Raw genomic sequence first — 54,760 nt, 5'->3', positions numbered from 1 at the left:
TCCTCTCTCTCATGCTCGGTCACGACTGTGCCGCAGGTACGACTTGCGTCGTACCTGCCGGTGTGCTTCACTCCCCAGGTACGGCTCCCATCATACCTCCGAGAGGTTTGCAGTGACTGCAGAAACAGCTCCGATCCCGCAAGCGCGTGCGTCCCGCACGATGCCCTGGGCAGGACTCCTCGCGCTCTTCTTCGCGGGCTTCCTCAGCATCATCAACGAGACCACCCCCGCAGGTCTCCTCCCACAGATCGCGCACTCGCTCCGGGTCACGGACGCGGCGGCCGGTCAGCTGATCACCGTCTACGCGTTGGCCACCGCGCTCACCGCCGTTCCCCTGAGCGCGGTCCTGGCCAGATGGGGCCGGCGAACACTCCTGATCAGCGCACTCGGGGCGTTCGTCGTGTCGAACTTCGCGATCGCGGCCACGGAGGACTTCACGATCATCATGATCGCGCGGTTCGTCGGCGGCGTCGGAGCGGGGCTCATCTGGACGAACCTCGCCGCCTACGCAGCGCGCCTCGTCCCCGAGGACAAGCAGGGCCGCGCGATGTCCATCGCGAACGCCGGGACACCGGTGGCACTCGCCATCGGCCTGCCGCTCGGAACCCTCCTGGGGAACACCTTCACCTGGAACTTCACGTTCGCTGCGTCCGGGTTCGCCGGCCTGGCCGCGATCCTCTGGGTCGCGCTGGCGCTTCCCAACCTGTCCGGGACTCCGGCAGGGGAGAAGGCCCGGGGGGCCGGGCGTGGGCTCCTCCGCACGAAGGGGGTCGCCACGATCCTCGCCGTGATGAGCGGCTTCTTCCTCGCGCACAACATCCTCTACACGTACGTCGCTCCACAGGTGTCCCGCGCTGGCATCGGGAACCAGGTCGAGTTCGTGCTCCTCGTCTTCGGGCTCGCCGCACTGGCCAGTATCTGGGTCACCGGTGTGTTGATCGACCGACGGCACCGGCACCTGACCGTGACCGGCCTGGTGTTGCTCGCTGCCGCGTTCCTGATGCTCGGCCTCGCTCCGATCAGCCCGATCTTCGTCTACGTCGCCGCGGTCCTCTGGGGTCTCGGGTTCGGAGGCGGCGCGACCTGGTTCCTGACCGCTGGGTTCCGCGCAACCGGTTCGGACGCGATCGCCGCCGTGATGGTGACACTGGTCAACCTCATGATCGGCGTCGGCGGGCTCGTCGGCGGGCTCTTGATCGGTCTCGCCGGCGTCGGATCGCTGCCCTGGGTGGCGCTCGCGATCATGATCCCGTCAGCCATCGCGGCCGGAGTGGCGCGCCGGTACGCGTTCCCGCACTGGTCGGCAGCGGACAGCAACCCCGACCACTGAGCCGGGAGCGCCCGGCCTCGCCCTCGTCGTCCGACGTCAGGGCGAGCGCAGGTCGTCCGGATCGAGCGTGTACACGCGCTCCTCGTCGGCACTGTGGTGCAGGCGCATCCCCAGGCGCTCCATCAGTCGCCAGGACGGACCGTTGTCGTCCCTGCACGAGGCAGTGACACGGTCGAGCGCGAAGTCGTGGACCACGGTCGGGATGAACGCGCGCAAGGCCTCGAGCGCGTACCCCCGGCCCTGGTACCGAGGATCGAACTGGAAGCCGAGGTCGCCGACGGCCGGATCGTTCCGTTCCGCGGGGATCCAGATCCCCACGTCGCCGATGACCCGCCGCTCCGCGACGAGCTCGACCGCCCGGCCGTGCCAGACCCCTCGCTCCGTAGCGCCCTGCTGCGCCTGCTCCACAACGAAGGCCGCGGCGCGGGGAGCCGTCATCGCTTCGCCGGGCTGGAACCTGCGAACCGCGGGGAGCCCCTGGTACGCGAGGAAATCAGTGACGTCCCCCTCGGAGAACGGCCGGACACGCACGCGGCCCGTCGCGCTCGCTGGGTCGAGCGGGCGCATCAGACACCCTCGAGGAGCAGCAAGAGGTGACGCTCCCAGTCCCCGTTGCCACTCGGCCGGAAGTACATGGTGGACATGACACCACAGGTCATCACCGGGAAGTCCGCGTAGGTCAGGTCCGCCCGGACCGCGCCGGCACGGACCGCGCGCTCGATCACCCGTGAGGCGACGGCCGCGAACTCGTCCTTCTCGGCCCGGATCTCGGCCCAGTCGACGGAGTCCGATCCGAGCATCGCCCACTGGAAGGCCTTGTCGGCCGCGGCCGCCTCGAGGTAACGCCGGAGCACCGCCTCGAACGACCCACGAGGATCCTCGATCCCCTCTGCGGCGCGCGCGGAGTCGGACATGGTCCGGAACCGCTCCTGCACGATGGCGGTCAACAGCGCGCGCTTGTTCGGGAAGTGCCGGTACAGGGATCCGATGCCGCGTCCGTCGAGGACTACTCCGCGACCCTCGCGCAGTACGGTCTCAGCCCTGCCTGGGTGCGGGGCCTCGCGGACGTGGCGACCGCGCAGAACGACGGCATCTACGACGTCGAGCCGCGGGATCCCGAGGCGGTCGCACCCACCACGTTCCGGGCGTGGGCGCAGCGGACGCTCGTGCCTGCTGTGCAGGACACGGCGATCACGACGCGCCGACGGCCCTGACGATTCCCCGCACCGCGCTCCACAGCATCTGCCCGCCCTCCCACGGACGCGCGTGCGCGCCCGCCGCGCGCCGACTCCGCGCCGTGAGCAGACCGGGGATGCCGAACAGCGCCTCCTGCATCGTCTCGAGCTGGTTCATCGGACCAGCTGGTCCTCCCGGCCCTGGTCGAGCACCACGAGTCGAAGTGCGACCTCGTCCGCGCCCTCGGCGTCCCCGATCCGGCGGCGGCGTGATCGGGCTACCGGTCTCCGCGGCCCCCGATGAAGTCCTTCAGAGCCGCCGCGAGCAGCTCCGGCTGTTCGTCCGGGATGAAGTGCCCCGAGCCTGGGATGACGACGTTCCTGACGTCGTCGGCGTACGGCCGCACGGGTGCCGCCATGTCGGCGATGCTCCCGAACTGTGCGCTGACGCCGAGGACGGGCATCCTGAAGCGGCGCGTGTCGAGGAGCGCACGGTTCTGCTCTGCTGAGTGTGCGGCTTCGCGGTAGTGCGCCAGTCCCGCCCGGACCCCGCCCGCCGCGGCGAAGGAGTCGGCGTACCCGTCGATCTCAGCATCCGAGAACGTGCCCGGGTCGCGGGTCTTGTTCCGGAGGAACCACGCGATGTAGTCCCGTTCGTGCCCCTGCAGGAGGACCTCGGGGAGGTCCGGCACCTGGTGGAAGGCGAAGTGCCACGTCTTCCACGCCCGCTCGGGATCGAGCGGGACCGACTCGGGCAGGGTGATCCCGGGGATCCCGGCGTCGAGGAGCGCGAGGCGTTCGATCTCGTCGCCGTACAGGAGTCCGTAGGGGAAGGCGACCCACGCGCCGACATCGTGCGCGACGAGTGTGTAGCGGGCGACGCCGAGTTGTTCGAGGAGGCCGTGGACCCTCCTCGCGAGCGTCTGGGTGTCGTAGCCGTCAGCCGGACGGTCCGATGGCCCTTGCCCGGGGAGGTCGGGGATCACCAAGTGGTGGTGCACGCCGAGGTGTGCCGCAGCCCGGAGCCAAGCGCGGCCGTCCTGCGGGAACCCCGCGAGGAGGACGATCGTCGAGCCGGCGGGGTTGCCACCCACGAGAGCGTGGAGTCGGATGCCCTCCACGTGGCGGTACTCGTCGGTGAAGGACGCGGTCTGGACGGTCATCGTGCTGGTTCCTGTTCTTCGATCGTGACGGACGTCATGGGTCGACCCCTGCGTCACCCTAGCCATGTTGTACCGATTGGTTCAAGATAGGGTGGAGTTCGTTCAGAGAGCGGAGGTCGGGTCGACATGGCCGGGAAGAAAGCGTTCGACGCCGACGCGGCGGAAGAAGCCGCCATGCTCGTGTTCTGGGAACGCGGCTACGCCGACGCCTCGCTCGACACCCTCAGCGCGGCGATGGGCGTCGGCCGGAGCTCCTTCTACAACGCCTTCGGCGACAAGGCGACACTCTTCCAACGGGCGCTCGCCCGGTACGGAACCCGGTACGGCGACCGGTACGAGCGAGCCCTGGCATCGCGATCAACGGACCTCCGGGCAGCGATGATCGCCTTCTTCGACGTCACGCTCGACCGGATCGCCGACCCCGCCGTCCCGCGGGGCTGCTTGATCGCTCAGTCCGTCATCGCCAGCCCGACCCTGCCATCCACGGCGGCGGCACAGGCCGACACCCTCCTCGGGCTCCAACGGAGGCGGATCGCGACGGCACTCCGCGCCGCCGGCATCGAGGAACCGACGGCGGACGAGATCGCCCTGCAGTTGGCGGCCGTCAACCAGTCCCTCGCCGTCCTCAGTCGGACCAGCCTGAGCGCCGGACAACTGGGCTCGGTGGCCCGCGCCGCCGTCACCGGTGCGATGATCACCCTGGCACAGCGTGATGACGCCGATGGTTCCCACCGGCCGAGGTGCACCGTCAGTGCAGCGGCGGACGCAGCAGGTGGTGCTCCGTGATCCCCTGGAACCCGTGCCCCGCTCGGACCACTGTCGTCTCGTCGAACGCACGACCCGTGAAGAGCATCCCGATCGGGAGCCCGTCGCGGTCGAGCCCGACCGGCACGCTGAGGCCCGGGAACCCGGCCATGCTGCCGATCGCCGTGTAGCGCATGTTGCCCGCCGTGAGCGAAGCGGCCCGCCCGTCGAGTTCGACGGACTCGGCGCCGTGCGGCAACGCCGTGAACGGCATGGTGGGTGTGACCAGGACGTCGACGTCGCGCATCGCGTCGAGCAGCCCGTCCCGGAACCACGCCCGGAAGCGCTGCGCCTGCACGTACTCCACGCCGGAGTAGCGGAGTCCGATCTCGAGGTGTGTCCGCACGTCGTCGCCGTAGTCCTGGGGACGGGTGCGCAGCAGGTCGAGGTGCATCGCGCTCGGCTCGACCGCGTCGACGACGAGCTGCGCGTCGACCAGCTCGTCCACGCCGGGCACCGCGATCTCGACGATCTCCGCACCGGCTGCGGCGAGCGCGTCGAGCGCGGACCGCACCGCGTCGGTCACGTCCGGCTGGTTGCCGACGAGCGCGTAGTCCGCGATCACCCCGACCCGCAGGCCGCGCACCTGGGTGGTCGGATCACCGGACTGGAGGCGCGGCGCGCTCGGGTGGGTCGGCTTCCGTCGCGTGGTCCGGTCGCGCGGGTCCCATCCCGCGATCGCGTCGTGGACGACGGCGGCGTCAGCCGCGGTCCGGGCCAGCGGCCCGACGGTGTCCATGGTCCACGCGAGGGGGACGACGCCGGCGTTGCTGACCCGACCGATGGTGGGACGCAACCCACTGACACCGTTGACCGATGCAGGGAGCCGCACCGAGCCTCCCGTGTCCGTCCCGAGCGCCGCGACGACCGTCCCGGCGGCGACCGCGATGCCGGACCCTCCGGAGGATCCGGCCGGCACGCGGTCGCGGTTCCAGGGGTTGCGGGCCCGGCCGGTGTGGGGGTTGTCCGTGGTGCCGCCCCACGCGAGTTCGTGCATGTTCGTGCGCCCGACGATCACCGCGCCGGCGTCGCGCAGTCGTCGGACGACGGTGGCGTCCCGGGTGGCCGGCTCGTCGCCGAGCAGCAGGCTGCCGGCGCGGGTGTGCTGTCCGGCGACGTCGATGTTGTCCTTCACCGCGACGGGGAGGCCGTGGAGCGGCCCGCGGTCCTGGCCGGCAGCGAGGTCTTCGTCGGCACGGGCGGCGGCTGCCCGCGCGCCGTCGTGGTCGACGTGGACGAACGCGGCGAGGTCGGCGACCGCGTCGATGCGGTCGAGGCTCTGATCGACCAGGGCTGCCGCGGTCGTCGTCCCGTCCCGGAGCATCGCGGCGAGCTCCGCGATCGGACGGTGGAGGTCGTTCACGCGGGGGCTCCGTCGTCGTCTGGTCCGGACGCGTCCGGTCCGTGGTCGAACACCGACACCGGGACGACGTCGGCGGGCACGTTCGCGGTGACGAACGCGGCGATGGAGCGGCCGCGCGCGGTCCACTCGTCGATCAGTGCCTGGTGGGCTGCGGCGTCCATGGGTTCCTCTGGTCGGCGGGCGGCGGGGCCGCCGGGTGGCGGCCCCGCCGGTGGGCGTGGGATCGGTCAGTTCTTCGCGGGGTAGGTCTTCTCGGCCTTGTCCGAGAAGGTGGTGTCGACGTTCGTCTCGTACGACGTGGCGTCGGCCGGGTACTTCTTCACGTTGTCGATGTCGGCGGCGAGCTGGAGGTTGTGGGCCCAGGCCTCTTCGCTGACCGTCGCACTGTGCGGGTAGCCGTCCGCGTCGATCTCACGCTTGACCGCCGAGGCGACGGTCGACTCGTCGAGCTTCGGGAAGTACTTCTCGGCGACCGCGATCGATCCGGCCTCGTTCGAGTAGATGTAGTTGTAGGCCCGCTGGAAGGCGTTGACGACGCCCTGGGTCGCCTTCGGGTTGGCCTTCACGTACTTCTGCGTCGACGTGAGTGAGGAGAACGCGAACGGGTTCCACTCGTCGCCGGCGGCCGGCCACGAGTACACGACGTGCATGTCCTGCTGGGCGACGGCCTGGCTCACGGAGGGTTCCGGGACGACCGCGTAGTCGGCCTGACCGGACGCGACGGCCGCCAGCTCGTTGCCGAGCGACACGTTGACCAGCTTCACGCCCTTGAGGTCGTACGTGTCGATCATCTTCGTCATGAGCGCCCAGGTGGAGTCCGGGGACGGCGACACGACGACCTTCTTGCCGTTGAGGACCGTCGGGTCGTCCTGTGCGCTCGTGCCGTCCTTGCCGACGAGGAACTCGGCCGGGGCGTTCTGCACGCCGGCGACGATGACACCCTCGCCGCCCTGCTCGTGGGACTTCGCCGAGAACACCGGGTCCTGGATGGAGAAGCCGGCCGACCCGCCGAGCACCGCGGCGAACGACGCGTTGCCGGAGCCGCCGGTGTCGATCTTCACCTTCACGCCCTCGTCCTCGAAGTACCCCTTCTCCTGGGCGACGTAGAGGGGCAGGTAGAGCAGGGTCTGGACGGCCTGGTTGATCGTGACGTCCTGGGTTCCGCCGTCGGCCGAGTCGGAGGCGCTGGATCCGGCGGCGCAACCGGTCAGGACGAGGAGGGCGGCGGCGGACGCCGCAGCCAGGGTGAGGACGCGGGCGCGTCGGGGCAGGGGAGATCGCATGGGGACACAGCCCTTTCGGTGGGAGGAGTGCGGGGCGGGAGGGTGAGTGGGGAGGTTCCGCTGTGGGTCAGCGGCGGTCCCACCGGAGCAGGACGCGCTCCAGCAGGTCGATGAGGAGTCCGAAGACCAGGACCATGGCCATCACGACGACGACGCCGGCGAGCACCTGGTTCATGGCGAAGCTCGACGAGCCGGTGACGATCATGTGGCCGACGCCGGCGGAGGACGAGATGAACTCCCCCACCACGGCGCCGATGATCGCGAAGCCGACGTTGAGCTTCAGCCCCGCGATGACCCAGGACATGGCGCCGGGGACGATGGCCTTGGTGAACGCCTGGGTCTTGGAGCTGCCGAAGGAACGCATCAGGTCGAGCAGGTCGGTGTCGACCTTCTGCGCCCCGCGGTAGGCGTTCGTCAGCGAGACGATCACGCACGAGAAGGCGACGATGACGACCTTCGACACCAGACCGGTGCCGAACCAGATGATCATCATCGGGGCGACGGCGAGGACGGGGATCGAACCGATCGCGGTGATGAACGGTGCGGACAAGTCGGCGACGAACCGCGAGTACCAGAGCAGCAGACCGAGGAGCGACCCGCCGAGGGCTCCGATCACGAACCCCATGAGCACCTCTTGCGCGGTGACCCCGAGGTCGGTCCAGAGCTCGCCGGTGCCGACGTTCTCGACGAGCACGGTGATGATCTGCGCCGGGCTGAAATGGGCCATGCGCTCCTGTCGTACTTCTTTGGCACCTTCGTCATCGCTGTCGCCATCAACCTGATCACGAGCCTGACGCAAGGAGGATGAGCAGAGCGGTGGCACGGTCATCACAGACACTCGCGCGCTCGCAAGACGCTGCTGGTTCCGACGTTCAGTGCCCCTCGCGGACCGACTCAGTTCGGGAGCTGACGTCCCTGATGAACCCGCTCGTGCCCTCGGACCAGCTGGAGTCTTCTCCCAACTCGTCGTCTGGCGCTTCCTGAGCGAGGAGCGGCAGTCCGGGTCCGAGGACGATGGTGACGGTGGTGTCACAACCCATCGCGTCGAATGTCGGAATCGTGACCCGATCAGCGAGACCGCTCTGCGCCAGCGCGACGGCATAGTCGATCGTCGTGTACGCAACTGCGTCGCAGACGAGGACGAGCTCGGCTCCGTACCTGATGTTCTTCATGGGCAGACTTCCTGATCGCGCGGCGCGACGCGAGCTTGCGCTGCTGCAGGGGAAGATGGTTCTGCCCGCGACGTGAGGCTACGTCAGCGCGCTTGTGTGGACGGACTGCTGTCCGCAGAGCGTCGGGGAATGTCCAGATTGGGCGTTCTGGTCTGGCGCAGCAGGCGGTCGGGGTGGCCGGTCCACTTCGTCATGGAGGTGTCGTCCTTCCAGACGTGGAGCCCGTCGTGACCGGCGGCCCGTTGGCATCGGTGTTCGAGGAACGCTTCGGGACATTGGGACACGGCGGGGCTCAACTGATCAGTGATCCGGGCTGCGCAGGCTTGCTCCGGTAGTCATCGATGTTGGTGCCGGCGGATGGGGTCTCGTCGAGCTGCTCGAGGGCGGGAACCCCTGGCGCCCGAGCTGCTGTGATGCCGCTGGACCGCAGCTCAATGGATGGCATGTGCTCGGGCATCGAGACCTCCTAGTCTTCCTAGAATCGAGCCGTCCGAGCGACCTGAGGCAGCGGCGATGAGCCGGTTCGATTGCCCCTGCGTCACTCGTCGTTGGGCGCGGCGCCGGAAGCCAGGGCGGCCTCCTCAGCGGAGTCACGGAGCGCTTGAGTGAGCTCGGCCTCCGTGGGAAGGGCGGCCTGCACGGATGGGGGCAGCAGGTCGTAGCTGGCGACACATATCGGATTCTGCTGGCCGGCGAGGGAGTACCGAACGACGGCATCGTTCTTGTCCGCGACGAGCAGCAGCCCGACCGTGTCGGCGTGCTGGGATCGGCGGAGCTTGTCGTCGACGAGGGCGACGTAAAAGCCGAGCTGGCCGAGGTACTCGGGTTTGAACTTCCCGGTCTTGAGCTCAACGACCACGTACCGGAGCTGCTCGACGTGGAAGAACAACAGGTCGACGTAGAAGTCGTCCCCGTCCACGTCGAAGTGCGCCTGCCGGCCCACGAACGCGAACCCTTCCCCGAGTTCGCGGAGGGTGTCGATGATCCGATCGACCAGCGCCTGCTCGAGGTGGCGTTCCTTCGCGTCCCCGTCGAGGGCAAGGAAGTCCAGCACGTACGGGTCCTTCGTGAACTGCTGCGCCAGATCCGAGTCCCCCGGTGGGAGTACCTCAGCGAAGTTCGTCGGCGCCGCGTGCATCCGCGTGTGCGCTACGGATCGGATCTGGTGCTCGAGCACGTTCCGCGACCACCCATGCGCCGATGCTTGGCCGGCGTACCAGTCGCGGCGGTCGTGGTCGTCAAGCCGGTCGAGGAGAACGGTGATGTGCCCCCAGGGCAGTTGTCCAACAGCCTGTTGGACAACTGCATCCGCCGACCACTACCCCGCGAACCGGCGCATGTAGAACAGGTTCGCGCGCGAGAACCCCTTCATCTCCGGGAACTCCGTCCGCAGGTCCGACGCGAGCCGCCCAATGACGTTGCTGCCCCAGCCCTCGTCGCCTTGCCGCTGCAGAATGGTTGCGCCGATCCCCCAGTAGAGACGAATCAGCTCAGTGTTCACGCGGCGCTGCGCCGTGAAGCGGGCAGCGCGCACTTGCAGCTTCAGCTCGGCAAGCACAGCGGCATACCCGGACGGGAGGGCTTGCGCTTCGCTGCACACACTCGAGGAACGGGCGAGTGCGCCTAGGACACCGGGTCGGACGCACTCTGGCTGACCACGCCGCCAAGGACGAGGCAGCCACGGTGCGGAGTCGTGCGCTCAGGAGAGTGCACCAAAGACGCACCACGGGCGCTGCCACAAACAAGAAAACCCCCGCATGAACGGGGGTTTTCTGTGGCGGTACCGGTGGGATTTGAACCCACGGTGGAGTTGCCCCCACACATGTTTTCGAGACATGATCCTTCGGCCGCTCGGACACGGTACCGGGAGAGAGTTTACACGATCCGGGAGGCGCGACTCGCCACCCGGAACAGGCTCGCCCTCCACAGGCACCCGGCATGCATCCCTCATCCACGGCTCAGCCGCGTGGGACCGCGCACCGAACAACTCCGCGTAACGTCCAGCGCATGAGAACCCGCACCACCGTCGCCCTCCTCTCGTCGATCGTCGGCGGACTGACGGTCCTCGGCAGCGCCGCCTTCGGCGCGCGAGCGGGCGTCCGCGGCCAGCGGGCCGCGGCTCGACGAGTGGTCGACATGCTCCCCGTGCACGCCGACTGGTGGCGCGAACGCCTGCAGCACGAAGGGCAGATCACCTACCTCGCCATCGGCGACTCCGCGGCGCAGGGCGTCGGAGCGTCCGAACCGCACCGGGGCTACGTGGGCCTGCTCGCGCGCCGGATCCGGCACCGCTCCCGGATGTCGGTGCGGGTCGTGAACCTCAGCGTGTCGGGCTCGACGACGTGGGGCGCGCGGAAGGACCAGCTCCCGAAGCTCCGGAACTACACCCCCGACATCTGCACGGTGTCGATCGGCGCGAACGACATCGCCGACTTCCACCCGGACAAGTTCGAGCGGAACATCCGCGAGATCTACGGGGCGGTGCCCTCGCACGCGATCGTGGCGGAGCTGCCGTGCATGTTCGTACCGGACCGGGAGCGCAAGGTCGCGGTGGCGAACGAGATCGTGCACCGGGTGGCGGACGAGCTCGGTCTGACGGTGGCGCCGCTGCACACCATCACGAAGCGCGTCGGCCTCCGGCGGACGTTCTTCAACAGCTACGGGGACCTGTTCCACCCGAACGACCGTGGCTACGAGATCTGGGCGAGCGCGTTCGAGCCGGCGGTGGACGCCCGGGTGGACGTCGTCGCGGCGATCCGGCACTACCTCTCCGCTCGTGAAGCGGAGGACCTCGGTGCCGGAGCCGGGGCGGTGGCCACGGCCCGCGCCGAGCAGGACGTCGTCGGCGCCGAGGCCCTCGACCACGCTGACCGACCGGGACGCATCGACCGACTCCGGCAGCGGATGACCGGTTCGGTGCCGCTGCCGGAAGCGATGCGACACGACACAGACGTTCCGGACGACGACCCGAGTGATCACCCGGTCGACGCCCCGAGCGACCGCCCGGGTGATGTCGGCGGCACGGCCTAGCCTGACGACCATGGCGCGCCCGCAGTCCCTCTACCGATGCACTGAGTGCGGCTGGACCAACGTCAAGTGGGTCGGCCGCTGCGGCGAGTGCCAGTCGTGGGGCACGGTGGAAGACGCCTCCGCTGCCTCGGCGAGCTCCCGCGGGACGAGCGCCGTCGCGGTCGCGGGCAACCGGATCGCACGCCCGATCACCGAAGCCCGTGGCACGAGCATGCAGCGCTGGCAGACCGGCATCGGCGAGTTCGACCGCGTGCTCGGCGGCGGCGTCGTCCCTGGTGCCGCGGTGCTGCTCTCGGGCGAGCCCGGCGTCGGCAAGTCCACGCTCCTGCTCGAGGTCGCATCACGCGCTGCGGCGACGGGCAAGCGCGTCCTCTACGTCAGTGCCGAAGAATCCGTGGACCAGGTCCGTCTCCGCGCCGAGCGGACCGGCGCGATGCACGACGACCTGTACCTGGCGAGCGAGGTCGACCTCGGGGTCATCCTCGGTCAGATCGACCAGGTGCGCCCCGACCTCCTCATCGCCGACTCCGTCCAGACCATCTCGTCGAGTTCGATCGACGGCATCGCGGGTGGGACGTCACAGGTGCGCGAGGTCGCGTCGACCCTCATCCGCGTCGCGAAGGACCGCGCGCTCCCGGTGCTCGTCGTCGGGCACGTCACAAAGGACGGCACCATCGCGGGCCCGCGCCTGCTCGAGCACCTGGTGGACGTCGTCTGTCACTTCGAGGGCGACCGACAGACCGCACTCCGCTTCGTCCGCGCGCTGAAGAACCGCTTCGGTCCGACGGACGAGGTCGGCTGCTTCGACATGGCCGGGGACGGCATCCACGAGGTCCCGGACCCGAGCGGCCTCTTCATGTCGAAGAACGGCGCGCCGGTGTCCGGCACGTGCGTGACGGTCGCGCTCGAAGGGCGTCGTGCCCTCCCGGTCGAGGTGCAGGCGCTCGTCGTCCCGAGTTCCGCGCCGCAACCCCGTCGTGTGGTGAACGGGGTCGATGCGTCCCGCGTGGCGATGCTCCTCGCGGTGCTCGAACGCCGTGCGGGCCTGAAGCTGTCCGACGCGGACGTCTACGTCTCGACGGTCGGCGGGATGAAGCTCACCGAGCCGGGGGCAGACCTCGCGATCGCGCTCGCCCTCGCGAGTGCGGCGCGCGACCGCCCGTACCCGCACACGCTCGCGGCGGTCGGCGAGATCAGCCTCGCCGGTGAGATCCGTCCGACCACGGGCACGAAACAGCGCGCGAGCGAAGCAGCACGCCTGGGGTTCACGACCGTGCTCGGCGCAGATGCGCAGCACCTCCGCGAAGCGCTCCGGGTCGCGTTCTCCCTCGCCGCCAGTGAGCGCGAACGGGAGCTCGACCGCGCGTTCTGACGAGGCCGCGCCATCTGACGAGACCGCGTCAGGACCCGCCGGCCGAACGGTGCCAGCGAAAGAGCGTCGACCGCCCGCCGTTAGGCCCGCAGCGCGGCGAGCAAGTCCTCCGGGGTCGCCTGCATCGTGTGCGGGCCTGCGATGTCGAAGAACACGCCCTCGAGCGAGTCGAGGTGCGCCGCGATGAACTCCTCGAGCCGCGCACCGTCGTAGACCAGGACCTGTCGGACCTTCTCGTCCGGCACCATCGCGGTGTAGGCGTCCGCCGACGAGAACAGCAGCAGGATCCGCTTGTCCGAGCCCTCCCGCCCGAACACCCGAACCTGCATGTCCTTCTTCCCGGTGACGAGCCGCGGGACGATCACGATGTCGTTGCGGAGCGCGAACGCCACCGCGGCGACGTCCTGCTTCGCGAGGGCTTCCTCGAGCTGTTCGCTCCGGAAGCGCTGTTCCTTGTCTGCCATCACCCCTAGTCCACCAGATTCATGGCCGATCGGCGACTCGGGCTCTTCCGTTCTGGCCCGGAGCAGGTACATTGGTACCAACCGCTTCGGCGGGAGTCCATCGTTCTTCCGGTGCTTAGCACCTCGAGCGCCATCGGTCACTGGCCTTCCCCGGCCGCCTGGCCCCGAACCCGTTCCGCCGGCCCAATGCCCGCGGGGCGCATCGATCCCACGACAACTCCGTCGGTGGATCGGCGGTAGCGAGTACCGCTTCGCAAGACAGATCGGCTGCAGAAGCCGACTGGCAAGAAAGTAAGGAACGCCATCATGGCATCGACCGGCACCGTCAAGTGGTTCAACAACGAAAAGGGCTTCGGATTCATCGCCCCGGACGACGGAAGCGCTGACGTCTTCGCTCACTTCTCCGCGATCGCTGGCAACGGCTACAAGTCGCTCGAGGAGAACCAGAAGGTTGAATTCGACATCACCGAGGGCCGCAAGGGCCCGCAGGCGGAGAACATCACCGTCCTCGGCTGATCTCCTTCAGCTCGAACGGGCCCGTCGTCTTCGGACGACGGGCCCGTTCCCGTTTCCGGCACCATGCGGGCGTGGGGCACCAGGAAGCGGACACAGCACCACGAACTTCCGCGGTGCTGTGCCCGGAACCAGGTTCTGCACGCGCAGCGCCGCGCGCACACCGACGGACGCGCAGCGACGCGCACACCGACGCACGCAAGAAAGACGGGCCTACTCGAGGATGAACTGCACCGAGTCCTTCGACTCGATGTTCCCCACCGCCACCTGCAGGTGGTAGCTCGCTCCCCCGCCGGTCACCGACGGCCGTGACGAGTCACACGTCGACGTCGACGAGCGCGTCCGGTCCCACTCGATCGCCGGCGTGGTGAGGGTCTGCCCGGCCTTGATCGTGACGTCCTGGTTGGTGCCGCCGGTCTGGCAGTCCTTCGAGGACCAGTACTGCTCCTGTCCGGAGCTGATCGTGAGCACCTGCTGCGCGGACCCGAGGTCGAGGTGGCACGAGTTCGACCCGGTGTTCTTGATCGACATCGCGATCTTCGGGTCCTCGGTGGGACCGTAGGCGGTCTTGTCGATGACGGGGGTCAGCTGCACCTGGTCCTTCGCGCACGTCGACCCGTCGGCGGCGGAGGAGGAGGCAGCAGAAGACGAGGACGAGGACGACGACGCGGAAGGCGTCGACCGAGCAGACGACGACGCAGACGCACCGGGCGCCGGCGAACCCGAAGCACCAGGAGACGCCGACGCCGACCCCGCCGCCCCCGGCTCCGCCGACGTCGCTCCACCCCGCCCGACGACGATCAGGACGACGACGACCACGATGAGCAGGAGCACCCCGACGACGGTGGCGCGACGACGCCAGTAGACGCCCGGCTTCTCGGGCCCGACGGGGTGACGGAACGACGACATGCGCACAGGGTAGACAACACCCCGAGCCGAGCGGGCGAACCCCGCCGAGCCGCTTCCGAAAGCGTCAGAGGATCTTCAGCATGCGGGTGTTGCCGAGCGTGTTCGGCTTCACCCGGGCGAGGTCGAGGAACTCCGCGACCCCTTCGTCCGACGACCGCACGAGCTCGGCGTACACCGAGGGCTCGACGACCTGCTCGCCGATCTCGAGGTACCCGTGCTTCGCGAAGAACTCGACCTCGAACGTCAGGCAGAAGATCCGGGCGACGCCGAGTTCACGGGCGTCGTGTTCGAGCGCTTCGAGCATCCGGTGGCCGACGCGCTTGTGGATCCAGTCCGCGTCGAGTGCGAGCGTGCGGACCTCGGCGATGTCGTCCCAGAAGACGGCGAGGGCACCGCAGCCGATCGGGACGCCGTCGGGGCCTTCGGCGATCCGGAACTGCTGGATCGAGCCGTAGAGCGCGACGTTCTCCTTGCCGAGCAGGATCCGCCGGTCGACGTAGGGGGCGATGAGCCGCTGGATGTGCGGCACGTCCGAGGCGAGTGCCGGACGCACGAGGATCCCGTGTTCGTCCCGCTCGTGGAACGCGTGCTTCCCGTGCGCTGTCATCTCCACCACCCTAGTGCGCGCCGGTCGTCGGCCCTGGATGCGGAGGCGACGCTCGGGGGACACCGGTCTGGACGGCGTTCAGCCGCCGACGCCTACCGTCCGGTGCATGCCTCAGATCATCGAAACCGTCGACGTCACCGTCCCCGTCCGCCAGGCCTACGACCAGTGGACCCGATTCGAGGAGTTCCCCCTCTTCCTCGACGAGGTCGAGAAGATCGTCCAGGTGGACGACAAGACCACCGACTGGACCGTCAAGGTCGCGGGCCAGGAGCGCCAGTTCCGCGCCGTGATCACCGAGCAGCACCCGGACGAGCGCGTCGCCTGGACCGTCAAGGACGGCGAGACCGACCACGCGGGTGTCGTGACGTTCCACAAGCTGTCGGACACTGAGACGCGCGTGACCGCGCAGATTGACTGGGAGCCCACGGGCCTCCTCGAGAAGCTCGGTTCCGCGGTCGGCGTCGGTGGCCACGCGGTCAAGAAGGACCTGCAGAACTTCAAGGAGCGGGTCGAGAACGCCCCGACCGAGCCCGGCTGGCGCGGCGACGTGCAGGCGTAGACAGCACGGATGAGCAGACGGGAGGCGCGGTGCCAGCTGGCACCGCGCCTCCCGTCGCTCGTGTGGTCACGTCCACCGCCCCGGACCGGCTGATCAGTCGGCGAAGCCCCGCACCGGGAACCGACCTTCCGCGGCGGTGAACCGTTCGCGGGCTGCGTCCAGGACCGCACGGAAGGCCAAGCTGTCGGTGAGTCCGTACCCGACCTCGTCCTCCCGGGCCTCGAGCCGCGGGAACACGGCGTCGCAGAAGGCATCGAGGTCCGCTCCGTGCGCGGCTCCCGGCCCGGCGAGCCCCGTGGCGACCGCCGGCGGCAGCAGCTCCGTGACCTGCGTGACCGTCCCCCGATGCGCTGCCCGGAGCGTCGTGGTCCAGCTCCGCACGGCCGCCTTCGCCGCACTGTAGACGGGTGCGAAGGGCTGCGGGACGACTGCTCCGCCGCTCGTGACGACGACGATCTGTCCGGCCGGAGCCGCCCGGACGAGGTCGCCGAGCAGCGCCGTCAGGTGCACCGGGGCGCTGAGGAGCAGGTCGATCTCCTGCTGCCGCTCGGACCACGGCGCGTGGTCCTCCGCCCAGGCGACGCGCCGCTGGATCCCGGCATTGAGCACCAGGACGTCCAGCCGACCGAACCGCTCCCGCACCGCGTCGGCGAGCCGCTCCCGGTCGGTCGGCGTGCTGAGGTCGCCGGCGATCCCGACGGCTCCGGGCAGGACGGCCACCGTCGCGTCGAGCCGACGCTGGTCGCGGCCGGAGACGACCACGGTCGCGCCGGTGGCCACGTACCGCTCCGCGAGCCCTCGTCCGATCCCCGACGTCCCGCCCGTGATGAGCACCACTCGTTCTGTTGACACGGAAACATGATCGCCTGCCCCTGTTTCCATGTCAACACGGCAGGCTAGGATCGGACGGTGGACGAACGACTCGACGACGACGAACTCCGCCGCTGGCAGGCCTGGAAGCGGGCGACCGACAGCGTGTGGGACCAGGTCGCGCGCGCGGTCACGCTCGCGACGGGGCTGTCCGGGCCGGACTTCTCCGTCCTCACCCGGCTCGTGGAGGAAGGCGACGGCTCGCTCCGGCAGCAGCGCCTCTCCGACGACCTCCGCTGGGAGCGCAGCCGCCTGTCGAGGCACCTCGCACGCATGGAGCAGCGCGGTCTCGTGGAACGCAGCGGCGACACCGCAACCCGGCTCGTGACCGCCACACCCGAGGGGCGTGCGCTCGTCGGACCAGCGCGCGCAGCGCACGCCGCCGCCGTCCGCGCGGCGCTGCTCACCCGGACGAACGACGACCCGACGTTCTGGCGCACCGTCGAGCAGCTGGCTGGGCGGTGACCGTCACCACGTGACAGACGGGAGGCGCGGTGCCAGCTGGCACCGCGCCTCCCGTCTGTCTGTGGGTCGGGTCCTAGGACTCGATCTCGCCCTGCGGAGCGTCCACGGTCTCGACCGCGGCAGCCCCGGCGAGGACCTCCTCGCGACCCGGCTGACGCCCGGTCTCGAACAGGAACTTGCCATCGGCGAAGTCGACCTTCACGTGGTCACCGGCATTGAGCTCACCCTGCAGGATGTGCTCGGACAGCTGGTCCTCGACCTCGTGCTGCATCGCGCGGCGGAGCGGGCGAGCACCGAGTGCCGGGTCGAACCCGACCTTGATGAGCTGCTCCTTGGCGGGGAGCGTGAGCTCCACCGTCATGTCGCGGTCGAGCAGGCGGTCCGACAGGCGCTTCACGAACAGGTCCACGATCTGCAGCAGCTCGGGCTGCGACAGCTGCGGGAACACGATCGTGTCGTCGACGCGGTTGAGGAACTCGGGCTTGAAGTGCTTCTTGAGCTCCTCGTTCACCTTCGAGCGCATGCGGTCGTAGCCGACGCCGGAGTCACCCTCGATCTGGAAGCCGACCGGACCACCGGCGATGCCCTGCGAACCGAGGTTCGTGGTCATGATGATGACGGTGTTCTTGAAGTCGACCACGCGGCCCTGACCATCGGTCAGACGACCCTCTTCGAGGACCTGGAGCAGCGAGTTGAAGATGTCCGGGTGGGCCTTCTCGATCTCGTCGAAGAGGACCACGGAGAACGGCTTGCGGCGCACCTTCTCGGTGAGCTGGCCACCCTCCTCGAACCCGACGAACCCGGGAGGGGCACCGAAGAGTCGCGACACGGTGTGCTTCTCGCCGAACTCCGACATGTCGAGGGAGATCAGTGCACCCTCGTCGTCGAAGAGGAACTCCGCGAGCGCCTTGGCGAGCTCGGTCTTCCCGACGCCCGTGGGGCCGGCGAAGATGAACGAACCCGACGGGCGGTTCGGGTCCTTGAGGCCGGCGCGGGTGCGGCGGATGGTCTTGGAGAGGGCCGAGATGGCCTCTTCCTGACCGATGACGCGCTCGTGGAGGGCCTTCTCCATGAAGACGAGACGCGAGGTCTCCTCTTCGGTGAGCTTGAACACCGGGATGCCCGTGGCCTGGGCCAGGACCTCGGCGATGATGCCCTCGTCGACGGTGCCGGATGCGGCGACGTCACCGGCACGCCACTGCTTCTCGAGGCGGAGACGCTCGCCGAGGAGCTTCTTCTCCTCGTCGCGCAGGCTTGCGGCCTTCTCGAAGTCCTGCTCCTCGATCGCGGCTTCCTTCTGCCCGCGGACCGTCGAGATCTTCTCGTCGAACTCGCGGAGCTCCGGCGGCGCCGACAGGATCGACAGCCGCAGGCGAGCGCCGGCCTCGTCGATCAGGTCGATGGCCTTGTCCGGCAGGAAGCGGTCCTGCACGTAGCGGTCCGCGAGGTTCGCCGCGGCGACGATCGCGCCGTCGGTGATGGACACCTTGTGGAACGCCTCGTACTTGTCGCGGAGGCCCTTGAGGATGTTGATCGCGTGGGGCAGCGACGGCTCGTTGACCTGCACCGGCTGGAAGCGACGCTCGAGTGCGGCGTCCTTCTCGAAGTGCTTGCGGTACTCGTCGAGCGTGGTGGCACCGATGGTCTGGAGCTCACCGCGGGCGAGGAGCGGCTTGAGGATCGACGCGGCGTCGATCGCGCCCTCGGCAGCACCGGCACCGACCAGCGTGTGGATCTCGTCGATGAAGACGATGATGTCACCGCGGGTGCGGATCTCCTTCGTGACCTTCTTGAGGCGCTCCTCGAAGTCACCGCGGTAGCGGGACCCGGCGATGAGCGACCCGAGGTCGAGCGAGTAGAGCTGCTTGTCCTTCAGCGTCTCGGGCACGTCGCCCTTGACGATCGCCTGGGCGAGACCCTCGACGACGGCGGTCTTGCCGACGCCGGGCTCACCGATCAGGACGGGGTTGTTCTTGGAGCGGCGGGAGAGGATCTGCATGACCCGCTCCATCTCCTTCTCGCGCCCGATGACCGGGTCGAGCTTGCCGTCGCGAGCGGCCTGGGTGAGGTTCCGACCGAACTGGTCGAGGACCTGCGAACCCTGCTGCGCGTTCTGCTGGGTCTCGCCGCCGACGGCGACCGCTTCCTTGCCCTGGTAGCCGGACAGGAGCTGGATGACCTGCTGGCGGACCCGGTTGAGGTCGGCGCCGAGCTTGACGAGGACCTGGGCTGCGACACCCTCGCCCTCGCGGATGAGGCCGAGCAGGATGTGCTCGGTCCCGATGTAGTTGTGACCGAGCTGCAGCGCCTCGCGCAGGGACAGCTCGAGCACCTTCTTGGCGCGCGGCGTGAACGGGATGTGCCCGGTCGGCTGCTGCTGGCCCTGCCCGATGATGTCCTGGACCTGCTCGCGGACGGCATCGAGCGAGATGCCGAGCGACTCCAGCGCCTTGGCCGCGACGCCCTCGCCCTCGTGGATGAGGCCGAGGAGGATGTGCTCGGTGCCGATGTAGTTGTGGTTGAGCATCTTCGCTTCTTCTTGAGCGAGGACGACAACACGACGGGCTCGGTCGGTGAATCTCTCGAACATGTGCTCTCCCTTGCCGGACCGGTGGAGGTCCGGTGACGTACTTCGAGAGTAACCAGCGCTCCCCCGTCGGTCTGCCCCTGTTCGCCGTGGGCGTGACCTCGTTGCGGAGGTGCGCGCATGGCGGACCGGGGGCCGTGTCCGGGTGCGGTCGGTACGATCCGGAGCATGGATCAGCCCGTCGTCGGACTCGTGGTGCACCCGACCAAGAACGTGCAGGAGTCCGTCGTGACCCTGCAGCGCTGGAACTCGTCCGGACGCGGTCGTCTCGTCGCCCGCCGTGCCGACGCACAGCGCATCGGCGGTGGTGTCGACGTCATCGGCGACGAGGACTTCACCGAGGAGGTCGACCTCGTCGTCGCACTCGGCGGGGACGGCACGATGCTCGGGGCCATGCGTCTCGTGGCGAAGCGGCCCGTGCCGGTGCTCGGGGTGAACTACGGCAACGTCGGGTTCCTCGTCGAGATCGAACCACCGGAGCTCGAAGCGGCGCTCGAACGGCTCTCCGCCGGCGACTACCAGCTCGAACCGCACCACGCGCTCGAGGCCCGGCTGTTCTGGAGCGGGGCGCGGACGGACTACCTCGCGTTCAACGACCTCACGATCGTGCGGCGACCTGGTGCCGGGCAGGTCTCGGCGGACCTCAGCGTCGGCGGGCTCGGCTACGGGTACTACCGGGCGGACGCCATCGTCGCGGCCACCCCGGCCGGCTCCACCGCCTACAACTACGCGGCGGGCGGTCCGGTGCTCTCCCCCGCGCTGTCCGGCTCGGTCGTGACGCCGGTCGCGCCGATGGCGGGCATCGACCGCGCCGTGGTGCTCGCCGCGCGCGAGCGCTACCGGTTCGACATCGCCGAGGGCACCAGGAGCGCGGCGCTCGAGGTCGACGGACTGGTCGTGGGCGAGGTCGCCACCGGCGCGCAACTCGACGTCCGGCTCCGGAAGGACGCCGGCAGCGTCGTCCGGCTCGATGCCGAGCGGCACGGACGGACGGGGCGGGTGAAGCTCAGCCTGCTCGACCTCCCGGTGCGCCCGGACCAGCTCATCGAGCTCATCCCGCAGGACCTCCGGCAGAAGCTCGGCCGCGAGGTCGAGGAGTAGCCCCGGACGGACGAGTGGCCCGCCCAGGCAGTGCCTGAGCGGGCCTTCCCATCACCCCACCGGACCGTTTTCCCACGGAACGATCCGGGTCCCCTGCCGACGCTCACGCGCCGGCCGAAGTCGCTGACCTAGTCGGTCAGGTACAGCTGCATGTCCTGCGAGACCGCCTTGGCGAATAGGCGGAGCTTGGCGCGGGACTCCACACGGCTGACCGCCTGGCGCGTCGTGTGGACGATCTTCGAGATCTCGTCGAGCGTCATCGGCTTGTCGTCGTCGAGGCCGTAGCGCATGCGGATCACGTTCGCTTCGTCGCTCGGGAGCTCGGCGACGATGGAGCGGATGTCGCGGTGCAGGAGCGTCGTCTCGGTGAGCTCGTTCGGGGACGCGGCGTCCTCGTCCTCGATGAAGTCGCCGAGTTCGCTGTCGTCCGAGTCGCCGACCACGGTGTGGATCGACACGGGCTCGTGCGAGCGGCCCTTGAGGTCGACGAGTTCCTCGACGCTCATGCTCAGCTCGGCGGCGACCTCGTCGGGCATCGGCGCACGGCCGAGGTCGACGGTGAGGTCGCGCTCGGTGCGCGAGATCTTGTTGATCAGCTCCACCGTGTGCACGGGGATGCGGATCGTGCGGGCCTTGTCGGCGAGACCGCGGGAGATCGCCTGACGGATCCACCAGGTGGCGTACGTCGAGAACTTGTAGCCCTGCGTGAAGTCGAACTTCTCGACCGCGCGGACCAGACCGAGGTTGCCCTCCTGGATGACGTCCATGAACGGCAGGCCGCGCTGCGAGTAGCGCTTGGCGATGCTGACGACGAGTCGGAGGTTCGAGGTGATCATGCGCTCCTTGGCACGCTCACCGTCGCGGACGAGCCAGCGCAGCTCGCGCTGCAAGGTCTTCGCGAGGTCCTTCTCGGTGTTCAGCTTCTCTTCCGCGAAGAGGCCGACCTCGATCCGGCGGGCGATCTCGGCTTCTTCCTCGGCGGTGAGGAGCGAGAGCCGGCCGATGTGGCGCAGGTAGTCGCCGACCTGGTCGACCGAGGCGCCGCGGACGCCGGCGAGCTGCTCGTCGGCTTCGACCTCGGTGTCCAGCGTGGTGCTCTCGACCGCCGTGACGGGGGGCTTCGTGGCGGCCGCCTTCTTGTTCCGGCGGGCGGTCGTGCCGGTGGTCGTCGTCTTGGGTGCTGCGGTGGTGATCGTCATGATGACTCTCCCTGCGTTCGACGGTGATGGCCTCGTTGGGGGGTGTGACGAGTAAAGCGTTCCGGAGGTGTACCCCACAAACCGATGGGATCGATTCCCAGGGATCTCCGTGATTCGTCATCGGAACCGTCCCCCGTGGGGTACAGCCCGTCGTCAGTCTGGTCCTCCGAACCGCGGGTCCACAAGCCCGTTTCGTGATGTTTCCGGCGCTGCATCGGTGTTTCTTGGGCGTTTCCGATCGTGTACCCCGAGGCACTGCGCCGAGCGGACACAGAAAAGGGGTACGGCGTTCCGGATCGGTGCGATCCGGCTGCCGTACCCCGATGAACGGGTGGTGGGGGTCACCAGGACGGTTCGAGCCACCCCTCGCGACGCCTCGAGACCTCGAGGTCGGCGTCGCGGTCGAACTCGTCGTACTCGCTCTCGATGTCGCCGACGAGGCTGCGACCGGTGAAGACGTGCGTGATTGCCATGCGGACGATCGTCACCCCGCGACGCGACGACCGGGTGAACGGCTGGTGACGGGGTCCGGGCGCGCAGACGTCGATGTCGACCGCGGCGAGCGCGGTGGACGGTCGTGGTAGCTGGGCGCCGGGCGCTACTCGGCGGAGGCGGGCGTCGGCGCGGGGCGGCCGTGCTCGCGCTCGAAGCGGGCGCGCTCCTCGGCCTCGACCTTGGCGTAGGCGGCACGCTCGGTGCGGTCCGCCCGCATGATGGCGCGCATGACGAACCAGAAGATCAGGCCGACCACGACGGTCGGCGTCAGGGCGAAGATGATCCCGGTCACGACTCCATGCGGCACCCGAGCATCCTAACCCCGGGGCCTGCGGGCTACTTGACCAGGGGGAAGAGGATCGTCTCGCGGATGCCGAGCCCGGTGATCGCCATGAGCAGCCGGTCGATGCCCATCCCCATGCCACCCGACGGCGGCATCGCGTGCTCGAGCGCCCGCAGGAACTCCTCGTCGACGCGCATCGCCTCCGGGTCGCCCCCGGCGGCGAGCTTCGCCTGCTCGACGAACCGCTCGCGCTGCACGACCGGGTCGACGAGCTCGGAGTACGCCGTCGCGAGCTCGAAGCCACGGACGTAGAGGTCCCACTTCTCGACGATGCCCGGACGGCTCCGGTGCTCGCGGGTCAGGGGTGAGGTGTCGACCGGGAAGTTCATCACGAACGTCGGGCGGTCGAGGGAGTCGATGACGAAGTGCTCCCAGAGCTCCTCGACGTACTTGCCGTGCGTGGCGTGGGAGACCTCGACACCCTCGGCGGCGGCGAGCTCCTGCAGCTCGGACAGCGGCGTCGCGGGGGTGATCTCCCGCCCGGCGGCCTCGGACAGCGAGCCGTACATGTCGATCCGCGGCCACTCGCCACCGAGGTCGTACGTGCTGCCGTCGGCCAGGGTGACCTCGAGCGCGCCACCGGTCACCGCACGGGCGGCGTTCTGCACGAGCTCCTGCGTCAGGTCGGCCATCTGCTCGTAGTTGCCGTACGCCTGGTAGGCCTCGAGCATCGCGAACTCGGGCGAGTGCGTCGAGTCGGCGCCCTCGTTCCGGAAGTTCCGGTTCACCTCGAACACGCGGTCGATCCCGCCGACCACGGCGCGCTTGAGGAAGAGCTCCGGTGCGATGCGCAGGTACAGCTCGGTGTCGAACGCGTTCGAGTGCGTGACGAACGGACGCGCCGAGGCGCCGCCGTGCTGGGTCTGCAGCATCGGCGTCTCGACCTCGAGGTAGTCGTGGCCGGCGAACGTCTGGCGGATCGACGCCATCACGGCAGCACGGGCGCGGACCGTGGCGCGGGCGTCCTCGCGCACGATGAGGTCCAGGTAGCGCTGGCGCACCCGGGTCTCCTCGTTCAGCTCGTTGTGCAGGTTCGGCAGGGGCAGGATCGCCTTCGCGGCGATGGCCCAGTCGTCGACCATGATCGACAGCTCGCCCCGACGCGAGGAGATCACGCGGCCGTGCACGAACACGTGGTCACCGAGGTCGACGAACTCCTTCCAGCGCGCGAGGGACTCGTCGCCCACCTCGGCGAGGGACACCATCGCCTGGATGCGGGCGCCGTCGCCGGACTGCAGGGTCGCGAAGCAGAGCTTCCCGGTGTTGCGGGAGAACACGATCCGACCAGCAACCCCGACGACGTCGTCGGTCTCGGTGCCGGTCTCGAGGTGGTCGTACTGCGCCCGCACGGCCGGGATCGTCGTCGTGATCGGGAGCTCGGCCGGGTACGCCTCGATCCCCGACTCGAGGAGCTTGGCCCGCTTGTCGAGCCGGACCTGGCGCTGCTCGCTGGTCTCCTCGGCTGACAGGACGTCGGCTGACAGGACGTCTGCGGGGGTTGCTTCGCTCATGCTGGTGCGGCTCCGATGGGTCGTGGGGGTCCCGGAAATCGTACAGCGCGCCCGGAGGCCTACAGCGTCGGTTGCCCGTCCGCAGCGGCGAGCGCGTTCTCGACCGCCGAGCGGATCAGCGCACCGAGGACGCGGCCCGGGTGCTCCACCCCGATCCCGTCGAGCGTGCCCGCGGACTGGTCGACGATCGCGGTCGAGAAGCTCACCGCAGCGCGGACGGCGTCGGAGTACGCGGGGCGGTCCTGCTCGGCGACGACGAAGGGCTCGGCCCCCATCTCGACCACGAGCGCCTGGGCGATCGGCAGCACGGGCGCGGGGGCGGTCACCGCGCAGTACGCGTCGCGCAGTCGGACGAGGTCGACGCTGGTGCCGGTGAACGCCATCGCCGGGTGGATCGCGAGGGGGATCGCACCGGCGGCCATGGCCGGGGCGAGGACGCCGACGCCGTGGTCCGGGCTGGTGTGCACGACGAGCTGCCCCGGCTGCCAGATCCCCGCGTCGGCGAGGCCCTGCACGAGGCCGGCGAGCTGGTCGTCCGGTACGGCGAGGAGCACGAGTTCGCTGCGCTCGACGAGGTCCGGCGTCTCGAGGACGGGTGCGCCGGGCAGCATCGCCTCGGCTCGGTCGCGGCTCCCCTCGGAGACGGCGGTCACCCCGACGACGGCGTGCTCGGCGTTCGCCAGCGCCGCGCCGAGCACGGGTCCGACGCGTCCCGCGCCGATCACGCCGACGCCGAGTCGTCCGGCCCTCATCGTGCGGCTCCTGGTGGTGGGACCTGGCCCCAGAGCCGGTCGGGAGGCACGGTGCCGGTCGCCCACTCCGGGTCCGCAGCGTGCGTGGCGGGGCCGCGCCGCGCCTCCCGTTCGCGCCACCGGTGGGACGTGTCGGCCGCAGCGGCCTCGACGGCTCGCGCCGTGACGAGCGACCAGAGGTGCTGCGCATCGTGCGCGTCCAGCGCCCCCACCGCGGCCGTCACCGGTCCCGGCACGGTCTGCACGTGCACCGTGGCGAGCCGCAGCGCGCGTTCGACCGGTCCCTGCGACACCTTGACGCTCTGCACGCGCGGCAGCGGGACGATCACCAGCGATCGCCAGACCGCCCCGAGCCGGAGCAGGACGGCGCCGGGCACGAAGCGGTAGCCGTTCCGGCGGAACGCGAACGGGCGGAGCCAGGCGCCCCGCCGCGGCGAGTGCACGAAGCCGCCGCGGTCGCCCGAGGTGGTGAGGCTGTCGTCCACCACGTCGACCGCCTCGGCCGACCCCTCGCGGAGCTGCTCCGGGGAGGCGGACGGGCCGACGACCGCGGTGCCGACGAGGCCGGGGAGGATGATGTCGAGGACCTCGCGGACGTCACGAGCGGTGCCGACGGGCAGGACGATCGAGGAGACCTGCTGGTTGTTCGACGAACCGTTGCCGGCGTTCGTCGCACGGTTGATCCGGACGTCCCACCAGCCGAACGGGCGCCAGAGCAGCGGTTGCGCGACGCTGACGGCGTGGATGCGGCCGGGCGGGAGGGTCTCGTTCGAGGTGGACACCAGGCCGAACCCGATCCGGATGCCGTCCCGGGTCTCGGCGATCGTGTACTGCAGCGAGCGGGAGAACTTGCGGACGTAGTAGCTGCCGGCGCCGATCACCGCGGGGAACAGGCCGAACAGGATCCCGTACTCGCCGGTGAGCGCGACGCTGACGATCATCGCCGCGACCGCCAGCAGGATGAAGACCGTCGTGCCGGAGAGCAGCATCGACGCGATCAGCCGTCCGGGGTGCACCTTGACGATCCGGGTCGCGCGGACCGCGGCGGGGTCGAGCTCCGGCGAGAAGATCTCGTCCACACGGTCCTGCAGGACGCCGTTCGATGCGCGCCGGGGGCCGTCCCGGTCGTCCTCCTTCGCGCCCGAGGCGAGCACGAGGATCCGCTGCCGGAGGTCGTCGGCGGCGGTCACCCCGAGGTACGCCAGCTGCACGTTGGCGTCGTTGCCGGCCTGCGCGATCTCGAGCTTCGCGGTCCCGAAGATCCGCGGGATCAGCGGCCGCGAGATGTTGATGCCCTGGATCCGGTCGAGCCGGGCCTTGCGGTTCGTGCGGAACAGGACGCCGGAGCGGACCTCGACGATCTCGCCGGTCACCCGGAACTCGTGCATCCGCCAGGACAAGTAGAACAGCCCGATCAGCACCACGAGCACCACCACGACACCGAGCAGCACCCACCCGACCACGCCGTGTTCGTACACGTAGCGCACGGGGTCGCCGTCCTCCTGCGGGCCGCTCCCGGGGATGAAGAACTCGACGAGCTGGTCCCGCAGGCTGTTGAGCACGTACCCGAGGACCACGATGAGGAAGATGCCGCCCTTGAGCAGCGGCGTCAGTGGGTGCAGCCGGTGCCACTCGCCGTCGGTGAGCGGTGCCGCCGCGGCCGCGTTGCCCCGGCGCTGCTGTTGCGGCGGGGGCGGCGGTGGGCCGGGTCGGAAGGTCACGGCTCCCCCTACAGTCCGGCGCGACGGGACTCGGCGAGCTCGACCAACCGGTCACGCAGCTGGTCGGCGTCGGCGAAGGGGATGCCCGGGATGCGGACGTTCGTCGAGGCGGCAGCGGTGACGAACTTCAGCTCGCTCATGCCGAGCACGCGGTCGAGCGGTCCCCGGTTCACGTCCACGAGCTGCATGCGGCCGTACGGCACCGCGGTGAAGCGCTGCCACATCAGGCCGCGCCGGAGCACGAGGTCGTCGTCACGCAGGGCGTACCCGATCGCCCGGACACGGCGGGGCGTCAGCGCGGCGGTGATCGCGGCGACGACGAACACCACGATCGCGATCGACGTCCACACGGTGCCGGCGGTCCGCCCGAAGCCACCGTTGACCACACCGATGATCACGCAGCCCGCCGTGACGACGACACCGATGACGACGGTCGTGATGAGCTCCGTCCAGACCAGCTTCGGCGACACCCGGGTCCAGGTGGTGCCGGTCAGGCCGAGGCCGGGCTCGTCGAGTCGTTCACGCGGCATCGCGAGCCTCCTGCGGTCGGTCCTGCTGGGTCAGTGCGCCTGCGTCGTACCGCCCCGGGGCAGGTCGTCGTCGTCATCGTCCTCCGGCGGCGCGATGCACATGCGCTCGGCGACGAGTGCGCACACGGTCAGCACGAGCCCGCCCCCGACCGCCACGACGTTCGGCAGGATCGAGCCTAGCGAAGGGAACGCGGAGCGGGTCAGGAGGTAGACCAGCAGCCCGAGACCGAACGCCCCGAAGAGTGCCCCGCAGATGCTCGACGCCTTCGCGAGCACCACCACGCGCGTCGCGTAGAGCGGGTCCACCGGACGCTGCCGGCCGGCGCCGTCCCGTGCGTGCCGACGCACCGGACGCGCCATGAGCACGACCGCGATGCCGATGAGGGCGAGGGTGACGCCGAGGGGCGGCGACAGGAACAGAGTCGGTGCCTGGCGCGAGGCTAGCACCGCGTCGAGGGCGAAGCCCGCCACGGCCGCCACCAGGGCGACGCTGACGAGCGTGGAGGCACGGGTCGGCTTCACGGGCGCACCTGCGGCTCGTCGGGTCGGCCGGGGTCGTCGAACAGGCGCGGCTCGTCCACGCGCTCGGTGTCGTCGCCGAGTGCGGCCAGCAGGTCGGCCACGGGTCCGGCGCCGGGCAGGACGGCGTCCGGGTCGGCATCGAGCCACGGTGCGAGCACGAACGCGCGTTCGGCGGCGCGGGGGTGCGGCACGGTCAGGGTCGCCGTGTCCACGGTCTCCGTGTCGTACGCCACGAGGTCGAGGTCGAGCGTCCGGTCGCCCCAGCGGACCTCGCGGGTGCGACCGTGGGCGTCCTCGATGCCGTGCAGGGCGTCCAGGAGCTGCTGCGGCCGGAGCTCGGTCTCGACGACCACGACGGCGTTGCGGTACCGCGGCTTGGTGGTGTCCGGACCGTCGAGCGTCACCGCGGTCGACTCGACCTCCCGGCTGGAGGCGACCGGACGCACGCCGGGCAGCGCGGCGATCGCGGTCGAGGCCGCGCGCAGCGTGCTCCCGCGGTCGCCGAGGTTGGCGCCGAGGGCGATCACCGCCCGGCTCACTCTTCTTCCTCGTCGCGGCCGTCCGCCGACCGGACCCCGCGCCGGGTGCGCCGGATCGTGATCGACACGTCGGTGAACGGCACCGTGATGGGCGCCTGCGGCTTGTGGACGGTGACCTCCGTCGCGAGTGCGGCACGGTGGGTCAGCACGGCGGCCGCGATGCGCTCGGCGAGGGTCTCGATGAGGTCCACCGGGTCCCGTTCGATCTCGGCGACGACCTGCTCGGCGAGCACCCCGTAGTGCACCGTGTTGTCGAGGTCGTCGCTGTCGGCGGCCCGGCGGGCGTCGACCTCGACCGCGACGTCGACGACGAAGTCCTGCCCGTCGGCGCGCTCGTGGTCGAAGACGCCGTGGTGGCCGCGCGCGCGGACCCCGGTCAGGCGGATGGTGTCGTTCACGATCGAGCTGCCCTCCAGGCGTCCCAGACGTCGAGCACGGCACGGGTAGGTGCCGGGTCGTGCACGCGGACGCCCCACGCGCCGCGTTCGGCGGCGAGCAGGCTGATGGCCGCGGTGGCCAGGTCGCGGTCCTTCGGCGTGGCACCGGCAGCGCTGCCGACACCGTCGAGGAACCGCTTGCGGGACGCGGCCACGAGCACCGGCAACCCGATGGACGCGAACCGCTCGTAGCCGGCGAGGATCTCCCAGTTCTGGGCGCCATGCTTGGCGAACCCGAGCCCCGGATCGATCACGACCTGTTCCTGCCGCACCCCGAGGACGATGAGCTCGGCGACCCGCAGTTCGACCTCGCGCCGGACCTCGTCGACGGCGTGCCGGTACTCGGCGTTCCGGTACATCCGGTCGCTGTGCCCGCGCCAGTGCATGACGACGAACCCGGCTCCGGTGTCGCGGACCACCCGTGCCATGTCGTCGTCGGCGAGACCGCCGGACACGTCGTTCACGATCGCGGCGCCGAGCTCCACCGCACGCTCGGCGGTGCCGGCGTTCATCGTGTCGACGCTCACCGGGATGCCCTCGGCGACGAGCTGCTGCACGACCGGCAGGACGCGGCGCTGCTCGACCTCGACGGGGACGCGCTCGGCACCGGGACGGGTGGACTCCCCGCCCACGTCGACGAGGTCTGCGCCGGCGGCGACGAGCTCCCGCGCGTGCTGCACGGCCGCGTCGTACGCCTCGTGCAGGCCACCGTCGCTGAACGAGTCCGGCGTGACGTTGAGGATGCCCATCACCCGGGTGCGGTCGTCGACCCCGGCGTCGCGCGCGCGGTCCCGCCGCCGGCCGGTCACGATCTCCGGCACCGGCGCTGGTGCGCGGAGGTCGATCGCGACCGTCGGCGGTTCAGCGGCTGCTGCCCGCGCCTGGCTCACCTCGGCGAGCCGACGGGAGCGCCTCGTCGGCAGGTCGGTCATGCCGGCCTACGCGGGGGCGATACCCGGGTTGCCGAAGGGACGGCGACGGGGCTTCGACGACTCGGTGTCGGACTGCTCGGACGCGGTCGAGGCGGCCTTGCCGGGCACCTCGATGGCGGGCAGGTTGCTCACCGGGCGGCTGTCGCTGGACAGCCACTGCGGACGCTCGGGCAGCTTGCGGACGTCCTTGAAGATCTCCACGAGCTCGGGCGCGTCGAGCGTCTCCTTCTCGAGGAGCTCACCCGCCAGGCGGTCGAGGATGTCCCGGTTGTCGTTGAGCACCTGGTAGGCCTCGTCGTGGGCCGCTTCGAGCAGCGCACGGGTCTCGGCGTCGACCGTCTCGGCGATGTTCTCCGAGTAGTCGCGTCCGGTCCCGCCGCTCATGTCGCGACCGACGAACGGCTCGCTCGACCCGGAGCCGAGCTTGACGGAACCGACCGCACGGCTCATGCCGTACTCGGTGACCATCTTGCGCGCGGTGCCGGTGGCCTTCTCGATGTCGTTCGACGCACCGGTGGTCGGGTCGTGGAACACGATCTCCTCGGCGACGCGGCCGCCCATGGCGTAGGCGAGCTGGTCGAGGAGCTCGTTGCGGGTGACGGAGTACTTGTCCTCGAGCGGGAGCACCATCGTGTAGCCGAGTGCACGGCCGCGCGGCAGGATCGTGATCTTCGTCACCGGGTCGGTGTGCCGCATGGCCGCAGCCGCGAGTGCGTGTCCGCCCTCGTGGTACGCCGTGATCAGCTTCTCCTGGTCGGACATGATCCGGGTGCGGCGCTGCGGGCCGGCCATCACGCGGTCGACCGCCTCGTCGAGGGCGCGGTTGTCGATGAGCTGCGCGTTCGAGCGGGCCGTCAGGAGCGCGGCTTCGTTGAGGACGTTCGCCAGGTCGGCGCCGGTGAAGCCCGGCGTCTTGCGGGCGAGGAGCTCGAGGTCGACGCTCGCGGCGAGCGGCTTGCCCTTCGCGTGCACCTCGAGGATCTGCTTGCGGCCCTGCAGGCCCGGAGCGTCGACGCCGATCTGCCGGTCGAAGCGACCCGGGCGGAGGAGCGCGGGGTCGAGCACGTCGGGGCGGTTCGTCGCCGCGATGAGGATGACGTTCGTCTTGCCGTCGAAGCCGTCCATCTCGACGAGGAGCTGGTTGAGCGTCTGCTCGCGCTCGTCGTTGCCTCCACCGATGCCGGCGCCGCGGTGACGACCGACGGCGTCGATCTCGTCGATGAAGACGATGGCGGGCGAGTTCTGCTTCGCCTGCTCGAAGAGGTCACGGACGCGGCTCGCACCGACACCGACGAACATCTCGACGAAGTCCGAACCGGAGATCGAGTAGAACGGCACCCCGGCCTCGCCGGCGACGGCGCGGGCGAGCAGGGTCTTGCCGGTCCCGGGAGGGCCGTACAGCAGCACGCCCTTCGGGATCTTGGCGCCGACGGCCTGGAACTTCGCCGGCTCCTTGAGGAACTCCTTGATCTCCTGGAGTTCCTCGATCGCCTCGTCGGAGCCCGCGACGTCCGCGAAGGACACCTGCGGGTTCTCCTTGTTGTTCATCTTCGCCCGGGACTTGCCGAACTGCATGACCTTCGAGCCGCCGCCCTGGGCGCTCGAGAGCAGGAACCAGAACAGACCGCCGATGATGAGGAACGGCAGGATGATGCCGAGCAGCGAGAGGAACCAGTTCGACTGCTGGACGGTGTCGTTGTAGCCCTTCGGTAGGTTGGCGTCGTTGACGGCCTTGATGACCTCTTCACCGCGAGGCGTCGAGTAGTAGAACTGCTCGTGCGCGTTGCCGTCCTTCAGGGTGAGGTCGACACGCTGCTCGGTGGAGTTCACCACGACCGAGGAGACCTTGCCGTCGGAGAGCTGCTCGAGGCCCTTCTGGGTGTCGATCTGCTGGGTACCCGCCTGGCTGATCACGCTCCAGCCGATGAAGATCCCGATCAGCGCGATCAGCACGTAGATGTACGGGCCGCGGAAGATGCGCTTGAAGTCCATGTGATCCGGGCGCCAGGGCCCGACACCTTTCTCTGCCGAAGTTGCGTGCTGATCAGCATACGGCGGCGATTCTGTGGCGAGAATGGGTGTCCTCTGCGGGCGAACTCCCCGTCCGCCCGGTGCCCGCTACGAGTAGACGTGCGGCGCGAGCACGCCCACTCCGCGGAGGTTGCGGTAGCGCTCGTCGTAGTCCAGGCCGTACCCGACGACGAAGGCGTCCGGGATGTCGAAGCCGACGTACTTGACGTCCACCTCGACCTTGGCGGCCTCGGGCTTGCGGAGGAGCGCGACGATCTCGACGCTCGCCGCACCGCGGGACTCGAGGTTCTGCTTGAGCCAGGACAGCGTCAGGCCGGAGTCGATGATGTCCTCGACGATGAGGACGTCCCGTCCGTGCACGTCCGTGTCGAGGTCCTTGAGGATCCGCACCACGCCCGAGGACTTCGTGCCGGAGCCGTACGACGACACCGCCATCCAGTCCATCCGGGCCTGCATCTTGAGGTGCCGCGAGAAGTCCGCCATCACCATGACCGCGCCCTTGAGGACACCGACGAGCAGCGGATCGCGGCCCGCGTAGTCACGGTCGACCACCGCGGCGATCTCGGCGAGCTTGTCGTCGATCTGCTCGGGGGTGAAGAGGACTTCGGACAGGTCTGCCTGGACGTCGGAGAGTTCCACCACCACAGACTAACCGGCGCTGAACGCCAGCCGGTCCCCCGATCGCGACGCCCGGACCCCCGGGAGGTCGATCGGTCCCTGGCCGCTCCAGTCCGTGACGAGCCGGCACACCTCGAGGGTCTGCACGCGGGACAGCGTCACGCCGAACTCGCTCGCCACCGCGAGCCGCACCAGCCGCTGCCGGAGGGCGGGCGGGTTCGCCGCGAGCTGCCGGACGGACAGCGAGATGCCCGCCTCGGAGTGCTCGGCGAGGTCCTCCGCCATCTCCTCGGCGAAGTGGTCGAGCGCGGCGGCGTCCTCGCGGAGCTGGTCGGCCGTCCGTGCCAGCGCCTCGGGCACCCCGGGGCCGAGCTCCCGCTCGAGCGCGGGCATGAGGGTGTTCCGGACACGGACGCGGGCGAACGCCGGGTCGTCGTTCTGCGGGTCGTCCCACGGCGCGAGTCCGGCCGCCGCGCAGGCCTGCCGCGTGGTGTGCCGTCGCACCCCGAGGAGCGGCCGTCCGTACGCGGGACCGGCGTCGCGCCTGGTCAGCGGCGCCATGCCGGACAGCGAGTCCGGGCCGCTGCCCCGGGCGAGCCCGAGCAGCACGGACTCGGCCTGGTCGTCCAGGGTGTGGCCGAACAGGACCAAGGGTGACCCCGTCTCGGACGCGACGTCGGCGAGGGAGGCGTGTCGCGCCTCCCGAGCGGCCCCTTCGGGCCCACCGTCGGACCCGACCGTGACCCGACGGACGGTCACCGGTGCGAGTCCCAGCTCGGACGCCAGCCTGGAGGCGCGGCTCGCCACCGCCTCGGATCCCGCCTGCAGCGCGTGGTCGACGACCACCGCACCGGCCCGGAGGTCCTGCTTCGGCGCCTCGAACGCGGTCGCGGCGGCGAGCGCCAGCGAGTCGGCTCCGCCGCTCAGCGCGACGAGCACGAGGTCACCCGGGCGCACCACCGACTCGGCGAGCGCCTGCGCGAGGAGGACCCGGACCGCGCGACGGGTGCCGGCGACCGCGGAGTCGAGCCGAGGACGCGGAGTGTTCACCCGGTAACGTTAGCCGCGCTTTCCCCCCGCCAAGAGACCAGGAGCGCAAACATGGCCGCGTACGACGTCGTCGTCGAGATCCCCAAGGGCAGCCGCAACAAGTACGAGGTGGACCACGAGACCGGTCGCGTGTACCTCGACCGCGTGCTGTTCACCTCGTTCGTCTACCCGACCGACTACGGGTTCTTCGAGGAGACCCTGGCCGATGACGGGGACCCGGTGGACGCCCTGCTGCTGCTCGAGTTCCCCACGTTCCCGGGCGTCGGCGTGAAGGTCCGCCCCGTCGGCGTCTTCAAGATGAGCGACGAGGCCGGCAAGGACGAGAAGGTCCTCGTCGTCCCCGCGAAGGACCCGCGCTGGCAGCACATCCAGGACATCCAGGACGTCCCGGAGCAGACCAAGGCCGAGATCGCGCACTTCTTCGAGCGCTACAAGGACCTCGAGCCGAACAAGTGGGTCAAGGCCGAGGGCTGGGGCGACGCCGCCGAGGCCGAGGCCATCGTGCAGGCCGGCCAGAAGGCGTACGTGCCCGCCGGTCACTGACCCGTCCGGTCACTCGCTCGGAACCAGGTTCCGGACACAGCACCGCGCATCTGCGTGGTGTGGTGTCCGGGACCTGGTTCCGTTTGCGGGACTAGAGCGAGCCGCTCGGCCGGGCCACGTAGGGCAGGAGCTGGCTCGGCGTCCAGATCGCCCGCTCGAGCACGCCGCGCTGCGGGTTCGCGGCCTCGACCATCATCCCGCCGCCGGTGTAGATCGAGTCGTGGTACGCCTCGTTCACGGTGCCGTTGTACGAGTAGAACAGGATGTCGCCGGGCTGCCGCTGGGACAGCGGCACGAGCCGGCCGATCGACTTGAAGTAGTCGTACTGCCAGACGACGTTGTGCCCACCGGTGGCGATGCCCTGCGAGCTGTAGGCCATCATCACCAGGCCCGAGCAGTCCCAGGTGTTCGGGCCGGCGCCGCCGAAGACGTACGCGTCGCCGATCTGGGCGCGGGCGTAGGCGATCGCGCCGGCGGCCTTCGAGGGGGTGCTCGGTGCCGTCGGGGTCGTCGGTGCGGTGGGCGTGCTCGGCTTGGCCGGGGTGCTGGGGGTGCTCGGCTTCGCGGGGGTGCTCGGGGTGCTCGGCTTCGCCGGCGTGCTGCTCGGGGCGCTCGGCGTGCTCGGCTTCGCGGGCGTGCTCGGCGTGGACGAGGTGCTGCCGGTCGGGGCGGTCGTGCCGCCGCCCGTGCTGCCGGTGCCGGTGCCGCTGGACGCCGTCGGCAGGGCGGCCTCGGCCTGCTTCGCCTGCTGGGCGCTCCAGTACGCGGTCTCCGTCGCGACGCTCGTGCCCTTGAGGTACGCGAGCTGCTGGAGGACCTCGTCCTGCTGGTCCTGCTCCTTCTGCACCCGGGCCTGGGCGGTCGCCGCCGTGTCGTTCGCGTCGTCGAGTGCGGCCTTCGTGGTGTCCGTCGCCTTCGCGAGGGCCTTCGTGGCCGCGGACTGCTGCGCAGCGATCGAGTCGACGGTGTTCTGGTCCGCCCGGGCCTGGGCGAGGACGGTCGCCGAGCGCTCGGACAGGTGCGACATCGTGCCGACCCGGTAGAGCAGGTCCTTGGAGTCCTTCGAGTCGATCAGCATCGTCGCCGAGAGGTCGCCGCCGCCGGTGCGCGACAGCTCGACCACGAGCCCCGCGACCTGCTTCGCGGAGCCGTCCGCCGTCCGCTTCGCCCGCTTCGCCTGCGCGCTGAGGTCGTCCAGGGTGGACTGCGCCTCCTGCTGCTTCGACGACGCGAGGGCGTAGGTCTGACCGGCCTGCAGCTCGGCGACCTGGGCCTGGTCCGCCGCGTCCTGCAGGGTCTGCAGTCGCCTGCTCAGCTCGTCGACGGTCGACTGGGCGTCGGCCGCGTCCGCCTTCGCCGCGCGCACGTCGTCCCAGCTGGGAGCCGACGGTGCTGCCTGGGCCGGGCCGGCGACCACGACGGACAGGCCGATCCCGAGGACGGCCACCACCGCGATCCCGCAGGAGAAGGTGCGAGCGGACTGCTTCACGGTCGATCAGGGCCTTTCGGGCGCGCACACGGTCATACCGAGATCCCCCGCGCAGCCATGAAGGGGACCGGGTCGACGGCGGAGCCGTTCACCCGGGTCTCGAAGTGGAGGTGGCACCCGGTCGACCAGCCGGTCGAACCGATCTTCGCGATCTGCTGACCAGCGCTGACGTGCTGGCCGACGGACACGAGGATGCCGCCGTCGACGATGTGCCCGTAGGCGGTGGAGATGCCGCCGCCGTTGTCGAGCACGACCTCGTTGCCGTAGCCGCCGCCGTTCGCCGCGAAGGTCACGGTGCCGGAGTGGGCGGCGTAGATCGGGGCGTAGCAGGCGGGAGCGAGGTCCACGCCGGCGTGCAGTGCCCGGTAGTGCGTGTACGGGTCGACGCGGTACCCGAACGGGCTCGTCTGGTACCCGCCGGCGGGACGGACCCAACCGGAGGAGTTCGGCGAACCGCCACCGGTGCCGCCCGAGCTCGTGGCCGCGGCCTTGGCGGCAGCTGCTGCGAGAGCCGCCTGCCGTGCCTTCTCGACCTGGACGCCCTTGTTGTAGCGCGCCTCGACGTTCGACTCGTTCGTGGTGAGCAGGGTGAGCTGCGACTCGAGCCGGGCCTGGTTGTCGGCCTGCGCGTCCACCGTCGACTGTGCGGCGTCGGCGGCGGTCTGCGCGGCCTGCATCTTCTCCTGCGCGGCGTCGGCGAGGTCGCCGAGGGCGTCCTTCGCGCGGGCCGCCTTGTCCGCGAGCCCCTGGGCGACGCCCCGGTCCTGCGAGGCCTGGGAGTAGATGCCGTCCGCCTGCTCGCTGAGCTTCGACATCGCGCCGAGCTCGTAGAGGAGGTCGCTCGACTTCGAGGGGTGCGTGAGGATGTCGGTCGTCACGTTGTTCGCGCTCGCCCGACCGAGCTGGGCGGCGAGCTGCCCGGCCTGCTCCTCGGACGCCGCGGCGGTCTTCTCGGCGTCGTCCGCCTGCGCCTGGAGCTTCTGCTGCGTGAGCGTCGCGTCGTCGTACTTCGTCTGGGCGGTCTGGTAGGCGGTGCCCGCGGCCTCGGCGGCCTTCTTCGCCGCCGCGGCCTTCGACGTCAGGTCAGCGATGAGCGCCTTGATCTCGGTGACCTTGACCTGCTGCGCCGACTTCGAGGCCTTCGCCTTCTCGACGTCCGACCAGCTCGGGTACGAGGCCGCACTGGCCGAGGTCACCGGTGCGAGGGCCGCGAGCGTGCCGGCGGTGAGCGCGACGGCGACCGCGGCGGCGATGAAGCGGCGGCGGGGACGGGGGCGGAGTGAGAGCGATGGTGAGGTCGACATACATCTCGATTTCGTAACAGCGCGGCAAGGCTCACGCACGTAACACTGTTAACAAGCGCAACAGTAACAACAGGTGTCGCACCCGCACACCCCCTCGCACGAGGGGTACGGGCCGACGACGATGCTCGCATCCGAACATCGACAGCACGAATCGGGGCCTGGTGCCCCAGGGTGAGTGAAGTGCTGCACACCGGCCCCGACCCCACGACACGCCGGGGAATCCGCTGCCACCGGGCCCGATTTGTGAATCCCGAGGACCATCCGTATGCTTGTCCCTCGGTAGCGCACTGCACCGCTTGCGGCCCTATCGTTTAGTGGCCTAGGACACCGCCCTTTCACGGCGGCAGCACGGGTTCGAATCCCGTTGGGGTCACTCTCCGAGAGAGTGAGCAAGCAAGCAGAGCACGACCGGTAGTACCAAGCAATTCAACATGGCCCTGTAGCGCAGCTGGTTAGCGTGCCGCCCTGTCACGGCGGAGGTCGCGGGTTCAAGTCCCGTCAGGGTCGCCACGGCTGGATAGCTCAGTTGGTAGAGCGTTCGACTGAAAATCGAAAGGTCCACGGATCGATGCCGTGTCCAGCCACAGTGAGAGGCCCCCTGCTCCGGCAGGGGGCCTTTTCGCGTCCCCGGGGCCTGCGAGCCTGACCCGCGCGCGTGGGCCGCGGTGCGCGGTGGACGCGACCACGGCCGGGAGGCGCGGTGCGCGTCGGACGCACGCCGCGCCTCCCGAGCTGGGCGCCTAGGCCTCGCGGGTCTTCGGGCTGCTGTCGTTCGTCTTCGCCGGGTCGCGCTCGACCACGGAGCCGAGGGCGTCGTCGATGCGGGACATCAGCTCCGCGGGGATCTGCACACCGGCAGCGCCGGCGTTGTCGTGCACCTGCTCCGGCCGTGAGGCGCCGATGATCGCCGACGCGACGTTCTCGTTCTGCAGCACCCAGGCCACGGCGAGCTGCGCCATCGACAGGTGCAACTCGTCCGCGATCGGCTTGAGGTCCTGCACCGCAGTGAGCACCTCGTCGTTCATGAAGCGCGAGATCATCTTCGCGCCGCCCTTGTCGTCCGTGGCACGCGACCCCTCCGGCAGCGGCTGACCCGGCTGGTACTTGCCCGTCAGGACACCCTGCGCGATGGGCGACCAGACGATCTGCGAGATGCCGAGCTCCTTCGAGGCCGGCACGACCTCGCCCTCGATGACCCGCCAGAGCGCCGAGTACTGCGGCTGGTTCGAGATGAGCTGGACGCCGAGGTCGTCGGCGAGCTCGTGCCCGGCGCGGAGTTGCTCCGCCGTCCACTCGCTCACGCCGATGTACAGCGCCTTGCCCTGCCGGACGACGTCGGCGAAGGCCATCATCGTCTCCTCGAGCGGGGTCTCGTGGTCGAAGCGGTGCGCCTGGTACAGGTCGACGTAGTCGGTCTGCAGGCGTTCGAGGGAGCCGTTGATCGACTCGAGGATGTGCTTCCGGCTCAGGCCCGTGTCGTTGTGGCCCTTCGGACCCGTCGGCCCGAACACCTTCGTGGCGATCTCGAGCGACTGCCGCCGCTCCCCCTTCAGTGCTTCGCCGAGGACGGTCTCGGCGCCGGTGTTCGCGTAGACGTCGGCGGTGTCGAAGGTCGAGATGCCGACGTCGAGGGCGGCCCGGACGCAGGCGATCGCGGCGTCGTTCTCGACCTGGGAGGCGTGGGTGAGCCAGTTGCCGTAGGTGATCTCGGAGACCTTGAGGCCCGAGTTGCCGAGGTAGCGGTACTCCATGTGCGTGTCACTCCTGTCGTGGCCGCGTCGGTGCGGCTCGATCCGTGACGGTAGTCCCCCGACGCGGAGCCCATGTTCACCCGACGGTCGGCCAACTGTAGTGTGGAGTATCAGTCCCGGTCGAGGGCAAGACGAAACCCCGGCGATGTGGCTGGTCCAGGGATCGTTCCGGGGTCTTCGAGATCCACGATAGCAGAAGGGGATCGCGGTGCGGGAACACCAGCTGGAGCGCTTGATCACCCCGGCGCGCCTCGGGTCGTACGTGGAGCGCACGAGCACGTTCACGGACACCCTTCGCCTGTACGAGTGGAACATGCGAGCGTCCGCGTCGGTCATGGAACTGACGGGGATCGTGGAGGTCGTCGCGCGCAACGCTCTCGACCGGGAACTCCGCGAGTGGGCGGCGCGACGAACCTCGGGGCCGTGGTTCGACGACGTCCCACTGGACAGCCAGGGCCGAGCCGACCTGGCGAAAGCACGAGCGCGTGCGAGCCGGGGTGGGCGCCGTGCGGGCGTTCACGGTCGCGTCATCGCGGAACTCAGCTTCGGGTTCTGGCGCTACCTCGTGGAGTCGAGGTACCACACGTCGCTCTGGGTTCCCGATCTGCACCGCGCGTTCTCACACGGGCCGCCGGACCTGCGTGTCCGACGCAACGAGGTCACGCGTCGACTGCAGCAACTGCACTTCGTGCGGAACCGGGCCGCGCACCACGAGCCCATCCACGCGCGTGACCTCCAGCGCGACCACGACTACGCCATCGAACTCCTCGGGTGGATCGACCCGGTCGCTGCGGAGTGGGCGGCTGACGTCTCTTCGCTGCGCACGGTCCTCGGCGCGCGGCCCAGCGCCTGAGGTGCAGGATCGAGGGAGTGCGGCGCAGTGGAGCGCCGCCGGGAGCGAAGGAGCATCCATGTCGGGAGCGAGCGTGCTGTTCATCGGCGGCAGCGGGGTGATCAGTGCCTCTTGTGTCCGCGAAGCCGTCGAGCAGGGGTTCGACGTCACCGTGCTCAACCGCGGGACCACCGGGGGCAGGCCGATCCCGGAGGGTGTGACACGCCTCCAGGCCGACGTGTCGGACCGCAGCGCCCTGGCGGAGGTGCTGGGCGACCGCCGCTGGGACGTCGTCGTGAACTGGGTCGCCTTCACGGCGGACCAGGTGCAGGCGGACGTCGACTACTTCGCCGGTCGGACGCGGCAGTACGTGTTCATCTCATCGGCCTCGGCGTACCAGACCCCGGCGACGCACCTGCCGATCACGGAGTCGACGCCGCTGAAGAACCCGTACTGGCAGTACTCGCGGGACAAGATCGCGTGCGAGGAGCTCCTCATGGAGGCGTACCGGGACCAGGACTTCCCGGTGACGATCGTCCGGCCGTCGCACACGTACGACGAGACGAAGCTTCCCCTCACGGGCGGCTGGACCGCGGTCGCAAGGATGCGCGCGGGCAAGCCGATCATCATCACGGGTGACGGCAGCTCGCTGTGGACCCTCACGCACAGCCGGGACTTCGCGGTGGCCTTCACGGGGCTGCTCGACCGGGCGGAGGCGATCGGCGAACCGTTCACGATCACGAGCGACGAGGCACCGACGTGGAACGCCATCGCGCACGAGATCGCTGCGGCGGCCGGGGTCGAGGACCTCAAGATCGTGCACGTGCCGGCGGATGCGATCAACGCGGTGGATCCGGAGTGGGGCGCGGCGCTCCTCGGTGACAAGGCGAACAGCTCGGTGTTCGACAACAGCAAGGTGCGGTCGCTCGTGCCCTGGTACCGGGCGCGGATCCCCTACCGGCAGGGCGTGCGCGAGGTGATCGCGTGGTTCGAGGCGCACCCGGAGGAGCAGGTGGTCGACGAGCGGCTCGACGCGCTGATGGACGAGCTCGCGGAGCGCTGGGCGGTCTGACGCGGCGCGCGCGGGGCGCCCGCGGGGCGGTCGCGGTCGCGGTCGCGGTCGCGGTCGCGGTCGAACCATGTTCCCGACGTCGAACCGGGCGCAGGCCGTGGTTCGACGTCGGTTCCGTGGTTCGGCCCGGGAGGCGGCGACGCGGGCGACGCGCGAGCGGCGGTGGACGGGAGGCGCGGTGCGGGTCCGCCCCGCGCCTCCGGCCCGGCGGAGTGCGGGTCAGGCGCGGGCGGCCAGCACCTCGCCGAGGGTGCCGACAGCGAGCCGGACCTCGTCGTCGGTCACGACGAGCGGCGGCGCGAACCGGATCGTCGACCCGTGCGTGTCCTTCACGAGCACACCCCGGTCGGCGAGGTCCTGCGAGATCTGCTTGCCGGTGCCGAGCGCGGGGTCGATGTCGATCCCGGCCCAGAGTCCGGCGACGCGGTGCGACACGACGCCCTGCCCGACGAGGTCGTCGAGCAGTCCGCGCAGCAACGGTTCGCCCTCGAGCGCCCGCTGTTGGAACGTGCCCTCGCCGAGCATCGCGACGACCTCGGAGCCGACGGCCGCGGCGAGCGGGTTCCCGCCGAACGTGGAGCCGTGCTCGCCAGGGCGCAGGACGCCCAGCACCGAAGCCGAGCCGACGACCGCGGACACCGGGACGATACCGCCGCCGAGCGCCTTGCCGAGGGTGATCAGGTCGGGGCGGACGCCGACGCGCTGGACCGCGAGCGTGTGCCCGGTGCGCCCGAGTCCGGACTGGATCTCGTCGGCGACGAACAGCGCGCCGAACTCGTCGCAGACCGCACGGACCTCCCCGAGGTACGACGCCGGCGGGATGACCACGCCGCCCTCGCCCTGGATCGGCTCGAGCAGCACGGCGACGACGGTCTCGTCCATCGCCTCCCGCAGGGCAGCGGCGTCGCCGTAGGGCACCGTGCGGAAGCCGGGCGTGTACGGGCCGAAGTCGTCGTGCGCCACGGGGTCGTCCGAGAACGACACGATGGTCGTGGTCCGGCCGTGGAAGTTGCCGGACGCGACGATGATCGTGGCCTGCCCCGACGGGACGCCCTTCACCCGGTAGCCCCAGGCGCGCGCGACCTTGATGGCGGACTCGACGGCCTCGGCGCCGGTGTTCATCGGCAGGACCATGTCGGTCCCGGTCAACGCCGCGAGTCCCGCGGCGAACGGGCCGAGCTGGTCGTTCACGAACGCGCGGCTCGTCAGCGTCACCTTGTCGAGCTGGGTCCGGGCGGCGTCGAGCAGGCGGGGGTTCCCGTGGCCGAAGTTCACCGCGGAGTACGCGGCGAGGCCGTCCAGGTAGCGCTTGCCGTCGACGTCCGTCACCCACGCGCCGTCGCCGGAGGCGATGACGACGGGCAGCGGGCTGTAGTTGTGCGCGAGGGCGCGGTCCTCCACGGCGAGCGCGGCCGCCGTGTTGGTCCCCACTGCGGTGCCCATCAGGAGCGGGCGACCGACGTGCCGGTGCCGACCGGGTGCAGGTCGAGCGTGCAGCACTTGACGCCGCCGCCGCCGAGGAGCAGCTCGGACAGGTCGACGCCGATCGGGTTGTAGCCCTTGTCGCGCAGCTGCTCCGCGAACGTGGTGGCGCGCGCGGCGATCACGACGTTGTACCCGTCGGAGTACGAGTTGAGCCCGAGGATCGCGGCGTCCTCCTCGGTCGCGATGATCGCGTCCGGGAAGCGCTCGCGGAGGATCGCCAGCGAGGGCTCGTCGAAGGCCGACTCGAGGTACGCGATGTTCGACGTGCCGTCCGCCGCGGGCTCGGGGTCGAGCACGGCGATGGCGGTGTCGAGGTGGTAGAAGCTCGGGTTGATCAGCTTGAGCGTGACGACCTCGCGGCCGTAGATGCGGGCGAGTTCCTCGTGCGACGTGCTGTCCGACCGGAAGCCGGTGCCGGCGAAGATCGTGTCGCCGATGAGGAGGAAGTCGCCCTCGCCCTCGTTCGTCTCCTCGGGGTCGGCCACGGTCAGGCCGGCCTGGCGGAACCAGTCCATGTACGCCGGGCCCTCGGGCTGCCGCTCCGGGTACTGGAACTTCGCGCCGTACGCGACGCCGTCGAGCACGAAGCCGCCGTTGGCCGCGTAGACCATGTCGGGCAGGCCGTCGATCGGGTCGATGTACGAGATGTCGAAGCCGAGCTGCTCGTACACGTCGACGAGCGACTGCCACTGCTGCACGGCCTTCGACGTGTCGGTCGGGTCCTCCGGGTGCATCCACGGGTTGATCCGGTAGCTGACGGTGTAGAAGTCCGGCTTGCACATGAGGATCGTGCGCTTCGTGGCGACGCGGGCCGGGGCGGCGAGGGATTCGGGAGCGGTGTTCGACATCAGTCCTCCTGGAGGGACCGGGGCCCGAGCCTGCCAGGAACCACCACTGGACGAGTTGCAGAGCTCCGGCGAGATGCAGGCTCACTCGCCGTAGCGGACCAGGTCGACGCCGTCGAAAGTCTCGCACACCCCGTCCGGCGGGTGCAGTCCCCCACTCTGCGGGGCGACGACACCCGTTCGGGGACGCACGTTTCGTGCGCGGGAACCATGGGTCGTGCAAGAACTCCGCGTAGCATGAGGGCAATGGATTCGCTCGACCACCGCATCCTGGACCAGCTCCGGGACAACGCCCGCGCCGGGTACGGCGACATCGGGTCGGTGGTCGGACTCTCGGCCTCGGCCGTGAAGCGCCGTGTCGACCGGCTCGTCGGCGACGGGGTCATCCAGGGCTTCACGATCAAGGTCGACCCCGCCGTGGAGGACCGTGGCACCGAGGCCTGGGTCGAGCTCTACTGCCGTGGCACCGTCTCCCCCGACGAACTCCGCTCCCTGCTCGACACCGTTCCCGAGGTCATCGACGCCGGTACCGTCACCGGCAGCGCGGACGCCGTGGTGCACATGCGCTCGAAGGACCTGTCCGCGCTCGAGGAAGCGCTCGACAAGGTCCGCCTCGCACCCCAGGTCGACCACACCCGCTCCGCGATCGTGCTCTCCAAGCTCGTCAGTCGGGACTCCGCGTAACGTTCGGCAGATGGGACGGAAGGCGATGGCCGGGAGGCGCGGCTCGGCCCCCACGGGCTCACGCACGGCCCGGCGGATGGTCACCGCAGCCGCGCTGGCCTACGTCGCGAACTGCCTCTGGGGCACCGCCGTCGCCGTCCGGCTCATCCGGACGAAGAAGCTGCGGGTCGTCCACCACGGGCTCTTCGTCGTCACCGCGACCCTGACCGGTGCCGCCGCGACCACCCCGGCGTGGACCCGCGACCGATCGGCGCTGTTCCTGCTCCCCGCACTCGTGCCGCTGGCGGTCGCGCCACGCACGAACCCACGCTCCGGAGCACACTGGAGAGTCGCGGTCGCCGCTGCGCCGTCCTACCTGGGGGCGTTGCTCGCACGTCGGTGACCGGAGAGAGGTGCACGGTGGAGTTGTTCGAGGCGATCCGGCGACGTCGGACCACGAACGGGGCGTTCCTGCCCGACCCGGTCTCCGAGGAGCACCAGCGCCTGCTCATGGAGCTCGCGGGGCGGGCGCCGTCGCAGCTCAACAGTCAGCCGTGGCGGTTCGTCCTCGTCGAGGAGCGCGAGACGATCGACCAGGTCGCCCGGATCAGCGGCTCGTCGATGACCCGGACGATGGCCGAGGGCACGTTCTTCGAGCGGTACAAGCCGTACTTCCGGTTCTCGGCGGCCGAGATGGACGAGCGGCGGGACGGGATGCTGTTCGACAAGCTCCCCGGGCCGCTCAAGCCGTTCACGAAGCAGGTGTTCACCAAGCGCGGCCAGCTGCTCATGAACACGCTCCGGGTGCCGCAGACCCTCGGTGAGGAGAACCGGAAGCTCGTCGCCGGGTCGCCGCTGCTCCTCGGCGTGATGCTCGACCGGCACGAGTACCGGAAGGAGGAGCTGTCCGGCTTCTACTCGGTGTTCAGCATGGGTGCGGCGATGGAGAACATCTGGCTCGCCACCACCGAGCTCGGACTCGGCATCCAGTTCGTGTCGTTCCCGATGGAGACCCCTGGTGCGTGGGCCGAGATCGAGGGCCTGCTCCGGGTCCCCGAGTCGCTCGAACTGATGGCCGTGTACCGGATCGGGTACCTGCCGCCGGAACGCCGGCGCCCAGCGATCGACTGGACGTCGAGCGAGCGGAAGCGCCCGTCGCAGTACGTGTTCCGCGGGACCTGCGACACCCCGCAGCAGGGGTGGGACGACGCGCCCGTGGCGGGGCACATCGCCCCGGAGGCGACCACCCCGTGAACGCGACCGTCCCCGGCGGAGGCGAGCCGCGCCTCCAGGCCGTGCCGTCGGTGCAGGCCGTCGCTCCCGGACTCACCGGACGCCCCTGGATCGAACAGGCGTGGCGGGACGTCGTCTTCGTGCACTGGCGTGTCGACGTGTCCGCCGTCGCGCCCCTCCTGCCGGCCGGCACCCGGCCGGACACCCTCGGCGTCGACGGCGTCGACGACGGTGTGACCACCTGGGTCGGCCTCATCGCGTTCCGGTTCACGGACACCCGGTTCCCGCCGGTGTCCGTCGGACGCGTCGGCGACTTCGTCGAGGTGAACGTCCGCGTCTACACGGTGGACGACCGCGGGCAGCGCGGCGTGGTGTTCCTGTCGCTCGACGCCGGCAAGCTCGCGCCGACCGTCGGTGCGCGGGTCGCGACCGGGCTGCCGTACAAGTGGGCGGTGGCGCAGCAGCGGCGGCCCGCGGCGGACCGGGTCGCGTACGCGGTGCGTCGACACGGGACGCACCTGCGCTCCCTGGTCGACCTCCGCACCGGCCCGCTCGTCGAGGAGCCGACCGCCCTCGAGACGTTCCTCACCGCACGGTGGGGCATGCACGTGCACCGCTTCGGACGGATCCGGTTCTGGCCGAACGAGCACGAGTCGTGGCCGCTGCACCGCGCCACGGTCGTCTCGCTGCGGGACGACCTGGTCGGTGCCGCGGGGCTGCCGTTCGCGCTGACCGAGCTGACGCCGGACTCGGTCCTGTACTCCCCCGGGGTCGTGACCCGGTTCGGGCTCGGACGCTGACGGTCGCTGGGACCGCGGGAGGTGCCGTGACGGTACCGTCCGTCGTGTGACTGCATCCCCAGACGTCCGCCGCCGTGCACGGTGGCTCCCGGCAGACCAGGACGGGCTGGAGGCCTGGCTCCGCGGACGGCGCGACGCCATCGCCGACCGTGACCCGGACCGTGCCCTGCACCCGGCGGTCGCGGCGCTCCGCGACCTGGTGGAGGGTGACCCCGTCCTCCGCATGCACGCGCACGAGATGATCGCGCAGGTGCCGTCCGGCCGGGACTACCGCGACCGGCACCTCGAGAGCTTCGAGGAGCTGCTCGTCCTGGTGGACGAGGTCATCACCACGGCGCCGGAGTACAGCGACGAGCAGATGGTCATGACCCCGCTCGACGGGGTGCTCGACTGGACGAAGTCGACCTCCGCGGGGTTCGCGTTCTACCGGGACCCGCGCGTGAACGACGCGCTGCGCGGGACCCTGCAGGGCTGGTGCGAGTTCCTGTCCAGCGACAAGTCCCTCGGGGTCCTCACCGACGCACCGTCCGGGTGGCGGAGCGATGCGGCCCGTCGCGCCGTCGGGATGGACCAGTTCGAGCACGACCCGGACGACGAGCACTGGGGCTTCACGTCCTGGAACGACTTCTTCACACGCCGGTTCCGCGAGGGAGAGCGACCGGTCGCGTCGCCCGAGGACGACGCGGTCGTCGTCAGCCCGTGCGAGGCGACGCCGTACCGGATCGCCAGCCGCGTGCACCGCCGCGACGAGTTCTGGGCGAAGGCCGAGCCGTACTCGGTCGACGAGCTGCTCGCCGGTGACGAGTCGGTCGACGCATTCGTCGGTGGCACGGTGTGGCAGGCGTTCCTCAGCGCGCTCGAGTACCACCGCTGGCACAGCCCGGTCGCCGGACGGATCGTCCGGGCCTGGGTGGAGCCCGGGACGTACTACTCGGAGGCCGACGCCCAGGGCACCGAGGCCGCGGAACCGACGCTGTCACAGGCGTACCTCGCGCACGTCGCGACCCGGGCGGTGTTCGTGATCGACGCGGACGACCCGGCGATCGGGCTCGTGGCCGTGGCGTTCATCGGGATGTCGGACGTGTCGTCGTGCGTGATCGGGGACGGCCTCGAGGCGGGCGTCCGCGTCGGCAAGGGCGACGAGCTCGGGTACTTCCAGCTCGGCGGCTCGACGGTCTGCGTGCTGTTCGGACCCGGCGTCGTGGAGTCGTTCTCGCTCGAGGCCGTGCCGCAGGCGCCGGAGGAGGAGCCGACGCTGCTGCACGTCCGGGCGCACCTGGCGACGGCGCGACGGGGGTCAGTCGCGGGGTGAGCGGGCCGCGCGGCGGAACTCGACGGCGGCGACCACGATGCTGAAGGCGGCGAGGACGGCGCCGACGCCGACCCAGGCGCCCGCGCGGTACTCGGGCAGCTCGGGCACGACGAGCCCGAGCAGCACGAGCACGGCGCAGCCCGACGCGAACGCGACCGTCGCCCACGCGACGGCGAGGTGGTCGAACCGGGGGACGACGCGAGCGAACCGGAACGCCGACGGGACGCCGACGAGCAGGCCGACCGAGACGCCGATGGAACCGGCCACCAGGAGCCCCGCGAGCGCGGCCACGACCGCGAGCGTCACCCCGCTCACGATCAGGGCCACGTGGTGTCGCCAGGATGCGCCCCGGGTCTGTTCGGCGTAGGCGGACCATCCGGTCACGGCGAGGGTGATCGCCACGGCGGTCGCGATCGCCGCCGCGACGATGCCGACGACGAACGCGAGGACGCCGCCGAACAGCACACCGAGCGCGACGAAGCCCGCTGCGAGGACGAGGGCGAGGGCCGGCAGCGTCCAGACCTCGTGCGGCCGGATCGGCGTCCGGAGCGCCCAGTCGGGCGGTGCCGGTGCTGGTGCCGGTGCCGGGGTCGTGACGTCGTCGTCGTCTCGGGTCTCCACGGGGGCCATCCTGCTCCCCCGTCGACATCCGGGCCGGGCGGCCGGGCGCTGCCGGGGCGGCCGGGGCTGCCGGGGGACAACGGCTGGGTGCGGGGACGATCGCGGTCGGTACAACGGGAACCATGACGCGAGTGGCAGTGGTGACCGGTGGATCAGCGGGACTGGGACGGGCGACGGTCCGGGAGCTTGCTGCACGGGGGTGGGACGTGGCCGTCCTCGCCCGTGGCCGCGACGGCGTGGACGCCGCGGTGGCCGAGGTCGAGGCAGCCGGACGCCGCGGGCTCGCCCTGGTCGCCGACGTGTCCGACCGCGAGTCCGTCGAGGCCGCGGCCGACCGGATCGAACGGGAACTCGGGCCGATCGACCTGTGGGTGAACGGGGTGATGGTCGGCGTGTTCGGCCGGTTCCTCGACACGGCGCCGGAGGACTTCGAGCGCGCACTGCACGTCACCTACCTCGGGTTCGTCAACGGCACGCGGGCCGCGCTGTCCCGGATGGTCCCGCGCGACCACGGGCAGGTGATCCAGGTCGGCTCGGCGCTCGGGTTCCGCGGGATCCCGCTCCAGGCCGCGTACTGCGGGGCGAAGCACGCGATCGTCGGATTCACCGAGTCCGTGGTGTCCGAGCTCCTCGAGCAGGGCAGCCACGTGCAGGTGTCCCGGGTCGACATGCCGGCGCTCAACACCATCCAGTTCCAGTGGGTGAAGTCGAAGCTGCCGCACCACCCGCAGCCCGTCGCCCCGATCTACCAGCCCGAGGTCGGCGCGCGAGCGATCGCCACGGTGGCAGAACGCCCCCGTCGCCGGACCTGGGTCGGCGAGTCCACCGTCTACACGATCCTCGGCAACCGGATCAGCGGGCGCTTCGCCGACTGGTACGCCGCGAAGACGCTGGTGTCCGGGCAGCAGGACCCCGAGAAGGACGGGCAGGAGCTCGGCGACAACCTGTACGAGCCGATCCCGGGCGACCACGGGGCACACGGGGTGTTCGACGAGACCGCGCACGACTGGTCCCCGCAGACCTGGTGGGTGGAGCACCGCCGGCTCGGGAACGGCATCATCGGTGCGGTCGTCGGCGCGGCCGGCGCCCTGGCCCTCGCGGCGGGACGCCGGCGGTGACCCGCCGGCGCGAGCGTCGCTCGAACCGGGCCACCGCGGTCGAGGCCGCTCGGGCCGCGCTCGGGGTGGCACACCTCGTCCGCGCTGCCCGGACCTCCGGGAGCACGGGGCGGGACGAGGACGGGACCGTGTGGTTCCACCGCGTGCTCGGCGTCCGGCAGCTCGCGCAGGCCGGGCTGCTGGCGCGGAACGGGTCCCCGACGGCGCACACCCTCGCGACGCTCGTCGACGCCACGCACGCCGTGTCGATGGTGCCGCTCGCGGTGGTCGACCGCCGGCGGCGTCGTTTCGCGGTGGGCCAGCTGCTCGTCGCGGTCGGACTCGCCGTCGCCGAGGCACTGCTCGTCGGACCCGGCGGCCGGCGCCGGGGACGGTAGCGGAGCACTCCCCAGGACGTCGGTGGGCGTCGGTACCGTCGCGGGCATGACCACGACCTACTTCGTCGCCTCGTCCCTCGACGGGTTCGTCGCCGCCCCCGGGGACGACCTCGACTGGCTGCTGCGGTTCGGGTTCGCACCGTTCCAGGAGCAGTTCGACCGGTTCTTCGCCGGGGTCGGCGCCGTCGCGATGGGGTCGACGACGTACGAGTGGCTGCTCGCCCACGACGAGACCTGGCCGTACCCGGACCTGCCGACCTGGGTCTTCACGTCACGACACCTGCCGGTGCCCGCCGGAGCGGAGGTGCACTTCGTCTCCGGGTCGGTCGCCGACCACCACGCCGACCTCGAACGCGCCGCGGGGCCGCGGGAGCTCTGGGTCGTCGGGGGCGGACTGCTTGCGGCGCAGTACCAGGAGGCCGGGCTGCTCGACGAGCTCCGGGTCACCGTGATGCCGATCGCGCTCGGGGCGGGCTCGCCGCTCCTGCCCGTCGCCGCGCCGACGCCGGTGTTCGACCTGGTCGGCACGACGACGTTCGACGGCGGCGCAGTCGAGCTGCGCTACCGGTCGTCAGCGGCGGCGCACCGGGAAGCGCGCTCGGACGCGTGACGCCCATCCGCCCGGCGTAGCGTCGTGGGCATGAGCGATCACGAACAGACCGAGCCCGTCATGGACGGCGCGACCGACGCCACGAACCACGAGAAGCTGCGCGGCCTCATCGAGCAGGTCGACCACGACCACCACGGCGAGGGCGCCGGGGCGATGGCCGACCACCTGCGGGACCGGATGGACGAGACGGGCGTCGAGGACGAGGAAGCGGGCGACACCGAGGACTGACGGTCCGCGGTCAGGCGGCCGGTGCGCGGAAGGTGCGCAGCGCCTCCAGGTCGGCGGCGTCGAGGCCGGACGCCGCCGTGAACCGCTCCACGTCGAACCCGGCGAGTGCCGCACGGAACGCCCCCTCGACCGTGGTGCCGTGCTCCGCGCAGAGCGCCTCGATCCGGTCTTCGTTCGACGGCACCCCGATCGACGCGAGCAACGCCGGCGCGTTGTCGACCGTGACGAGGTAGTCCGCCACGATCGCCTCGGGCTCGACCCCGGCGATCGTCAGGAGGGTAAGCGCGACGATGCCCGTGCGGTCCCGGCCGCCGGCGCAGTGGAACAAGACGCCGCCCGGTTCGGCACGTGCGACCGCGCGGAGCGCCGCACCCGTCCGTTCCGGGAGCTCGGCGAGGTGCGGGCCGTAGTACAGCGGAGTGCCGACGAGCCCGGTCTCCCAGTAGGCCGACCAGAACGCCGGGGCGTCGTCGAGTCCGTCGTGGTCGACGACGACGGTGGTGAGCCAGTCCGGGCGCACGCCGGTGTCCTTCGCGGTCTCGGACGGCGCTCGGAGGTCGACGACCGTGCGGATCCCCGCGTCGTGCAGGGCGTCCCACCCGGCGGGCGTGAGTCGGTCGACCCCCTCCGAGCGGAAGACCCGGCCGCTCGGGGTCACGCCCCCGTCGCGCACGGGCAGGCCGCCGAGGTCGCGGCCGTTGAACAGCCCGTCGGCGTGCAGCGTGCGCCCGGCGTCAGACACGGAGCTCCGAGAGGTCCGGGTCGAGGTCGCCGAAGCGGTGCGCGGTGATCGACACCGACTGCTCGCGGAGGAACGGCAGCATCTCGATGATCCCCGCCTCGACCACGGGGCCGTCGTGGATCGCGACGTCGACGCTGGCACCGAGGGCTTCCTCGAGCGCGAGCGGGTCGCCGCCGACGAGCCGGATCCGGGCACCCGGGCCGCCGAAGGCAGTGGGTGCGGGACGGTCCTGCCCCTGCGACAGCACGGCGTCGAGCGCGTCCTGCGGCTCGTCGTCGCCGGACGACCAGTCCTGCCGGAACACGTCGCCGGAGGCCGCGCGGCGCAGGAACTCGTCGTCCGTCTCGACGAGGTGGTCCACCACGTGGAGCGGCGACCGGCTCGAGGCGAGCAGCTGCGTGAGGGGGCCGGGCAGCGGGCGGGCGGTGCTCAGCAGCAGGTGGGCACGGGCGGCCGTCGCCGCGGCGAGCACGCGCACCAGGTCGCCCGTCGTCGCGCCTTCGGCCTGCCGGACGATCACGGACTGCGGCCGCCAGCGGAGCACGTTCCGCTCCACGACGAGCCCCGAGGGGTCGTGCGAGACCCCGAACTCGGTCTCCCGCGCGCGGACGTCGCTCAGTGCGCCCGCCCGGACCTGGTCGAACTCCTCGAACGAGAGCCCACTCCGAGCCGCCTCGATCACGGCCGTCACCCGCGGTGGCAGCCCGTGCAGCTGGATGCTCTTGTGGACGGTCCGGGGAGTGGGCTCCCAGCGGCCGAGCGTCGCGACGTACATCGGACCGCCCGCCTTCGTGCCGGTGCCCACCGCCGAGCGCTTCCACCCGCCGAACGGCTGCCGGCGGACGATCGCGCCCGTGGTGCCGCGGTTGACGTACAGGTTGCCCGCCTGGACCCCGGCGATCCAGTCCGCGACCTCGTCCGCGTCGAGCGAGTGGATCCCCGCGGTCAGGCCGTAGTCGGTGCCGTTCTGGATCGCGAGCGCCTGCTCGAGGGTCTCGGCCCGCATGATGCCGAGCACCGGTCCGAAGTACTCGGTCTGGTGGAAGTCGCTGCCCGGGCGGACGCCGTCGCGGATCCCGGGGGACCAGAGCCGGCCGGAGTCGTCCAGCGGGACGGGCTGCACGAGCCAGGACTCCCCCGGGCCGAGCTCGGTGAGCCCGGCGCGCAGCTTGCCGGCGGGCTCGGCGATCACCGGGCCCATCTGTGCCGTGGGGTCGTCCGGCCACGCCACCCGGAGCGTCCGGGTGGCGTCGACGAGCTGCCGGCGGAAGCGCTCGCTCTCGCCCACGGACCCGACGAGGACCACCAGGGACGCGGCGGAGCACTTCTGGCCGGCGTGGCCGAACGCCGACTGCACGATGTCCTGCACCGCGAGGTCGAGGTCCGCGCTCGGCGTGACGACGATGGCGTTCTTGCCGCTCGTCTCCGCCGTGAGCGGCAGCCCGGCACGCCACCAGCGGAACGCCCGGGCGGTGTCGGCGGACCCGGTCAGGACGATGCGGTCGACGGCGGGGTGCGCGACGAGGTCGCGGCCGAGATGATCCTCGTCGAGGTCGACGAGCTGCAGCAGGGAGTGCGGGACCCCGGCGTCCCAGAGCACGTCGGCGAGCAGGGCACCGCAGCGCTTCGCTTCGGGAGCGGGCTTGAGGACGACGCCGCTGCCGGCCGCGAGTGCGGCCAGGACACCGCCGGCGGGGATCGCCACGGGGAAGTTCCACGGCGGGACCACGACGGTGAGGCGTGGCGGCACGTACCGGGCGCCGTCCCCGTCGAGCACGGCCAGGTGCCGGGCGCTGTCGGCGTAGTGGTGCGCGAAGTCGATCGCCTCGCTCACCTCGGCGTCGGCCTCGGTCAGGGTCTTGCCGGTCTCCGCCGCCATCACCTCGATGAGGTCGGCACGACGGGTCTGGAGCTCGTGGGCGATGAGGTCCAGCAGCTCGGCACGGTCGGACGGGTCCTGCCGCCCCCAGTTCACACCGGCCTGGGCGGTGCGGGCGACGATCCGTTCGAGCGTCGACCGGTCGACCACCTTCGCCCCGCGGATCGTCTGCGCGCCGAGCTGCGACCGCGGGACGCGCCGGAGGACGTCGAGCGCCCACGTCCGGTTGGCCGCGATCGACGGGTCGGTGTCGGGCACGTTCTCGAACCGGTCCAGGTGCACCGGGTCGCCGATCGGCCGGGAACGGTCCTGCGTCCGGTGGGTGGCGGGCACCGGGTCGGGCGAGTCGAGCGCTTCGATCGAGGCGAGCCACCGACCGCGCTCCCGCTCGAACACGCTCTCGTCGTGGTCGATGTCGGCCGCGCTCGCGATGAAGTTCTCGGGGCTGGCGCTCTCCTGCAGGCGCCGGGCGAGGTAGGCGATCGCGGAGTCGAACTGGTCCGGCTGCACGACCGGTGTGTACAGGAGCACCTGACCGATGTCGGCGCGGACGGCATCGGTGTGCGTGGACGCCATGCCGAGGAGCATCTCGACGTGCACCCCGTCGGTCACCCCGCGGCGCTGGGCCAGGGTCCACGCGGTGGCGAGGTCGAACAGGTTGTGCCCGGCGACGCCGATGCGGACCGCGTCGATGCGCTCCGGCGTGAGCGCGGCGTCGAGGAGTCGGAGGTAGGCGGTGTCGGTCTCCCGCTTGGACCCCCACGTGGCGAGCGGCCAGTCGTGCAGGATCGCGTCGACACGTTCCATCGCGAGGTTCGCGCCCTTGACGAGCCGGACCGTGATCGGTGCGCCGCCGCGGGCCCGGCGCTCCTGCGCCCAGGCGGTCAACGACTCGAGCGCCCCGGCGGCGTCGGGCAGGTACGCCTGCAGGACGATCCCGGCTTCGAGCCCGGCGAACTCGTCGCGGTCGAGCAGGGTCCGGAACACCGCGAGCGTGACGTCGAGGTCGCGGTACTCCTCCATGTCCAGGTTGATGAACTTCGGCACCGGGGCCGCGGCCGCCAGCCGGTAGAGCGGCACGAGCCGGTCGACCACGCGCTCGACGGTCTGGTCGAACGCCCACATCGACATCTGCGGCACGACCGAGCTCACCTTGATGGACACGTGGTCGACGTCGTCCCGGGCGAGCAGGTCCATCGTGCCCTGCAGCCGTCGGTCGCTCTCCGCGCTGCCGAGCACCGCTTCGCCGAGGAGGTTCACGTTCAGCCGCGTGCCCGGTCCGCCGACCTTGGCGAGCGCCGGCCCGAGCTTCGCCGGCGTCGCGTCGATGACGAGGTGCCCGGTCATCCGCCGCAGGATCTTCCGGGCGGTGGGGATGACCGCCCACGGGGCCATCGTCGCGAAGCCGCCGCCGAGCGTCACCGCTCCGCGGAGGTGCCAGGCGAGGAACTCGGGGACGTCCCGACTGGCCTTCTCGAGGTTCTGCGCGGCGACCCGCGGGTCTTCCGGGCGGATCACCTTGTCGACGAACCCGCGCGTGAAGTCGAGGCCGTGCTCGTCCTGCAGGGCTGCGGCCAACCGGGCGGCACCCGGGTCCGGCTTGATCCCGGCGGACGCCGCCAGCCACCGCCGCACGAGGGCGACGGCGTCGTCGGTGCAGTCCTGCAGTCGGGCGCGCGGCATGGGTCGATCGTATGCCGGACCACCGACCGCACCTCGGAGCGAGCCGAGTGCGGCATGGATACGCTGACGCCATGGGGAACGAGGGCGTCGACGGCCACGACTGGGCCACGTGGGACGCCTACCACGACGTCTGGCGGCGCCTCGACCGGGCGCTCGACCACGCCGTCCAGCAGGGTGCGGGCATCTCGATCCCGGAGTTCGAGATCCTCATCGGCCTCCACCGCGAGCCCGACCACCGGCTGCGGGTCCGCGACATCGCGTCCGGCATCGGGTGGGAGAAGTCCCGGGTCAGCCACCAGGTGACCCGCATGGTCGCGCGGGGTCTGGTCGAGCGGGCGGACTGCCCGACCGACGGGCGCGGCAGCTGGGTGGAGATGACCCCGGACGGCCGGCGTGCGGTGCTCGCCGGCATCCGTGCGCACACGGGTGCGCTCGAGGAGCTGTTCTGGAGGCCCGTGGGGACGGACGCCGGGACGCTGCGGACGGTCTCCGCTCGCGTCCAGGACGCGATCGGCCCCGACGAGCCGGATCCGGACCAGGTCCTCGACCGCGTGCCCTGACACACGAAGAGCCCCGTCCCGGCGGGTACCGGGACGGGGCGGTCTCTCGTGCTGTGGTGCGGTCTTACTTGATCTGGGCGGTGATGGTGGCGACGCCGACGAGGAGGCCGGACTTGACCGCGTCGGTCTTGAAGGTGCTGTTGAGCAGCTTCGCGGCGTCCGCGGA

59 protein-coding genes, 4 tRNA genes and 1 pseudogene are annotated in these 54,760 nt (G+C 70.7%); 25 read left to right on the top strand and 39 right to left on the bottom strand.

What is annotated here, in order from left to right; genetic code table 11:
* Positions 1-160: 160 nt before the first annotated feature.
* Positions 161-1,330 (top strand): MFS transporter, encoded by a 1,170-nt coding sequence (locus FS825_RS16615; RefSeq protein ID WP_144715209.1) that lies wholly within the window; start codon positions 161-163, stop codon positions 1,328-1,330.
* Positions 1,331-1,366: 36 nt separating this feature from the next.
* On the opposite strand, the gene FS825_RS16610 is transcribed toward FS825_RS16615, so the two are convergent.
* Positions 1,367-1,897, bottom strand: coding sequence for a GNAT family N-acetyltransferase (locus FS825_RS16610; RefSeq protein ID WP_144715207.1), 531 nt, complete (start codon positions 1,895-1,897; stop codon positions 1,367-1,369).
* Positions 1,897-2,277: an SbtR family transcriptional regulator gene (locus FS825_RS16605; RefSeq protein WP_144715205.1), complete on the bottom strand. Its 381-nt coding sequence runs from the start codon at positions 2,275-2,277 to the stop codon at positions 1,897-1,899. Before FS825_RS16605 ends, FS825_RS16610 begins: the two co-directional genes overlap by 1 nt.
* 21 nt (positions 2,278-2,298) lie before the next feature.
* On the opposite strand from FS825_RS16605, the gene FS825_RS16600 reads away from it, so the two are divergent.
* On the top strand, positions 2,299-2,544 hold the full coding sequence (locus FS825_RS16600) for a hypothetical protein (protein ID WP_144715203.1): 246 nt from the start codon (positions 2,299-2,301) through the stop codon (positions 2,542-2,544).
* Here FS825_RS16600 and FS825_RS18780 read toward each other — a convergent pair.
* Positions 2,522-2,683 (bottom strand): hypothetical protein, encoded by a 162-nt coding sequence (locus FS825_RS18780; protein WP_186377307.1) that lies wholly within the window; start codon positions 2,681-2,683, stop codon positions 2,522-2,524. The genes FS825_RS16600 and FS825_RS18780 overlap by 23 nt on opposite strands.
* Before the next feature lie 100 nt (positions 2,684-2,783).
* A complete protein-coding gene (locus FS825_RS16595) occupies positions 2,784-3,668 on the bottom strand; it encodes an alpha/beta fold hydrolase (RefSeq protein WP_144715201.1) in 885 nt (294 codons plus the stop codon).
* A gap of 126 nt (positions 3,669-3,794) precedes the next feature.
* Here FS825_RS16595 and FS825_RS16590 point away from each other — a divergent pair, with 126 nt between their 5' ends.
* The gene (locus FS825_RS16590; RefSeq protein ID WP_144715199.1) at positions 3,795-4,454 is read left to right on the top strand and encodes a TetR/AcrR family transcriptional regulator; all 660 of its coding nucleotides are present in this window, start codon (positions 3,795-3,797) and stop codon (positions 4,452-4,454) included.
* Here FS825_RS16590 and FS825_RS16585 read toward each other — a convergent pair.
* The 8 genes and pseudogenes from FS825_RS16585 to FS825_RS16560 form a co-directional block, all read right to left on the bottom strand.
* Positions 4,417-5,835: an amidase gene (locus FS825_RS16585; RefSeq protein ID WP_222126956.1), complete on the bottom strand. Its 1,419-nt coding sequence runs from the start codon at positions 5,833-5,835 to the stop codon at positions 4,417-4,419. The genes FS825_RS16590 and FS825_RS16585 overlap by 38 nt on opposite strands.
* Entirely contained in the window at positions 5,832-5,996 is a 165-nt protein-coding gene (locus FS825_RS18775; RefSeq protein WP_186377306.1) for a hypothetical protein, read from the bottom strand. Before FS825_RS18775 ends, FS825_RS16585 begins: the two co-directional genes overlap by 4 nt.
* Before the next feature lie 66 nt (positions 5,997-6,062).
* The gene (locus FS825_RS16580) at positions 6,063-7,118 is read right to left on the bottom strand and encodes an ABC transporter substrate-binding protein (RefSeq protein ID WP_144715197.1); all 1,056 of its coding nucleotides are present in this window, start codon (positions 7,116-7,118) and stop codon (positions 6,063-6,065) included.
* A 67-nt stretch (positions 7,119-7,185) separates the two neighbouring features.
* Positions 7,186-7,845 carry an ABC transporter permease gene (locus tag FS825_RS16575; RefSeq protein ID WP_222126955.1) on the bottom strand — a complete coding sequence of 220 codons (660 nt, stop codon included), beginning with the start codon at positions 7,843-7,845 and terminating at the stop codon, positions 7,186-7,188.
* A gap of 145 nt (positions 7,846-7,990) precedes the next feature.
* Entirely contained in the window at positions 7,991-8,290 is a 300-nt protein-coding gene (locus tag FS825_RS16570; protein ID WP_144715193.1) for a hypothetical protein, read from the bottom strand.
* Between the two features lie 292 nt (positions 8,291-8,582).
* Positions 8,583-8,747 (bottom strand): hypothetical protein, encoded by a 165-nt coding sequence (locus tag FS825_RS18770; RefSeq protein ID WP_186377305.1) that lies wholly within the window; start codon positions 8,745-8,747, stop codon positions 8,583-8,585.
* An 81-nt stretch (positions 8,748-8,828) separates the two neighbouring features.
* Positions 8,829-9,848 (bottom strand): annotated as a pseudogene (locus FS825_RS16565) (PDDEXK nuclease domain-containing protein).
* Between the two features lie 217 nt (positions 9,849-10,065).
* A tRNA-Ser gene (locus FS825_RS16560) sits at positions 10,066-10,155 on the bottom strand.
* Between the two features lie 142 nt (positions 10,156-10,297).
* On the opposite strand from FS825_RS16560, the gene FS825_RS16555 reads away from it, so the two are divergent.
* On the top strand, positions 10,298-11,320 hold the full coding sequence (locus FS825_RS16555) for an SGNH/GDSL hydrolase family protein (protein ID WP_144715191.1): 1,023 nt from the start codon (positions 10,298-10,300) through the stop codon (positions 11,318-11,320).
* Positions 11,321-11,330: 10 nt separating this feature from the next.
* Complete coding sequence (radA, locus tag FS825_RS16550; protein WP_260981290.1) at positions 11,331-12,692, top strand: DNA repair protein RadA; 1,362 nt, start codon at positions 11,331-11,333, stop codon at positions 12,690-12,692.
* A gap of 80 nt (positions 12,693-12,772) precedes the next feature.
* Here radA and FS825_RS16545 read toward each other — a convergent pair whose 3' ends face one another.
* Positions 12,773-13,156: an SseB family protein gene (locus FS825_RS16545; RefSeq protein WP_186377304.1), complete on the bottom strand. Its 384-nt coding sequence runs from the start codon at positions 13,154-13,156 to the stop codon at positions 12,773-12,775.
* 306 nt (positions 13,157-13,462) lie between these two features.
* Here FS825_RS16545 and cspE point away from each other — a divergent pair, with 306 nt between their 5' ends.
* Positions 13,463-13,672: a transcription antiterminator/RNA stability regulator CspE gene (cspE, locus tag FS825_RS16540; RefSeq protein WP_017887662.1), complete on the top strand. Its 210-nt coding sequence runs from the start codon at positions 13,463-13,465 to the stop codon at positions 13,670-13,672.
* A 210-nt stretch (positions 13,673-13,882) separates the two neighbouring features.
* Here cspE and FS825_RS16535 read toward each other — a convergent pair whose 3' ends face one another.
* Positions 13,883-14,578 (bottom strand): hypothetical protein, encoded by a 696-nt coding sequence (locus tag FS825_RS16535; protein WP_144715186.1) that lies wholly within the window; start codon positions 14,576-14,578, stop codon positions 13,883-13,885.
* Positions 14,579-14,642: 64 nt separating this feature from the next.
* Positions 14,643-15,185: an amino-acid N-acetyltransferase gene (locus FS825_RS16530; protein WP_186377303.1), complete on the bottom strand. Its 543-nt coding sequence runs from the start codon at positions 15,183-15,185 to the stop codon at positions 14,643-14,645.
* A gap of 106 nt (positions 15,186-15,291) precedes the next feature.
* Here FS825_RS16530 and FS825_RS16525 point away from each other — a divergent pair, with 106 nt between their 5' ends.
* Positions 15,292-15,744: an SRPBCC family protein gene (locus FS825_RS16525; RefSeq protein ID WP_144715184.1), complete on the top strand. Its 453-nt coding sequence runs from the start codon at positions 15,292-15,294 to the stop codon at positions 15,742-15,744.
* Between the two features lie 93 nt (positions 15,745-15,837).
* Here the strand turns inward: FS825_RS16525 and FS825_RS16520 are convergent, their stop codons facing one another.
* Positions 15,838-16,596 carry an SDR family NAD(P)-dependent oxidoreductase gene (locus tag FS825_RS16520; protein WP_222126954.1) on the bottom strand — a complete coding sequence of 253 codons (759 nt, stop codon included), beginning with the start codon at positions 16,594-16,596 and terminating at the stop codon, positions 15,838-15,840.
* A gap of 57 nt (positions 16,597-16,653) precedes the next feature.
* Between FS825_RS16520 and FS825_RS16515 the strand changes: the two genes are divergently transcribed.
* Complete coding sequence (locus tag FS825_RS16515; RefSeq protein ID WP_144715180.1) at positions 16,654-17,079, top strand: MarR family winged helix-turn-helix transcriptional regulator; 426 nt, start codon at positions 16,654-16,656, stop codon at positions 17,077-17,079.
* Between the two features lie 73 nt (positions 17,080-17,152).
* Here FS825_RS16515 and FS825_RS16510 read toward each other — a convergent pair whose 3' ends face one another.
* Complete coding sequence (locus FS825_RS16510; RefSeq protein ID WP_144715176.1) at positions 17,153-19,669, bottom strand: ATP-dependent Clp protease ATP-binding subunit; 2,517 nt, start codon at positions 19,667-19,669, stop codon at positions 17,153-17,155.
* A 165-nt stretch (positions 19,670-19,834) separates the two neighbouring features.
* Between FS825_RS16510 and FS825_RS16505 the strand changes: the two genes are divergently transcribed.
* On the top strand, positions 19,835-20,767 hold the full coding sequence (locus FS825_RS16505; RefSeq protein WP_144715175.1) for an NAD(+)/NADH kinase: 933 nt from the start codon (positions 19,835-19,837) through the stop codon (positions 20,765-20,767).
* Positions 20,768-20,895: 128 nt separating this feature from the next.
* Here the strand turns inward: FS825_RS16505 and FS825_RS16500 are convergent, their stop codons facing one another.
* From FS825_RS16500 to tilS, 14 genes are all read right to left on the bottom strand, one after another.
* On the bottom strand, positions 20,896-21,966 hold the full coding sequence (locus FS825_RS16500; protein WP_144715173.1) for a sigma-70 family RNA polymerase sigma factor: 1,071 nt from the start codon (positions 21,964-21,966) through the stop codon (positions 20,896-20,898).
* A 341-nt stretch (positions 21,967-22,307) separates the two neighbouring features.
* Positions 22,308-22,439, bottom strand: coding sequence for a hypothetical protein (locus FS825_RS19030; RefSeq protein ID WP_260981289.1), 132 nt, complete (start codon positions 22,437-22,439; stop codon positions 22,308-22,310).
* 125 nt (positions 22,440-22,564) lie between these two features.
* Complete coding sequence (locus FS825_RS16495) at positions 22,565-22,768, bottom strand: hypothetical protein (RefSeq protein WP_144715171.1); 204 nt, start codon at positions 22,766-22,768, stop codon at positions 22,565-22,567.
* A gap of 29 nt (positions 22,769-22,797) precedes the next feature.
* Entirely contained in the window at positions 22,798-24,315 is a 1,518-nt protein-coding gene (gene lysS / locus FS825_RS16490) for a lysine--tRNA ligase (RefSeq protein ID WP_144715169.1), read from the bottom strand.
* A 59-nt stretch (positions 24,316-24,374) separates the two neighbouring features.
* Positions 24,375-25,067 carry a Rossmann-like and DUF2520 domain-containing protein gene (locus tag FS825_RS16485; RefSeq protein ID WP_144715167.1) on the bottom strand — a complete coding sequence of 231 codons (693 nt, stop codon included), beginning with the start codon at positions 25,065-25,067 and terminating at the stop codon, positions 24,375-24,377.
* A complete protein-coding gene (locus FS825_RS16480) occupies positions 25,064-26,788 on the bottom strand; it encodes a PH domain-containing protein (RefSeq protein ID WP_144715165.1) in 1,725 nt (574 codons plus the stop codon). Before FS825_RS16480 ends, FS825_RS16485 begins: the two co-directional genes overlap by 4 nt.
* Positions 26,789-26,796: 8 nt before the next feature.
* Positions 26,797-27,318, bottom strand: coding sequence for a PH domain-containing protein (locus tag FS825_RS16475; RefSeq protein ID WP_144715163.1), 522 nt, complete (start codon positions 27,316-27,318; stop codon positions 26,797-26,799).
* Between the two features lie 30 nt (positions 27,319-27,348).
* The gene (locus tag FS825_RS16470; RefSeq protein WP_144715161.1) at positions 27,349-27,840 is read right to left on the bottom strand and encodes a DUF3180 domain-containing protein; all 492 of its coding nucleotides are present in this window, start codon (positions 27,838-27,840) and stop codon (positions 27,349-27,351) included.
* On the bottom strand, positions 27,837-28,379 hold the full coding sequence (gene folK, locus FS825_RS16465) for a 2-amino-4-hydroxy-6-hydroxymethyldihydropteridine diphosphokinase (RefSeq protein ID WP_144715159.1): 543 nt from the start codon (positions 28,377-28,379) through the stop codon (positions 27,837-27,839). Before folK ends, FS825_RS16470 begins: the two co-directional genes overlap by 4 nt.
* Complete coding sequence (gene folB, locus FS825_RS16460; RefSeq protein WP_144715157.1) at positions 28,376-28,777, bottom strand: dihydroneopterin aldolase; 402 nt, start codon at positions 28,775-28,777, stop codon at positions 28,376-28,378. Before folB ends, folK begins: the two co-directional genes overlap by 4 nt.
* Positions 28,774-29,748, bottom strand: a complete 975-nt coding sequence (gene folP, locus FS825_RS16455) for a dihydropteroate synthase (RefSeq protein ID WP_144715155.1) — start codon at positions 29,746-29,748, stop codon at positions 28,774-28,776. Before folP ends, folB begins: the two co-directional genes overlap by 4 nt.
* A gap of 6 nt (positions 29,749-29,754) precedes the next feature.
* Positions 29,755-31,740, bottom strand: a complete 1,986-nt coding sequence (gene ftsH / locus FS825_RS16450) for an ATP-dependent zinc metalloprotease FtsH (RefSeq protein ID WP_144715153.1) — start codon at positions 31,738-31,740, stop codon at positions 29,755-29,757.
* A gap of 126 nt (positions 31,741-31,866) precedes the next feature.
* Positions 31,867-32,418 carry a hypoxanthine phosphoribosyltransferase gene (gene hpt / locus FS825_RS16445; protein WP_144715151.1) on the bottom strand — a complete coding sequence of 184 codons (552 nt, stop codon included), beginning with the start codon at positions 32,416-32,418 and terminating at the stop codon, positions 31,867-31,869.
* Between the two features lie 9 nt (positions 32,419-32,427).
* On the bottom strand, positions 32,428-33,447 hold the full coding sequence (gene tilS, locus FS825_RS16440) for a tRNA lysidine(34) synthetase TilS (RefSeq protein WP_144715149.1): 1,020 nt from the start codon (positions 33,445-33,447) through the stop codon (positions 32,428-32,430).
* Positions 33,448-33,498: 51 nt separating this feature from the next.
* On the opposite strand from tilS, the gene FS825_RS16435 reads away from it, so the two are divergent.
* Positions 33,499-33,990: an inorganic diphosphatase gene (locus FS825_RS16435; protein ID WP_144715147.1), complete on the top strand. Its 492-nt coding sequence runs from the start codon at positions 33,499-33,501 to the stop codon at positions 33,988-33,990.
* Positions 33,991-34,081: 91 nt separating this feature from the next.
* Here FS825_RS16435 and FS825_RS16430 read toward each other — a convergent pair whose 3' ends face one another.
* Complete coding sequence (locus FS825_RS16430) at positions 34,082-35,479, bottom strand: C40 family peptidase (RefSeq protein WP_144715145.1); 1,398 nt, start codon at positions 35,477-35,479, stop codon at positions 34,082-34,084.
* A gap of 32 nt (positions 35,480-35,511) precedes the next feature.
* Positions 35,512-36,783, bottom strand: a complete 1,272-nt coding sequence (locus tag FS825_RS16425) for a M23 family metallopeptidase (RefSeq protein WP_144715143.1) — start codon at positions 36,781-36,783, stop codon at positions 35,512-35,514.
* A gap of 300 nt (positions 36,784-37,083) precedes the next feature.
* On the opposite strand from FS825_RS16425, the gene FS825_RS16420 reads away from it, so the two are divergent.
* The 3 genes from FS825_RS16420 to FS825_RS16410 all read left to right on the top strand — a co-directional run bounded on the left by FS825_RS16420 (position 37,084) and on the right by FS825_RS16410 (position 37,367).
* Positions 37,084-37,156 (top strand) — tRNA-Glu (locus FS825_RS16420).
* Positions 37,157-37,216: 60 nt separating this feature from the next.
* Positions 37,217-37,293, top strand: a tRNA-Asp gene (locus tag FS825_RS16415).
* A gap of 1 nt (position 37,294) precedes the next feature.
* Positions 37,295-37,367: transfer RNA gene (locus tag FS825_RS16410), tRNA-Phe, on the top strand.
* A gap of 156 nt (positions 37,368-37,523) precedes the next feature.
* On the opposite strand, the gene FS825_RS16405 is transcribed toward FS825_RS16410, so the two are convergent.
* On the bottom strand, positions 37,524-38,534 hold the full coding sequence (locus FS825_RS16405) for an aldo/keto reductase family protein (RefSeq protein ID WP_144715141.1): 1,011 nt from the start codon (positions 38,532-38,534) through the stop codon (positions 37,524-37,526).
* 208 nt (positions 38,535-38,742) lie between these two features.
* On the opposite strand from FS825_RS16405, the gene FS825_RS16400 reads away from it, so the two are divergent.
* Positions 38,743-39,387: a hypothetical protein gene (locus FS825_RS16400; protein ID WP_144715139.1), complete on the top strand. Its 645-nt coding sequence runs from the start codon at positions 38,743-38,745 to the stop codon at positions 39,385-39,387.
* Positions 39,388-39,445: 58 nt separating this feature from the next.
* Positions 39,446-40,438: an NAD-dependent epimerase/dehydratase family protein gene (locus FS825_RS16395; RefSeq protein ID WP_144715137.1), complete on the top strand. Its 993-nt coding sequence runs from the start codon at positions 39,446-39,448 to the stop codon at positions 40,436-40,438.
* Positions 40,439-40,657: 219 nt separating this feature from the next.
* On the opposite strand, the gene rocD is transcribed toward FS825_RS16395, so the two are convergent.
* Both rocD and ddaH read right to left on the bottom strand, forming a co-directional pair.
* Positions 40,658-41,881, bottom strand: coding sequence for an ornithine--oxo-acid transaminase (gene rocD, locus FS825_RS16390; RefSeq protein WP_144715135.1), 1,224 nt, complete (start codon positions 41,879-41,881; stop codon positions 40,658-40,660).
* Positions 41,881-42,771, bottom strand: a complete 891-nt coding sequence (gene ddaH, locus FS825_RS16385; protein WP_144715133.1) for a dimethylargininase — start codon at positions 42,769-42,771, stop codon at positions 41,881-41,883. The genes rocD and ddaH overlap by 1 nt, the downstream gene beginning before the upstream one ends.
* Before the next feature lie 243 nt (positions 42,772-43,014).
* Between ddaH and FS825_RS16380 the strand changes: the two genes are divergently transcribed.
* The 5 genes from FS825_RS16380 (at position 43,015) to FS825_RS16360 (ending at position 46,776) form a co-directional block, all read left to right on the top strand.
* Positions 43,015-43,452: an Lrp/AsnC family transcriptional regulator gene (locus FS825_RS16380; RefSeq protein ID WP_144715132.1), complete on the top strand. Its 438-nt coding sequence runs from the start codon at positions 43,015-43,017 to the stop codon at positions 43,450-43,452.
* Between the two features lie 76 nt (positions 43,453-43,528).
* Positions 43,529-43,834 carry a hypothetical protein gene (locus tag FS825_RS16375; protein ID WP_186377302.1) on the top strand — a complete coding sequence of 102 codons (306 nt, stop codon included), beginning with the start codon at positions 43,529-43,531 and terminating at the stop codon, positions 43,832-43,834.
* 17 nt (positions 43,835-43,851) lie between these two features.
* Positions 43,852-44,685, top strand: a complete 834-nt coding sequence (locus tag FS825_RS16370) for a nitroreductase family protein (protein WP_144715128.1) — start codon at positions 43,852-43,854, stop codon at positions 44,683-44,685.
* Entirely contained in the window at positions 44,682-45,464 is a 783-nt protein-coding gene (locus FS825_RS16365; RefSeq protein ID WP_260981288.1) for a YqjF family protein, read from the top strand. The genes FS825_RS16370 and FS825_RS16365 overlap by 4 nt, the downstream gene beginning before the upstream one ends.
* Before the next feature lie 46 nt (positions 45,465-45,510).
* On the top strand, positions 45,511-46,776 hold the full coding sequence (locus tag FS825_RS16360) for a phosphatidylserine decarboxylase family protein (protein ID WP_144715126.1): 1,266 nt from the start codon (positions 45,511-45,513) through the stop codon (positions 46,774-46,776).
* Here the strand turns inward: FS825_RS16360 and FS825_RS16355 are convergent.
* Positions 46,762-47,397, bottom strand: a complete 636-nt coding sequence (locus FS825_RS16355) for a hypothetical protein (protein ID WP_144715124.1) — start codon at positions 47,395-47,397, stop codon at positions 46,762-46,764. The two genes, FS825_RS16360 and FS825_RS16355, sit on opposite strands and share 15 nt — an antisense overlap.
* 122 nt (positions 47,398-47,519) lie before the next feature.
* On the opposite strand from FS825_RS16355, the gene FS825_RS16350 reads away from it, so the two are divergent.
* Genes FS825_RS16350 through FS825_RS16335 form a run of 4 tightly spaced genes read left to right on the top strand, consistent with a single transcriptional unit; the run spans position 47,520 to position 49,730 of the window.
* Entirely contained in the window at positions 47,520-48,515 is a 996-nt protein-coding gene (locus tag FS825_RS16350) for an SDR family oxidoreductase (RefSeq protein ID WP_144715122.1), read from the top strand.
* The gene (locus FS825_RS16345) at positions 48,512-48,892 is read left to right on the top strand and encodes a hypothetical protein (protein ID WP_144715120.1); all 381 of its coding nucleotides are present in this window, start codon (positions 48,512-48,514) and stop codon (positions 48,890-48,892) included. Before FS825_RS16350 ends, FS825_RS16345 begins: the two co-directional genes overlap by 4 nt.
* A gap of 46 nt (positions 48,893-48,938) precedes the next feature.
* Positions 48,939-49,502, top strand: coding sequence for a dihydrofolate reductase family protein (locus FS825_RS16340; RefSeq protein WP_144715118.1), 564 nt, complete (start codon positions 48,939-48,941; stop codon positions 49,500-49,502).
* A gap of 30 nt (positions 49,503-49,532) precedes the next feature.
* A complete protein-coding gene (locus tag FS825_RS16335) occupies positions 49,533-49,730 on the top strand; it encodes a hypothetical protein (protein ID WP_144715117.1) in 198 nt (65 codons plus the stop codon).
* A gap of 10 nt (positions 49,731-49,740) precedes the next feature.
* Here FS825_RS16335 and FS825_RS16330 read toward each other — a convergent pair whose 3' ends face one another.
* Positions 49,741-50,472 carry a tyrosine-protein phosphatase gene (locus FS825_RS16330; protein WP_144715115.1) on the bottom strand — a complete coding sequence of 244 codons (732 nt, stop codon included), beginning with the start codon at positions 50,470-50,472 and terminating at the stop codon, positions 49,741-49,743.
* The gene (locus tag FS825_RS16325; RefSeq protein ID WP_144715113.1) at positions 50,465-54,034 is read right to left on the bottom strand and encodes a proline dehydrogenase family protein; all 3,570 of its coding nucleotides are present in this window, start codon (positions 54,032-54,034) and stop codon (positions 50,465-50,467) included. The genes FS825_RS16330 and FS825_RS16325 overlap by 8 nt, the downstream gene beginning before the upstream one ends.
* A gap of 71 nt (positions 54,035-54,105) precedes the next feature.
* Between FS825_RS16325 and FS825_RS16320 the strand changes: the two genes are divergently transcribed.
* On the top strand, positions 54,106-54,594 hold the full coding sequence (locus FS825_RS16320) for a MarR family winged helix-turn-helix transcriptional regulator (RefSeq protein ID WP_186377301.1): 489 nt from the start codon (positions 54,106-54,108) through the stop codon (positions 54,592-54,594).
* Positions 54,595-54,760 lie beyond the last annotated feature (166 nt).

Origin of the sequence: Curtobacterium pusillum, assembly GCF_007680845.1 — a bacterium.
In the GTDB taxonomy this organism is placed as follows: Bacteria; Actinomycetota; Actinomycetes; order Actinomycetales; family Microbacteriaceae; genus Curtobacterium; species Curtobacterium pusillum_B.
This window is presented reverse-complemented; position numbering and strand designations above follow the sequence as displayed.

Bases quoted from the DNA above. Each gene is read 5' to 3' on its own strand.
- folP (WP_144715155.1), bottom strand. From the start codon at position 29,748: ATGACCGACCTGCCGACGAGGCGCTCCCGTCGGCTCGCCGAGGTGAGC.
- FS825_RS18775 (WP_186377306.1), bottom strand. From the start codon at position 5,996: ATGGACGCCGCAGCCCACCAGGCACTGATCGACGAGTGGACCGCGCGC.
- FS825_RS16555 (WP_144715191.1), top strand. From the start codon at position 10,298: ATGAGAACCCGCACCACCGTCGCCCTCCTCTCGTCGATCGTCGGCGGA.
- FS825_RS16570 (WP_144715193.1), bottom strand. From the start codon at position 8,290: ATGAAGAACATCAGGTACGGAGCCGAGCTCGTCCTCGTCTGCGACGCA.
- rocD (WP_144715135.1), bottom strand. From the start codon at position 41,881: ATGGGCACCGCAGTGGGGACCAACACGGCGGCCGCGCTCGCCGTGGAG.
- FS825_RS19030 (WP_260981289.1), bottom strand. From the start codon at position 22,439: ATGGCAATCACGCACGTCTTCACCGGTCGCAGCCTCGTCGGCGACATC.
- FS825_RS16575 (WP_222126955.1), bottom strand. From the start codon at position 7,845: ATGGCCCATTTCAGCCCGGCGCAGATCATCACCGTGCTCGTCGAGAAC.
- FS825_RS16340 (WP_144715118.1), top strand. From the start codon at position 48,939: ATGACCACGACCTACTTCGTCGCCTCGTCCCTCGACGGGTTCGTCGCC.
- FS825_RS16580 (WP_144715197.1), bottom strand. From the start codon at position 7,118: ATGCGATCTCCCCTGCCCCGACGCGCCCGCGTCCTCACCCTGGCTGCG.
- lysS (WP_144715169.1), bottom strand. From the start codon at position 24,315: ATGAGCGAAGCAACCCCCGCAGACGTCCTGTCAGCCGACGTCCTGTCA.
- ddaH (WP_144715133.1), bottom strand. From the start codon at position 42,771: ATGTCGAACACCGCTCCCGAATCCCTCGCCGCCCCGGCCCGCGTCGCC.
- cspE (WP_017887662.1), top strand. From the start codon at position 13,463: ATGGCATCGACCGGCACCGTCAAGTGGTTCAACAACGAAAAGGGCTTC.
- FS825_RS16335 (WP_144715117.1), top strand. From the start codon at position 49,533: ATGAGCGATCACGAACAGACCGAGCCCGTCATGGACGGCGCGACCGAC.
- FS825_RS16405 (WP_144715141.1), bottom strand. From the start codon at position 38,534: ATGGAGTACCGCTACCTCGGCAACTCGGGCCTCAAGGTCTCCGAGATC.
- FS825_RS16535 (WP_144715186.1), bottom strand. From the start codon at position 14,578: ATGTCGTCGTTCCGTCACCCCGTCGGGCCCGAGAAGCCGGGCGTCTAC.
- FS825_RS16590 (WP_144715199.1), top strand. From the start codon at position 3,795: ATGGCCGGGAAGAAAGCGTTCGACGCCGACGCGGCGGAAGAAGCCGCC.
- FS825_RS16350 (WP_144715122.1), top strand. From the start codon at position 47,520: ATGACGCGAGTGGCAGTGGTGACCGGTGGATCAGCGGGACTGGGACGG.
- FS825_RS16505 (WP_144715175.1), top strand. From the start codon at position 19,835: ATGGATCAGCCCGTCGTCGGACTCGTGGTGCACCCGACCAAGAACGTG.
- FS825_RS16435 (WP_144715147.1), top strand. From the start codon at position 33,499: ATGGCCGCGTACGACGTCGTCGTCGAGATCCCCAAGGGCAGCCGCAAC.
- FS825_RS16500 (WP_144715173.1), bottom strand. From the start codon at position 21,966: ATGACGATCACCACCGCAGCACCCAAGACGACGACCACCGGCACGACC.
- ftsH (WP_144715153.1), bottom strand. From the start codon at position 31,740: ATGGACTTCAAGCGCATCTTCCGCGGCCCGTACATCTACGTGCTGATC.
- FS825_RS16485 (WP_144715167.1), bottom strand. From the start codon at position 25,067: ATGAGGGCCGGACGACTCGGCGTCGGCGTGATCGGCGCGGGACGCGTC.
- FS825_RS16325 (WP_144715113.1), bottom strand. From the start codon at position 54,034: ATGCCGCGCGCCCGACTGCAGGACTGCACCGACGACGCCGTCGCCCTC.
- FS825_RS16320 (WP_186377301.1), top strand. From the start codon at position 54,106: ATGGGGAACGAGGGCGTCGACGGCCACGACTGGGCCACGTGGGACGCC.
- FS825_RS16610 (WP_144715207.1), bottom strand. From the start codon at position 1,897: ATGCGCCCGCTCGACCCAGCGAGCGCGACGGGCCGCGTGCGTGTCCGG.
- FS825_RS16380 (WP_144715132.1), top strand. From the start codon at position 43,015: ATGGATTCGCTCGACCACCGCATCCTGGACCAGCTCCGGGACAACGCC.
- FS825_RS16525 (WP_144715184.1), top strand. From the start codon at position 15,292: ATGCCTCAGATCATCGAAACCGTCGACGTCACCGTCCCCGTCCGCCAG.
- FS825_RS16395 (WP_144715137.1), top strand. From the start codon at position 39,446: ATGTCGGGAGCGAGCGTGCTGTTCATCGGCGGCAGCGGGGTGATCAGT.
- FS825_RS16530 (WP_186377303.1), bottom strand. From the start codon at position 15,185: ATGACAGCGCACGGGAAGCACGCGTTCCACGAGCGGGACGAACACGGG.
- FS825_RS18780 (WP_186377307.1), bottom strand. From the start codon at position 2,683: ATGAACCAGCTCGAGACGATGCAGGAGGCGCTGTTCGGCATCCCCGGT.
- FS825_RS16615 (WP_144715209.1), top strand. From the start codon at position 161: ATGCCCTGGGCAGGACTCCTCGCGCTCTTCTTCGCGGGCTTCCTCAGC.
- FS825_RS18770 (WP_186377305.1), bottom strand. From the start codon at position 8,747: ATGCCCGAGCACATGCCATCCATTGAGCTGCGGTCCAGCGGCATCACA.
- FS825_RS16595 (WP_144715201.1), bottom strand. From the start codon at position 3,668: ATGACCGTCCAGACCGCGTCCTTCACCGACGAGTACCGCCACGTGGAG.
- FS825_RS16510 (WP_144715176.1), bottom strand. From the start codon at position 19,669: ATGTTCGAGAGATTCACCGACCGAGCCCGTCGTGTTGTCGTCCTCGCT.
- FS825_RS16475 (WP_144715163.1), bottom strand. From the start codon at position 27,318: ATGCCGCGTGAACGACTCGACGAGCCCGGCCTCGGCCTGACCGGCACC.
- FS825_RS16545 (WP_186377304.1), bottom strand. From the start codon at position 13,156: ATGGCAGACAAGGAACAGCGCTTCCGGAGCGAACAGCTCGAGGAAGCC.
- FS825_RS16425 (WP_144715143.1), bottom strand. From the start codon at position 36,783: ATGTCGACCTCACCATCGCTCTCACTCCGCCCCCGTCCCCGCCGCCGC.
- FS825_RS16375 (WP_186377302.1), top strand. From the start codon at position 43,529: ATGGTCACCGCAGCCGCGCTGGCCTACGTCGCGAACTGCCTCTGGGGC.
- radA (WP_260981290.1), top strand. From the start codon at position 11,331: ATGGCGCGCCCGCAGTCCCTCTACCGATGCACTGAGTGCGGCTGGACC.